The organism is Rhodoferax sp. U11-2br (assembly GCF_018619435.1).
Lineage (GTDB): Bacteria > Pseudomonadota > Gammaproteobacteria > Burkholderiales > Burkholderiaceae_C > Rhodoferax.
Genome location: NZ_JAHFZF010000036.1, coordinates 1 through 45,626, shown reverse-complemented (window position 1 = coordinate 45,626; position 45,626 = coordinate 1). Strand labels below are relative to the sequence as shown.

Annotated in this window: 38 protein-coding genes and 3 tRNA genes; 8 read left to right on the top strand and 33 right to left on the bottom strand. The window is 59.1% G+C overall.

Annotated elements, in window-relative coordinates:
• Positions 1-4: 4 nt before the first annotated feature.
• From arsB to KKO72_RS18245, 3 genes are all read right to left on the bottom strand, one after another.
• A complete protein-coding gene (gene arsB / locus KKO72_RS18255) occupies positions 5-1,024 on the bottom strand; it encodes an ACR3 family arsenite efflux transporter (RefSeq protein WP_214942386.1) in 1,020 nt (339 codons plus the stop codon).
• Positions 1,025-1,076: 52 nt separating this feature from the next.
• Positions 1,077-1,577, bottom strand: coding sequence for an arsenate reductase ArsC (locus tag KKO72_RS18250; RefSeq protein ID WP_214942341.1), 501 nt, complete (start codon positions 1,575-1,577; stop codon positions 1,077-1,079).
• Between the two features lie 82 nt (positions 1,578-1,659).
• Positions 1,660-2,007: a helix-turn-helix transcriptional regulator gene (locus KKO72_RS18245; protein WP_214942338.1), complete on the bottom strand. Its 348-nt coding sequence runs from the start codon at positions 2,005-2,007 to the stop codon at positions 1,660-1,662.
• Positions 2,008-2,225: 218 nt separating this feature from the next.
• On the opposite strand from KKO72_RS18245, the gene KKO72_RS18240 reads away from it, so the two are divergent.
• From KKO72_RS18240 to KKO72_RS18230, 3 genes are all read left to right on the top strand, one after another.
• Positions 2,226-2,999: a sulfite exporter TauE/SafE family protein gene (locus KKO72_RS18240; protein WP_214942335.1), complete on the top strand. Its 774-nt coding sequence runs from the start codon at positions 2,226-2,228 to the stop codon at positions 2,997-2,999.
• 168 nt (positions 3,000-3,167) lie between these two features.
• The gene (locus KKO72_RS18235) at positions 3,168-3,800 is read left to right on the top strand and encodes a glutathione S-transferase family protein (protein WP_214942332.1); all 633 of its coding nucleotides are present in this window, start codon (positions 3,168-3,170) and stop codon (positions 3,798-3,800) included.
• Positions 3,801-3,895: 95 nt separating this feature from the next.
• The gene (locus tag KKO72_RS18230; RefSeq protein ID WP_214942329.1) at positions 3,896-5,758 is read left to right on the top strand and encodes an ATP-binding protein; all 1,863 of its coding nucleotides are present in this window, start codon (positions 3,896-3,898) and stop codon (positions 5,756-5,758) included.
• A gap of 42 nt (positions 5,759-5,800) precedes the next feature.
• Here the strand turns inward: KKO72_RS18230 and KKO72_RS18225 are convergent, their stop codons facing one another.
• Both KKO72_RS18225 and rnr read right to left on the bottom strand, forming a co-directional pair.
• Positions 5,801-6,556 carry an SDR family oxidoreductase gene (locus KKO72_RS18225; protein WP_214942326.1) on the bottom strand — a complete coding sequence of 252 codons (756 nt, stop codon included), beginning with the start codon at positions 6,554-6,556 and terminating at the stop codon, positions 5,801-5,803.
• Between the two features lie 37 nt (positions 6,557-6,593).
• Positions 6,594-8,855, bottom strand: coding sequence for a ribonuclease R (rnr, locus tag KKO72_RS18220; protein WP_251140765.1), 2,262 nt, complete (start codon positions 8,853-8,855; stop codon positions 6,594-6,596).
• Positions 8,856-8,904: 49 nt separating this feature from the next.
• Between rnr and KKO72_RS18215 the strand changes: the two genes are divergently transcribed.
• Positions 8,905-8,989: transfer RNA gene (locus KKO72_RS18215), tRNA-Leu, on the top strand.
• Between the two features lie 112 nt (positions 8,990-9,101).
• Here the strand turns inward: KKO72_RS18215 and rimO are convergent.
• The 3 genes from rimO to KKO72_RS18200 all read right to left on the bottom strand — a co-directional run bounded on the left by rimO (position 9,102) and on the right by KKO72_RS18200 (position 11,349).
• Entirely contained in the window at positions 9,102-10,496 is a 1,395-nt protein-coding gene (rimO, locus tag KKO72_RS18210) for a 30S ribosomal protein S12 methylthiotransferase RimO (RefSeq protein ID WP_214942323.1), read from the bottom strand.
• Positions 10,497-10,520: 24 nt separating this feature from the next.
• Complete coding sequence (gene phaR, locus KKO72_RS18205) at positions 10,521-11,054, bottom strand: polyhydroxyalkanoate synthesis repressor PhaR (RefSeq protein ID WP_214942319.1); 534 nt, start codon at positions 11,052-11,054, stop codon at positions 10,521-10,523.
• A gap of 218 nt (positions 11,055-11,272) precedes the next feature.
• Positions 11,273-11,349: transfer RNA gene (locus KKO72_RS18200), tRNA-Val, on the bottom strand.
• 131 nt (positions 11,350-11,480) lie between these two features.
• On the opposite strand from KKO72_RS18200, the gene KKO72_RS18195 reads away from it, so the two are divergent.
• The 3 genes from KKO72_RS18195 (at position 11,481) to rpoD (ending at position 16,715) form a co-directional block, all read left to right on the top strand.
• A complete protein-coding gene (locus tag KKO72_RS18195; protein ID WP_214942316.1) occupies positions 11,481-12,239 on the top strand; it encodes a 3-hydroxyacyl-CoA dehydrogenase in 759 nt (252 codons plus the stop codon).
• Between the two features lie 32 nt (positions 12,240-12,271).
• Positions 12,272-14,137, top strand: a complete 1,866-nt coding sequence (gene dnaG / locus KKO72_RS18190; RefSeq protein ID WP_214942314.1) for a DNA primase — start codon at positions 12,272-12,274, stop codon at positions 14,135-14,137.
• A 259-nt stretch (positions 14,138-14,396) separates the two neighbouring features.
• Positions 14,397-16,715 carry an RNA polymerase sigma factor RpoD gene (gene rpoD / locus KKO72_RS18185; protein ID WP_214942311.1) on the top strand — a complete coding sequence of 773 codons (2,319 nt, stop codon included), beginning with the start codon at positions 14,397-14,399 and terminating at the stop codon, positions 16,713-16,715.
• 313 nt (positions 16,716-17,028) lie between these two features.
• On the opposite strand, the gene KKO72_RS18180 is transcribed toward rpoD, so the two are convergent.
• The 22 genes from KKO72_RS18180 to KKO72_RS18075 all read right to left on the bottom strand — a co-directional run bounded on the left by KKO72_RS18180 (position 17,029) and on the right by KKO72_RS18075 (position 41,270).
• Positions 17,029-19,014: a MacB family efflux pump subunit gene (locus KKO72_RS18180; protein WP_214942356.1), complete on the bottom strand. Its 1,986-nt coding sequence runs from the start codon at positions 19,012-19,014 to the stop codon at positions 17,029-17,031.
• Positions 19,015-19,028: 14 nt separating this feature from the next.
• Positions 19,029-20,213 (bottom strand): efflux RND transporter periplasmic adaptor subunit, encoded by a 1,185-nt coding sequence (locus KKO72_RS18175; protein WP_214942308.1) that lies wholly within the window; start codon positions 20,211-20,213, stop codon positions 19,029-19,031.
• Positions 20,214-20,245: 32 nt separating this feature from the next.
• Positions 20,246-20,902 (bottom strand): DUF4198 domain-containing protein, encoded by a 657-nt coding sequence (locus tag KKO72_RS18170; RefSeq protein ID WP_251140763.1) that lies wholly within the window; start codon positions 20,900-20,902, stop codon positions 20,246-20,248.
• A gap of 230 nt (positions 20,903-21,132) precedes the next feature.
• Positions 21,133-21,209, bottom strand: a tRNA-Pro gene (locus KKO72_RS18165).
• A 34-nt stretch (positions 21,210-21,243) separates the two neighbouring features.
• On the bottom strand, positions 21,244-21,693 hold the full coding sequence (locus KKO72_RS18160; RefSeq protein WP_214942350.1) for a MerR family transcriptional regulator: 450 nt from the start codon (positions 21,691-21,693) through the stop codon (positions 21,244-21,246).
• A 94-nt stretch (positions 21,694-21,787) separates the two neighbouring features.
• The gene (locus KKO72_RS18155) at positions 21,788-22,129 is read right to left on the bottom strand and encodes an integration host factor subunit alpha (protein ID WP_078363171.1); all 342 of its coding nucleotides are present in this window, start codon (positions 22,127-22,129) and stop codon (positions 21,788-21,790) included.
• A gap of 39 nt (positions 22,130-22,168) precedes the next feature.
• On the bottom strand, positions 22,169-24,601 hold the full coding sequence (gene pheT / locus KKO72_RS18150; RefSeq protein WP_214942305.1) for a phenylalanine--tRNA ligase subunit beta: 2,433 nt from the start codon (positions 24,599-24,601) through the stop codon (positions 22,169-22,171).
• Positions 24,602-24,656: 55 nt separating this feature from the next.
• Entirely contained in the window at positions 24,657-25,733 is a 1,077-nt protein-coding gene (gene pheS, locus KKO72_RS18145; RefSeq protein ID WP_214942302.1) for a phenylalanine--tRNA ligase subunit alpha, read from the bottom strand.
• 108 nt (positions 25,734-25,841) lie between these two features.
• Complete coding sequence (gene rplT / locus KKO72_RS18140) at positions 25,842-26,201, bottom strand: 50S ribosomal protein L20 (protein ID WP_075587399.1); 360 nt, start codon at positions 26,199-26,201, stop codon at positions 25,842-25,844.
• A 25-nt stretch (positions 26,202-26,226) separates the two neighbouring features.
• Positions 26,227-26,430, bottom strand: coding sequence for a 50S ribosomal protein L35 (gene rpmI, locus KKO72_RS18135; RefSeq protein ID WP_078366696.1), 204 nt, complete (start codon positions 26,428-26,430; stop codon positions 26,227-26,229).
• A 221-nt stretch (positions 26,431-26,651) separates the two neighbouring features.
• Positions 26,652-27,245, bottom strand: a complete 594-nt coding sequence (gene infC / locus KKO72_RS18130; protein WP_371736905.1) for a translation initiation factor IF-3 — start codon at positions 27,243-27,245, stop codon at positions 26,652-26,654.
• A 98-nt stretch (positions 27,246-27,343) separates the two neighbouring features.
• On the bottom strand, positions 27,344-29,257 hold the full coding sequence (gene thrS, locus KKO72_RS18125) for a threonine--tRNA ligase (RefSeq protein WP_214942295.1): 1,914 nt from the start codon (positions 29,255-29,257) through the stop codon (positions 27,344-27,346).
• A gap of 280 nt (positions 29,258-29,537) precedes the next feature.
• Positions 29,538-30,866, bottom strand: a complete 1,329-nt coding sequence (gene aceA / locus KKO72_RS18120; RefSeq protein ID WP_078363176.1) for an isocitrate lyase — start codon at positions 30,864-30,866, stop codon at positions 29,538-29,540.
• Positions 30,867-31,124: 258 nt separating this feature from the next.
• On the bottom strand, positions 31,125-32,456 hold the full coding sequence (gene glnT / locus KKO72_RS18115; protein ID WP_214942292.1) for a type III glutamate--ammonia ligase: 1,332 nt from the start codon (positions 32,454-32,456) through the stop codon (positions 31,125-31,127).
• Positions 32,457-32,535: 79 nt separating this feature from the next.
• Positions 32,536-34,005 carry an aldehyde dehydrogenase gene (locus KKO72_RS18110; RefSeq protein WP_214942289.1) on the bottom strand — a complete coding sequence of 490 codons (1,470 nt, stop codon included), beginning with the start codon at positions 34,003-34,005 and terminating at the stop codon, positions 32,536-32,538.
• 68 nt (positions 34,006-34,073) lie between these two features.
• Entirely contained in the window at positions 34,074-34,934 is an 861-nt protein-coding gene (locus KKO72_RS18105; RefSeq protein ID WP_214942287.1) for an ABC transporter permease, read from the bottom strand.
• Positions 34,931-35,074, bottom strand: a complete 144-nt coding sequence (locus tag KKO72_RS18100) for a hypothetical protein (RefSeq protein ID WP_214942284.1) — start codon at positions 35,072-35,074, stop codon at positions 34,931-34,933. Before KKO72_RS18100 ends, KKO72_RS18105 begins: the two co-directional genes overlap by 4 nt.
• Positions 35,071-35,973, bottom strand: a complete 903-nt coding sequence (locus KKO72_RS18095) for an ABC transporter permease (protein WP_078363180.1) — start codon at positions 35,971-35,973, stop codon at positions 35,071-35,073. The genes KKO72_RS18100 and KKO72_RS18095 overlap by 4 nt, the downstream gene beginning before the upstream one ends.
• A 10-nt stretch (positions 35,974-35,983) precedes the next feature.
• Positions 35,984-37,087 (bottom strand): ABC transporter ATP-binding protein, encoded by a 1,104-nt coding sequence (locus KKO72_RS18090; RefSeq protein WP_078363181.1) that lies wholly within the window; start codon positions 37,085-37,087, stop codon positions 35,984-35,986.
• Between the two features lie 97 nt (positions 37,088-37,184).
• The gene (locus KKO72_RS18085; RefSeq protein ID WP_371736904.1) at positions 37,185-38,345 is read right to left on the bottom strand and encodes an extracellular solute-binding protein; all 1,161 of its coding nucleotides are present in this window, start codon (positions 38,343-38,345) and stop codon (positions 37,185-37,187) included.
• Between the two features lie 91 nt (positions 38,346-38,436).
• Complete coding sequence (locus tag KKO72_RS18080) at positions 38,437-39,846, bottom strand: aspartate aminotransferase family protein (protein WP_214942281.1); 1,410 nt, start codon at positions 39,844-39,846, stop codon at positions 38,437-38,439.
• A 56-nt stretch (positions 39,847-39,902) separates the two neighbouring features.
• Positions 39,903-41,270: a glutamine synthetase family protein gene (locus KKO72_RS18075; protein ID WP_078363184.1), complete on the bottom strand. Its 1,368-nt coding sequence runs from the start codon at positions 41,268-41,270 to the stop codon at positions 39,903-39,905.
• Between the two features lie 184 nt (positions 41,271-41,454).
• Here KKO72_RS18075 and KKO72_RS18070 point away from each other — a divergent pair, with 184 nt between their 5' ends.
• Positions 41,455-42,930, top strand: a complete 1,476-nt coding sequence (locus KKO72_RS18070) for a PLP-dependent aminotransferase family protein (protein ID WP_214942344.1) — start codon at positions 41,455-41,457, stop codon at positions 42,928-42,930.
• 79 nt (positions 42,931-43,009) lie between these two features.
• Here the strand turns inward: KKO72_RS18070 and KKO72_RS18065 are convergent, their stop codons facing one another.
• From KKO72_RS18065 to KKO72_RS18055, 3 genes are all read right to left on the bottom strand, one after another.
• Positions 43,010-44,314, bottom strand: a complete 1,305-nt coding sequence (locus KKO72_RS18065; protein WP_214942278.1) for an FAD-binding oxidoreductase — start codon at positions 44,312-44,314, stop codon at positions 43,010-43,012.
• Between the two features lie 9 nt (positions 44,315-44,323).
• On the bottom strand, positions 44,324-45,244 hold the full coding sequence (gene speB, locus KKO72_RS18060; protein ID WP_214942275.1) for an agmatinase: 921 nt from the start codon (positions 45,242-45,244) through the stop codon (positions 44,324-44,326).
• Between the two features lie 151 nt (positions 45,245-45,395).
• Positions 45,396-45,626, bottom strand: a 231-nt coding sequence (locus KKO72_RS18055) for a GNAT family N-acetyltransferase (protein WP_214942271.1), incomplete at its 5' end; no start/stop codon positions are given.

The window sequence follows — 45,626 nt, the reverse complement described above, 5'->3', positions numbered from 1 at the left end:
GCCCTCACCCCCGCTCGTACCACCCCTTGGAACGGTTGACCACGTTCACCACCAACAGCATCACGGGCACCTCGATCAACACCCCCACCACGGTGGCCAGGGCGGCGCCGGAATTGAAGCCAAACAGGCTGATAGCTGCGGCCACGGCCAGCTCGAAGAAGTTGCTGGCGCCAATCAGTGCCGATGGGCAGGCGATGTTGTGCTTTTCACCCACGGCGCGGTTCAGCCAGTAAGCCAGGCCGGAGTTGAACACCACCTGGATCAGGATCGGCACCGCCAGCAGGGCAATGATGAGGGGTTGCTTCAGAATCGCCTCGCCCTGGAATGCAAACAGCAGCACCAGCGTGGCCAGCAATGCGGTGATGGACCAGGGGCCGATCTTCTCCATGGTGGCATCAAAAGCGGCCTGGCCTTGCTTGAGCAGGGTTTTGCGCAGCCCCTGCGCCAAAACCACCGGAATCACGATGTACAGCGCGACCGAAATCAGCAGCGTGTCCCAGGGCACGGTGATGCTGGACAGCCCCAGCAAAAACGCCACCAGCGGGGCAAAAACGATGACCATGATGCTGTCGTTGAGCGCCACTTGACTCAGGGTGAACAGCGGGTCACCGCCAGTGAGGCGGCTCCAGACAAACACCATGGCGGTACAGGGCGCGGCGGCCAGCAGGATCAGCCCGGCCACATAACTGTCGATCTGGTCGGGCGGCAGCCACGGCGCAAACAGCGTGCGGATGAACAACCAGGCCAGAAACGCCATCGAAAACGGTTTGACCAACCAGTTGACAAAGAGCGTGACGCCAATGCCTTTGAGATGCTGGCGCACCTCGTGCAGCGCACCGAAATCGACTTTCACCAACATCGGGATGATCATCACCCAGATCAATGCGCCCACCGGCAGGTTGACCTGGGCCACTTCCATCCGGCCAATGGCCTGAAACAGCCCCGGAAAGAGCTGGCCCAGCGCAATGCCCACCACGATGCACAGGGCCACCCAGACCGAGAGAAAACGCTCAAACACACTCATGGGCGCACCTGCGGCGCGTTTGCCGGTGACTTCACATTGGGCGCTCACGGGCTTATGCCTTGCTCAGCTCACGGGCCGTGCTTTGCAGCAAGGTCTTTTCCAGCTTGTCAGCAGGCAAGCTGGTCAGCAGCTCAAGGCGGCGTTTCAAGGCGTGCAGGGTCAAGCGGAAGGCGTCTAGCTTTTGTGCATCGGTACCCTCCCCGGCTGACGGGTCGGGGTAAGCCCAGTGCGCTGTGGCAGGCTGGCCTGGCCAGTAGGGGCAGACTTCACCGGCGGCGTTGTCGCACACGGTGATGACCAGGTCCATGTGCGGCGCATCAGGCAGGCCAAACTCGTCCCAGCTTTTGCTGTACAGACCGTCGGTACTGATGCCAGCATGCTGCAACACCTGCAGGCCCAGCGGGTTCGGTTGCTGGTTGGCACGCGGGCTGCTGCCTGCTGAGAAACCCTTGAAACGGCCGCGGCCAATGTGGTTCAGGATGGCTTCGGCCAGGATACTGCGGGCGGAGTTGTGGGTGCACAAAAACAGGACGTTCAAGGGTTTGTCAGACATATCAAGTTTCCAGAGGTGGTTTAGACAAATTCAGCAAAGTTAGCAGCGCTGTGTGACAAAAGGTTACGCCACACGGGCGCCTTCATGCCAGAGGCACATGATCAGCGGCAAGGATCGGTAGGCAGAGTTCCGGGCACTGCTCGGGATGACCAGCGCAACACTCGGCGCTCAGGTAGGCAATCAGCTCGTGCATCAAGCCCATGTTGGCGCGGTAACGCTGAAAGCGCCCTTCCTGCACCACATTCACCAGTTGCGCATGGGCCAGCGCCTTGAGGTGAAACGACAGGTTGGTGGGCGGGATGTCCAGCGCCGCTCCGATCTCGCCAGCAACCAGGCCGGTTGGCCCGGCCTTGACCAGTAAACGGTAGGCATCCAGACGCACGGCTGATGACAGCGACTCAAAGACGGAGGTGGCGAGTGATGTATCCATGACTTCAATAATACAACAATTGTTGAAATATTGAAGCTATGAGCCATATCTCGCAAGCTCACGTTCAAATGTTGGTCACCGCCAAATGAAGCCAGCCGCAAGCCATCAGGGACAATACGACTTTGTAATTATTTTTTAACTCAGTTGGTGATGGTGTTCGTGTTGGTGTCCTGTGGGATCCGCCCGGTCATTGCTCTGGGCCTGAAGCAACACACAAGATGATCACCGAACTCTATTTCCTGCTGCCGCTGACCTTTGTCGCGGCCATGCTCAACGCTGCAATTGGTGGCGGCGGCCTGGTGCTGATTCCGGGCATGCTCACGCTGTTTCCAGCAGCCGCGCCCGCAACCTTGTTCGCCACAGAAAAATGTGCCTCGGTGGCTGGCATGGCCACTGCCGCCACCCAGTACGCACGGCGCATCAAGCTACCCTGGGGCCTGCTGCTGCTGACGGCATCGACCGCGTTTTGTGGCGCCCACATGGGTGCGCGCGCCATTGCCACCCTGCCCAGCACCTGGATCAAACCCTTTGTGGTGGTGTTGCTGGTGGTGATGTTGCTTTACACCTGGTTTCGGCCAGACTTTGGCAAACAGGACGCTGACATCCCGGTCACGCGCAACGACAAGGTGCGTGGTGTGCTGATTGGCACCGCCATTGGTTTTTACGAAGGCTTTTTTGGCCCCGGTGCGGGCAGTTTCCTGATCTTCCTGTTTGTACGGGTGTTCCACTTTGACTTCATGCGCGCCACCGCCTGTGCCAAGGTGGTCAACATGGCTACCAATCTGGGGGCGCTGGCGTTTTTCATCCCGAACGGGTTTGTTAGCTTCCAGCTCGCCATTCCGATGGCGGTGGCCATGATTGCGGGCTCGTTTGCTGGCAGCCACTTGGCCATGAAAGGCGGCAACCTCTGGCTGCGCCGGATCTTCCTGGTGCTGGTGATCAGCCTGCTGGCAAAACTGATCACGGACTTGGTGCGCACCCAGTTCCTGTAGCCGCACCTGCCTGCGTCGGGCGGCCTGGCAAAAGCCAGGCACCATCACCGTCTGGTGGTGGATTGGGGGTGCATGCACCCAACGGATTCGTCGGCACATGCCGAATGCCATAATTCTTGGAGCTGACCCAACACGAAGCTGTTTCAAATCTACCAATCAAGGGGTTTCATGAAGCTTTACCAATTTCCAGTCAGTCACTACAGCGCCAAGGTCCACATCACGCTGCTTGAAAAAGGGCTGGTGTTCGAAGCCCCCGAACTGAGCTGGGCCTACCTGAAATCACCGGAGTTTCTGGCCATCAACCCGATGGGCAAGGTACCTTATTTGCAGGACGGGGATTTTGGCATTGGCGAGTCAGAGGTGATTGTGGAGTACCTCGAAGAGCGTTACCCCCAACCCGCCATGTTGCCAGCCGGTATTGAGGCCCGCGCACGCTGCCGCTGGTTGTCGCGCTTTCACGATATGTACCTGGGCCCGCAGCTGAGCACCTTGTACTTTGCACTGTCTGATGGTCGCGCCGCACAGCCCGGATTCCAGGTCGAGGTGGATCGTTTGCACCAACTGATCGCCATCCTGGAGGGGCAGATTGCGCCCGCGCCGTTTTTTCTGGGTCAACAGTTCACGCTGGCCGATGCGTCTTACGCGGTGTCTTACCTCTACATTGGCAAACTATCCAGCGCCCATGGCAAACCGGTGGCGCCTTCTGCCATGCCGCGCCTGGCCGCCTGGTTTGATGCGGTCAAGTCGCGCCCATCTGTCGCCCCGGTGCTGGCGGCCACCGAGGCCGCTTTGGCCCAGTGAGGCCACAATGGCACAGTCGCAGACTCTGACTCCAGACGATGGCCGCCCTCCTGCCCTACAGTGCACTTGAAAGCTTTCACTGGTCAGACACCCCCATGTGGGTGTTTGACATGCTGCACCAGCGCATGTTGTGGGCCAACCCGGCCGGTGTGGCGTTCTGGAAAGCCGATTCACTTGAAGAGTTTCTGGCCCGGGATTTTGCCGACCTGTCGGAGGCGACCGTCACGCGCAACCAAGTAGTGATGGCCGAACATGCTGCGGGCCGCACCGCGCGCGCGCAGTGGACGGTTTACCCCAAGGGCCATCCGGTGACATTTAACGCACACAGCATTGGCGTTGAACTTGCCGATGGCAGCGTCGCCATCCTGTACGAAGCCCATTCGCCCTCCCTGAGTCTGGACCCGGCGGTGCTGCGTGGTGTGGAGGCCATGCAACACACCTCGGTGCTGATTGCGCTGTTCAGCCGCAGCGGAAGCGCGGTGATGCGCAATCCGGCTGCTGTGCGGGCCTTCGGCGCGGTGGATTCCAGCGCCGAGCAGGACGATTTTCAGGCCATGTTCGCCGAACCAGAGACCGCGCAAGCCATTCACAGCCAGCTGAACCAAGGCACAAGCTACAGCAGCGAAATCCAGCTGACCACCTTGAACGGCATACGCTGGTATGGCATGGATGCGCGTTTGGTGCCCGACCCGGTGACCGGCGCGCCCCTGGTCCTGATCAATGCCCGCGACATCAATGAACTCAAAACGATGCAGGTTGAGCTGCAACGTGCCACGCAGGCGGCCATGGCGGCCAACGTGGCCAAGTCCCAGTTCCTGGCTAACATGTCGCATGAGATACGCACACCCATGAACGGTGTCATGGGCATGACACGGCTGCTGATGGAGACCCAACTCAGCGCCGAGCAGCAGGACTATGCACGTGACATTGCCCAGTCGGGTGAATCGCTGCTGGCCATCATCAACGATATCCTGGACTTGTCGAAGATCGAGGCAGGACACATGACCTTTGAACAGTACCCCTTCAAGGTGGCCGAGATGGTGGATGCTGTGCTCTCGGTCCTCAAAGAACGGGTGCGCGAAAAAGGCATCGGGCTGGCGGTTGACATCACACCAGCGGCCCGTGTCACCTTTGTGGGTGACAGCCTGCGTATCCATCAGGTGCTGCTCAATCTGGCTGGCAACGCCGTCAAATTCACCGAACAGGGGGAAGTCCGTCTGAGTGTCTCGCGGCTGAACCATGGCCTGCGTTTTGAGATCAGTGACACCGGCATCGGCATTCCGCTCTCGGAGCGTGGTCGGCTTTTTTCGAATTTCAGCCAGATTGACGCGTCCACCTCTCGCAAATATGGTGGTACCGGCCTGGGCCTGGTGATCTGCAAACGCCTGGTCGAGGGCATGCAGGGGCGCATTGGTTTGGCAGAGGACCGTCCCACAGGCAGTCTGTTCTGGTTTGAACTGCCTGTTCTGCCTCTGTCAACAGCCTCCACCGAGATCAGCATGACACCAGAAAATGCCGTATCCGTTCCGTCTGCAACCACACCAGCCACCGAACCCACGGGGGCATCCAACCCTGCGCCAGAACCGACCCGCAGCGGGCGCATCTTGTTGGTCGAAGACAACAAAATCAACCAGAAGCTGGTACTGACCCTGCTTCAGCGCCTGGGTTACACGGTTGACTTGGCAGAAAACGGCCTGCAGGGTGTGGCAGCCGCTGGCAAACGGTCCTACGCCCTGATCCTGATGGACATGCAGATGCCGGAAATGGACGGCCTGGAAGCGACCCGTCACATCCGGCGTGGCACCGGGGTGAACAGCCACAGCCCCATCGTTGCCCTGACCGCCAACGCCATGCTGGCCGACCAGAATGCCTGCCGCGAAGCGGGCATGAACGACTTTCTGACCAAACCCTTCAACCGCGCAACGCTGGTCGCCTGTCTGGAACGCTGGATCATTTAACGGGCGCGAAAAACCAGGCCCCCAGCCAACAAATACCCTGGCTCAGCCACGGCCCACAAAGGGCATGTTGGTGGCCATCACAGTGTGGAACAACACATTGGCCCCCACAGGTAAATTGGCCATGTACAACACCGACTGGCCAGCGATGGCCACATCCATGACCGGCTCCACCGCAGTCTGGCCATTAGCCTGCAAGATGCCTGCCTGCATGCGCTGGGCCATCTCGGTGGAAGCGTTGCCGATGTCGATCTGACCCACAGCAATGTTGTACTTGCGCCCATCGAGCGCGGCGGACTTGGTCAGACCACTCACAGCATGTTTGGTGGCGCTGTAGGCCACCGAGTTGGGCCGCGGTGTGGTCGCGGCGATTGAGCCGTTGTTGATGATGCGACCACCCTGCGGCGTCTGCGCCTTCATCACCCGAAAGGCCTGGCGAAGGCACAAAAACATACCGGTCAGATTCACATCCACCACACCCTGCCACTGGTCCAGCGTGAGGTCTTCCAGCAGCACCGCCGGGGCGCTGATCCCGGCGTTGTTGAACAACACATCGACCCGGCCAAACTGGCGCCCCGTGGTGTCGAACAGGGCCAACACCGAGGCCTCATCCGTCACATCCGTCGGCACCACCAGGCAACGCTCTGGCGCGCCACCCAGTTGTGCCACCTCAGCCAGCAGCGGCTCACGCCGCCCCGCCAGCACCACACGGTAACCGTCTTGCAACAAAGCCAATGCTGCCGCCCGGCCAATGCCGGAGCCGGCACCCGTGACCACAGCCACTCTAAAATTCTCAGTCATAACATTTATATAGCGAACAATGCTTGATGGATAAGGGCTAGCGCCTATTTTTGCGACTTTTATCCCTAGACTTGCCAGCCACCGGCGCACGCCGCGTCGTTTTGGCCGCCGCAGAAGGTTTGGGCGACCGTGCCAGGGGTTCCGAGATTTTGCGGCTGCGTCGGCCCGTGGGCGCGCCATCCTGGTCCGGCTCAAATACAGTGCGCTCGTTGCCGTCGCCCTTGTCCTTGAGTGCGCGCCCCACCAGCGCCTCACCCTCCTGCACCAGGCGGAAATCGATGCGCCGACCGTCCAGATCCACCCGACTGACCTGCACACGAACGCGCGTTCCGAGTGCATAACGCAAACCGGTGCGCTCACCGCGCAACTCCTGGCGCGCTTCGTCAAAACGGTAGTACTCACCACCGAGTTCGGTGATATGCACCAGGCCTTCGACGTACATGGCGTCGAGTGTGATGAACAGGCCAAAACTCGTCACCGAGCTGACCACACCCGAGAACTCCTCACCCAGGTGTTCACGCATGTACTTGCACTTGAGCCAGGCCTCCACATCGCGGCTGGCCTCGTCGGCGCGGCGCTCGTTGGCGCTGCAATGTAAACCGGCAGATTGCCAGGCCAGCATGTCGGCACTGAGTTTGCGCGGCTTCTGGCCGGGTTCGGCCACCTTGGACGCCAGGTTTTTCTCCAGCCGTTTGGACAGCTTGGCGTGGGCTTCACCCGGTGTTGGCAACACGGGCAAGACGTATTTGGTCTTGGCCAGAATCGCCTTGATGACGCGGTGCACCAGCAGATCGGGGTAACGCCGGATCGGGCTGGTGAAGTGGGTGTAGGCCTCAAACGCCAGACCAAAGTGGCCGCTGTTGATCGGGGTGTAGATCGCCTGCTGCATCGAGCGCAGCAGCATCGAATGGATCTGCGCCGCATCAGGCCGGTCTTTGGTGGCATTGGCAATCGCTTGGAACTCACCGGGCGACGGGTCGTCGCTGATGGTCAGGCCGACACCGGTCACCTTCAGGTAATTGCGCAACACCTCTTTTTTCTCGGGCGTGGGACCTTCGTGCACACGGAACAGGCCGGCTTGTTTGCCCTGCGCAATGAAGTCAGCGCTGCAGACGTTGGCGGCCAACATCGCCTCTTCGATCAGCTTGTGGGCGTCGTTGCGGGTGCGCGGCACAATTTTTTCGATACGGCCCACTTCGTCACAGACGATCTGGGTTTCCACCGTCTCGAAGTCCACCGCACCACGACGCACGCGCGACTTGAGCAAGGCACGGTACACATCGTGCAGTTGGATCAGGTCATCAATCCGGTCCTTGCGTTTGAGGGCCTCGGGGCCACGGGTGTTGGCCAGAATCGCCGCCACCTCGTTGTAGGTGAAACGTGCGTGGCTCCACATCACCGCCGGGTAAAACTGGTAGGCCGTGACCTCGCCATCTTCGGAGACCACCATGTCGCAGACCATACACAGGCGTTCCACCTCGGGGTTGAGGGAACACAGGCCGTTGGAGAGCTTCTCGGGCAGCATCGGGATGACACGGCGCGGGAAATACACGCTGGTGGCACGGTCGTAGGCATCGATGTCGATGGCCGAGCCGTTTTCCACGTAGTGGCTCACGTCTGCAATCGCCACCAGCAAGCGCCAACCAGAGGTGGCCGCCCTGCCCTTGCCGATCTTGGTGGGTTCGCAGTAGACGGCATCGTCAAAGTCACGGGCGTCTTCGCCGTCGATGGTGACCAGGGGCACATCGGTCAGGTTGACCCGCTTGAGCTTGTCCTGCGGTCGCACCTTGTCGGGCAAGGCGCGGGCCAGTGCCATACAGGCCTCGGAAAATTCATGCGGCACGCTGTACTTGCGCACGGCGATCTCGATCTCCATGCCGGGGTCGTCAATTTCACCCAACACCTCTTTGACACGGCCAACCGGCTGACCAAACAAGGCCGGCGGCTCGGTAAGTTCCACCACCACCACCTGTCCGGCACGCGCGGCACCGGTGGCGGCCTTGGGGATCATGATGTCCTGGCCGTAACGTTTGTCCTCGGGGGCCACGATCCAGATGCCGCTCTCATGCAACAGGCGGCCAATGATGACCTGGTTGCTGCGTTCGACTATCTCGACCACCCGCCCCTCGGGGCGACCTTTGCGATCACTGCGCACGATGCGAACCTTGACGCGATCCTTGTGCAGCACGGCGCGCATCTCGTTGGGTGGCAGATAGATGTCAGCCTCTCCATCGTCACGGGTCACAAAACCATGGCCATCACGATGACCTTGAACAATTCCTTCAACTTCTTCCAGCAATGCGCTGGTTTGCTTAATATTTTTGATATACTTCTCTCTTTCCTGAAATGCCCAGGTGGCGGAATTGGTAGACGCACTAGTTTCAGGTACTAGCGAGTAACTTCGTGGGGGTTCGAGTCCCTTCCTGGGCACCAAATGTAAATGAAATCTGGTTGATTTCGATGACACCAACCAGATGTTTTGAACTGAAAGCCGCTGTTAAACCAGCGGCTTTTTTGTTGTTGGAATAAATGCCAGCAATTGGCATCAAATGGGCTGCGCCAGCAGATCGTGGCCTTGTGCACCCACAATACGTGCACGCGTGAATTCACCGACCTTGAGCGTCTTGCTGATTTTTTCGGGCGGCAACAATTTCACCAGACCGTCGATCTCCGGCGCATCGGCATAAGAGCGACCCAGACCACCCTTTTTACCCAGACCAGGCGCGTGATCCACCAGCACCTGCATGGTGGCACCGACTCGGCGCTGCAACTTTGCGGCCGACACCTCTTCGGCCACCGCCATGAACGCGGCGCGACGTTCCTCACGCACAGACTCGGGCAACATGCCCGGCAAATCATTGGCCGTTGCACCCGCAACCGGGCTGTAGGCAAAACAACCGGCCCGATCGATGTTGGCTTCACGCATGAAGTCCAGCAGATGGGCAAATTCTTCCTCGGTCTCACCGGGGAACCCAGCGATGAAGGTGCTGCGGATCACGATGTCAGGGCACACCTCGCGCCAACGCTGGATCCGCTCCAGATTTTTCTCACCACTGGCCGGGCGTTTCATGCGTTTGAGCACATCGGGGTGGCTGTGTTGGAACGGCACATCCAGATATGGCAGCACCAGCCCGGAAGCCATCAGCGGCAGGATGGTATCCACACTCGGGTACGGGTACACATAATGCAAACGCAACCAGGCACCGTAACGTTGCGCCATCTCACCGAGCGCCTGCACCAGTTCCAGCAAACGTGTCTTGATCGGTGTACCGTTCCAGAAGCCAGTCCGGTAACTCACATCCACACCATAAGCCGAGGTGTCCTGGCTGATCACCAGCAGTTCTTTCACGCCACCCTCAAACAAAGCTTGCGCCTCTTTGAGCACATCACCAATCGGGCGAGACACCAAGTCGCCCCGCATGGACGGAATGATGCAAAAGCTGCAACGGTGGTTGCAGCCTTCACTGATCTTGATATAGGCATAGTGGCGTGGCGTCAGCTTGATGCCCGCGACCCCAAAGCCATTGGGCACTAAGTCCACAAACGGGTCATGCGGTCTGGGCAAGTGCGTATGCACCGCATCCATCACCTGCTGGGTCGCCTGCGGGCCGGTCACCGCCAACACACTGGGGTGCATCTGGCGCACCAGGTTGTCACCACCCTCACCGGCCTTGGCACCCAGGCAACCTGTCACGATCACTTTGCCATTTTCGGCCAAGGCCTCCCCAATGGTGTCCAAGCTCTCCTTGACCGCGTCATCGATGAAACCACAGGTGTTGACGATCACAAGATCGGCACCCTGAAAGGTTTTGACAGTCTGGTAACCCTCGGCATTGAGTTGCGTCAGGATCAGTTCGGAGTCGGTCAGGGCCTTGGCGCAGCCCAAGCTGACAAACCCTACTTTGGGCGCTTGGGTGGCTTGTGAAATAACACTATTCATGCTCAACTTTGTTGAAATTCAGGATTAACTTTTGAGACCAAAAACACCCAGCATCTGCTCTGTCTGCTTTTGCATTTGCTCCTGCATCTGGGCCAGGATATTTTTAGACTGCTCCAAACTGCCGCCCATCATGGCTTGTAATGCCGGTGGTTGCAGCGTCAGGAACTGCGACCACATCTCAGGCGTAAAACCTTTGGACTGCTCGGCAAAACGCGTTTGCACATCAATGAGCGACTGGATGTTTTTTTCCAGATAACCACCCAGCATGCCTTGCATCGCATGGCCATAAAAACGGATCAGGCTCTCAAGCACCGGTGCGGTGAACATCGGCGAACCGCTGGCCTCCTCTTCCAGAATGATCTGCAACAGGATGCTGCGGGTGATGTTGTCACCTGTCTTGACGTCCACCACTTCAAAAGCCTCACGCTTCATCACCAGAGCCTTGACCTCCATCAGGGTGATGTAACTGGAAGTGATGGTGTCGTAAAGCCGACGGTTGGGGTACTTCTTGATGATGCGCTGCTGACTCGGCGCTGGTGTTTGGGTGGCGTTATTCATAGGTCATCCAGAGGTCCATCATGAGCGCGTTGTATTCAGGTTGCGACCGATTGTAGAAACCGGCACAAGCTGCATTTGCCAGGAGTTGCCCTTGCGGGCGTGCCAAGACCCATCTTGCCATAGCAAAGGTGGATCAGGCAGAGAAACAAACAAGGAATAAAACAGGACTTGTGTCTACAAGGTTTTGCGATCTGAATCTGGCAACATTCAGAAAACCTTGGTAGGCGCGATTGGACTCGAACCAACGACCCCCACCATGTCAAGGTGGTGCTCTAACCAGCTGAGCTACGCGCCTGGGTATTTAGTAAAAACGCAAGTATAGCGTGAATATTCAGCCACTCAGACACCCCCCCGATATTTTTGCGCAAAAACTTGTCTGATAATTGACGTTTACGTCAACGTCAATCCTGTTATCTGGAGGTACTCATGGAAATCAAAGGCAAGGTGTTTATCGTGACCGGCGGCGCATCGGGCCTGGGAGAAGGCACAGCACGCATGCTCAGTGCCGCTGGCGGCACCGTGGTCATTGCCGACCAACAGGTCGACAAAGGTCAAGCGATTGCCAGAGAGATTGGTGGTGTTTTCGTGACCTGCGACGTCAGCAGTGAAGTCGACGGACAAGCAGTTGTCGCACAAGCCACGGCACTGGGCAAACTGATGGGGCTGATCAATTGCGCCGGCATCGCACCTGCCGAAAAAACCGTGGGCAAAAACGGCCCCCACGCGCTGGCACTCTTCACCAAATGCATCACCGTCAACCTGGTTGGCAGCTTCAACATGATCCGGCTGTGCGCCGAGGCCATGAGCCAAAACGCGCCGGAAGCCACCGGTGAGCGTGGTGCGCTGATCTCCACCGCCTCGGTGGCAGCTTATGACGGCCAGATCGGGCAAGCCGCCTACAGCGCCTCCAAAGGCGGCATTGTGGGCATGACCCTGCCGATTGCACGCGACCTGGCGCGCAATGGCATCCGCAACATGACGATTGCACCCGGCATCTTCGGCACACCCATGATGTTCAGCTTCCCGCAGGAAGTACAGGATGCTTTGGCGGCCAGCGTGCCCTTCCCGTCGCGGCTGGGCACCCCGCAGGACTACGCCAAACTGGTGCGGCATATTTTTGAGAACGAGATGCTCAACGGCGAAGTGATCCGCCTGGACGGCGCCATCCGCCTGGCGCCGCGCTGACCCCATGACTGGGCGGTTTCTACAATCGCCCCATGTCCATCCCCCAAAGCTTCGTACAGGAACTGCTGGCCCGCGCCGACGTGGTGGAAATCGTCGGCCGTTATGTGCCACTCAAGAAGGGCGGCGCCAATTTCATGGGGTTGTGCCCGTTTCACAGCGAAAAATCACCGTCTTTCTCAGTCAGCCCGACCAAACAGTTCTACCACTGCTTTGGTTGTGGCAAAACCGGCAACGCCATCGGCTTTCTGATGGAGCACGCGGGCATGAGTTTTGTGGAAGCCGTGCAGGACCTGGCCCAGCAATTTGGCATGCAGGTGCCCGAAGACGACGCCAGCCCGCAGGACCGCGCCCGCGCCGCCGAACAACGGCAAAAACAGCACACCTTGAACGATGTGCTCGAGAAAGCCTGCAAGGCCTACCAAAAACACCTCAAGGCTTCACCCCGTGCGGTGAGTTATTTCAAGGGCCGCGGCCTGTCGGGCTCCGTGGCCAAACAATTTGGCCTGGGATATGCCCCTGAGGGCTGGCGCAGCCTGGCCAGCGTGTTCCCGAGCTACGACGACCCGCTGCTGGTGGAAAGTGGCTTGGTGATCCTCAACGAAGAAGACGGTGGCGAAGCCAAACGTTACGACCGTTTTCGTGACCGCGTCATGTTCCCGATCCGCAACATCAAAGGGGAATGCATCGGATTTGGCGGACGGGTGCTGGGTGACGACAAACCCAAGTACCTCAACTCGCCGGAAACCCCGGTATTCAGCAAAGGCCGCGAACTCTACGGCCTGTTTGAAGCCCGCGCCGCCTTGCGGGAACACGGCTACGCCTTGGTCACCGAGGGTTACATGGACGTGGTGGCGCTGGCGCAGCTCGGCTTTCCCAACGCGGTGGCGACACTGGGCACCGCCTGCACCCCCGAGCATGTGCACAAACTGTTTCGTTTCACCGAGTCGGTGGTCTTCAGTTTTGACGGCGACAGCGCGGGCCGCCGCGCCGCACGCAAGGCGCTAGACGCTGCCCTGCCGCTGGCAACCGATGTGCGCAGTGTCAAGTTCCTGTTTTTGCCTCCGGAGCACGACCCCGACAGCTTCATCCGCGCCCACGGAAAGGAAGCCTTTGCGCGTTATGTCAGCGAAGCGGTGCCACTGAGCCGTTTTTTGCTCGACGCCGCGCGTGATGGTTGTGACCTGCACACCGCCGAAGGCCGCTCACACCTATCGAGCAACGCCAAACCGCTGTGGGAACTGTTGCCCGCTGGTGCCCTGAAACAACAACTGCTGTCAGAGATCGCCGATCTGGTGCAGCTCTCCAGCCGGGAGTTGACCGAGGTCTGGTACCCGACACAGGCCAAACCCAAACGGGTGCGCAAGGAGAACTATCAAAGTGATAGTGATTACCGCAGCAAGAACGAGGGCTACAGCCCAAAATCCTATAAATCCAAGAACAGCCCTCGCCCCATCCCCAGCAACAGCCGCTTGCCGGCCAGCCGGGCCGACCATGCCGCACGTATCCTGCTCGACAACATGGCTGCACTGGAGGCCTTGTCGGTCGAAGACCATGGCCTGCTGTGCGGCCTGGAGCCACCCTACGGGCCGCTGTTTGCTTGGCTGGAAGCCCAGTTCCATGAACATGGCCCACAGCCATGGATCGCGCTGCGCGAGGGCCTACAAGGTCACGAGAGTGAAGCCTTTGCCACCAAACTGATGAGCAGCCACGAGCTGGGCGTGGATGAGGATGCGGCCGAAGCCGCCAGCGAGTTGCGCCGCCTGCTCAACCTGATGCTGATCGACCAGCTCATGGCAGCGGAAACCCAGGCGCTGGAAGAGGCAAAAACCGACCCCTCAGCGCTGCAACGCTACCGCGAACTGCAGGACCGTCGCAAGGCCTTGAAACCCGCCACCTAGGCACCATCTGGGACGCTCAAGCTCGCAAAAAAGGTATAATCCGCTGTTTTTCGCCCAGGCAAGCGCGACAGCAGCACCTCCGGACCCGGCCAACACGATGCATTTGAGCGCATCCGGCCACCTTGCCGCAAGGACTGCACACCAAATGTTCGCCCACCCGTCTTGCCGGACCCTGCCCGTTTTTGCGATGTTTTTCCAAAACGCTGGTCTGCCCGCAGCGCTCCACATGCTTCGTTTGTCGTCGTTTTGAGGTTCATACATGCCTGCTTCCAAGTCAAAGACTTCCGCCGCCCCCGCAGCCAAGACCAGCGCTGTCAAAAAAACAGCCAGCAAACCCACTGAACCGAAAGTACCCGTCGTGCCCGCATCCAAATCCAAAGTCAAAGCTGCTGTAGAAGAAACCCAGGTCGAGGCCGTTGCTGAACCTGTTGTGAAGAAAAAGGCGGCCAAAACGGTCAAAAAAGCTGCCGATGGCGCTGCCAGCACCGGCGCCAAACGCGGCCGCAAACCCAAGGCCGGCAAAGAAGCAGGTGATGTGGATGACCTGGACATGTCCGACATCGAGGACGATCTGGCCGGGGAACCTGTGGCCGAAACCACTGAGGCAACCGAGACCACCGAAAAGGTCAAACCGCTTCGCATGAAGATCAGCAAGGCCAAAGAACGGGCCTTGATGAAAGAGTTTGGCCTGGATGAGACCGTGCTGTCCGAGGAAGACCTAGCCAAACGCCGGCTGCGCCTCAAAGCCCTGATCAAACTCGGCAAAACCCGTGGTTATTTGACCCACGGCGAAATCTCCGATCACTTGCCCGACAAACTGGTCGATGCCGAAACGCTCGAAGTGGTGATCTCGATGCTCAACGACATGGGTGTCGCGGTTTACGAACACACGCCCGATGCCGAAACCCTGCTCTTGAACCAGAACGGCCCGACCGCCGCCACCGAAGAAGAAGCCGAGGAAGAAGCCGAAGCCGCCTTGAGCACGGTGGACAGCGAGTTTGGCCGCACCACCGACCCGGTGCGCATGTACATGCGCGAAATGGGCACGGTCGAGTTGCTGACACGCGAAGGCGAAATCGAAATCGCCAAACGCATCGAAGGTGGCCTGATGGCGATGATGGAGGCGATTTCCGCCTCCCCCGCCACCATCGACGTGATCTTGCAGCTGGGTGAAGACATTCGCAGCGACAAAGTGGTCATCACCACCATCGTCGACGGTTTCACCAACCCGAACGAGGCCGACGACTATGTGGCCGAAGAAGACTTTGACGAATTTGACGCCGACGATGACGACGACGGCAAGGGTGGCTCCAAAGCGCTGACCAAAAAGCTCGAAGAGCTGAAAAAAGAAGCCATGAGCCGCTTTGACCGGATGCGCGCGCATTTTGAGCAGATCCATGTGATCTACGACAAAGAAGGTTACGGCAGCGCCAATTACCAGAAAACCCAGCGCGCCTTGTCGGACGAGCTGATGTCGATCCGCTTCACCGCCAAGACCATCGAAAAACTCTGCGACATGGTGCGCGGTCAGGTCGATGACGTGCGCAAGAAAGAGCGCGAGTTGCGCCGCATCATTGTGGACAAATGCGGTTACCCACAGGCCCAGTTCATTGCCGAGTTCAGTGGCCGTGACAAACACCACAACAAGGTGGCCAGCCATTTGCTCGACCTGAAATGGATCGAAAAGCAAGCCGCGGCAGGTAAACCCTGGAGCGCGACCATGGGCCGCAACATCCCGCCGGTGCAGGAGTTGCAACAACGCCTGATCGATCTACAAGCCAAGGTCGTGGTGCCGCTGGACCAGCTCAAGGACATCAACAAACGCATGAACGAGGGTGAATACGCCTCGCGCGCGGCCAAGAAAGAGATGATCGAGGCCAACTTGCGCCTGGTGATCTCGATTGCCAAGAAGTACACCAACCGCGGCCTGCAGTTCCTCGACCTGATCCAGGAAGGCAACATTGGCCTCATGAAGGCGGTGGACAAGTTCGAATACCGTCGCGGCTACAAGTTCTCGACCTACGCCACCTGGTGGATCCGTCAGGCCATCACGCGTTCGATTGCGGATCAGGCGCGCACCATCCGGATTCCGGTGCACATGATCGAAACCATCAACAAGATGAACCGCATCAGCCGCCAGCATCTGCAGGAGTTTGGTTACGAGCCCGATGCCTCCGTGTTGGCCGAGCGCATGGAAATCCCCGAGGACAAGATCCGCAAGATCATGAAGATCGCCAAAGAGCCGATTTCCATGGAAACACCGATTGGTGACGATGACGACAGCCACCTGGGTGACTTCATCGAGGACGGTGCGAACACCGCCCCGATGGAAGCGGCCATGCAGGCTGGTCTGCGCGATGTGGTGAAAGACATCCTCGACAGCCTGACGCCGCGTGAAGCCAAGGTGCTGCGTATGCGTTTTGGTATCGAGATGACCAACGACCACACGCTCGAAGAAGTCGGCAAGCAGTTTGACGTGACGCGTGAACGCATCCGCCAGATCGAAGCCAAGGCACTGCGCAAGCTCAAGCACCCGAGCCGCTCGGACAAGCTGCGCAGCTTCACCGACAACCTGTAAATACCGACCCAGCGTTTACATAAGAAAAGCGCCTCAGACCCTCATAAAACGGGCGTGAGGCGCTATTTTTTTGAAACAAATTCCGCCAAATCCACAAGAGCATGCAAATTCAAGAGCTCACGGGATAGCGGGCTTCGCAGCTCATCTGTTCAACAGAAACTATTGCCCGATCTGCTATCACGGTGGGTGTTATTGAGGTGCGTAACACGCTACGACCTTCCCTGCAAAATACAGTTTCTATAGGCTCTCCTTATGGCCGCTGCGCAGTCTGGAGGACGTTGTAGAAAAAATGGGGGGATGCAAACCAGAAGCATCACTCCGATGCCAACGCCACAACCGGATCCAGCGCTGAGGCCTTGCGGGCCGGCATGTAGCCAAACAACAGCCCAGTGGCCACCGCACAGCCAAACGCCCCCGCCATGGCGGATAGCGAAAACACCACAGGCACACCGCTGACAATCAGCCCCCCCCCAATTGCCAGGCCAATAGCAACCCCCACGGCACCACCCAAAAAAGTCACCAGCACCGCTTCGATCAGGAACTGGCGCAGGATGTCGCGCTGGCGCGCACCCGTGGCCATGCGGATGCCGATTTCGCGGGTGCGTTCACGCACCGTCATCAGCATCACATTCATGACACCGATGCCGCCCACCACCAGAGACACCGCAGCAATCAAGCCCAGCATCAGCGTCATGGCGCCACGTGTTTCTGCCTCGGCCTGCAACTTGGCTGCGGCGTTGCTGATACCAAAGTCTTCCCGGCCGTGGCGCGACAACAGCAGCTTGCGCACTGCGGCCTCGGCGGCCTGTGCCAACTCGGGCTCTATGGCGTTGACCACGGTGTAGTCTGGTTGCGTCTGCGTCTGGTAGACCCGAGCCCGACCGGCGTGATAAGGGATAAACACCATGTCGTCGTAATCCTGAACACCCGAATCCGCGCCGCGTTCGGCCATCACACCAATTACCTCAAAGGGAGAATTGCCAACCAGCAAAAACTGTCCCAGCGGGTTGGGCCTGTCGGGGAAAAAATGTGCGCTGGCCTTGTACCCCAGCACCACCAAGGGCGCCAGATCACGGTCCTCCGCATCGGTAAAGTACCTTCCTTGCGCTAGCTTCCAGTGATGCACCTCCGGCATGTCCTTGCTGCTGGCAAACACATAGACCTGCCGATCGGTCCGGCCATAACGCACCGTGATCGGGTCCCCAATGATGGGCATGACATGGCGCACCTCGGGCAGTCGGGCAATGTCCGCCAGGTCGTCATTGGTGAGTACTCCCACCGGTCCACCGCTGGTGGGCGCGCGGCTGCCCAGGTACATGATGGTCGTGCCCAGCGCGCCCATCTGCTGCATCACACGTTGTTCGGTGCCCGCGCCCACGGCCAGCATCACGATGACCGATGCCACCCCGATGATGATGCCCAGCAGCGTGAGCCCCGTGCGTGCGCGGTTCAGTCGCATACCGCGCCAAGCAGTGCGGCTGGCTTCGCGCAGGTCAGCCCAAACGCTGGCCTGCTGATCCTTGCTTTCACTGTATTTTTGATAGCTGCTTACGCCCGTCAAATTTGGGCTGGATGACAATTTCTCTTGCAAATCAGCCTTCTGAGTTCCACTGTCGGCCACGATCTGCCCGTCGTGAATTTCCACCACCCGGCGCGCCTGACTGGCCACGTTGCGGTCGTGGGTGATGAGGATGATGGTGTGGCCTGCGTCGGCCAACGTGTGCAACAGCGCCATCACTTCGGCGCCACTTTTGCTGTCGAGCGCGCCGGTGGGCTCGTCAGCCAAGATGGTACGGCCACCATTCATCAACGCTCGTGCGATAGACACACGTTGCTGCTGCCCGCCCGACAACTGGCTGGGCCGGTTGTCCAGCCGCTCGCCCAGGCCCAGTCGGATGAGCAACTGCGCGGCGCGCTCGGCGCGTTCCTCTTCGGGCAAACCCGCGTAAATGGCGGGCACCTCGACGTTTTCCTGAGCGGTTGCGCTGGCGATCAGATGGTAGCCCTGAAACACAAAACCAAAGGCCTCGCGGCGCAACCAGGCCAGCTGATCAGCGTCCATCGTGGACACATCTTGCCCATCAAAGTGGTACGTGCCCGCGCTGGGCTGGTCCAGGCAACCCAGCAGGTGCATGAGGGTGGACTTGCCAGAGCCTGATGCCCCAACAATGGCGACAAACTCGCCGGCGTGGATGTCAAGTGACACACCATGCAACACCTCGACCGCTGGCACACCACCCGTGCCACCATACGAGCGGCGAATACCGCGCAAAGAGATCAGCGGCGCCCCTGCAGACAATGGCTGCACCGCACTCAAAACCGAAACCTCGAAGGGCCGTTGTTGCCAACACGCTCACCGGTGACCAGCACATCACCCTCCTGCAAACCTTGGCGCACTTCGGCCATGTGCCGGTTGCGCACGCCCAGCGTCACTTCGCGGGTTTCGATGCTTGCGTCGGTGCGCAACACGCGAGCGCTGTAAAGCACAGGAGATGGCTCCGTTGCGTCCTGCGTCGATGCCAGCGCTTTTTCGGTCAGTTCGGCCAGCGGGACAGTCACCACGTTCTGCGCTTGCGCGGTGACAAAGCTTGCTTGTGCCGTCATCTGCGGCATGAGTTCACCGTCGCTGTTGTCCACATCGAACAACACGGTGTACACCACCGCCTTGACGGCGGCTGGGACGGCAGCTTGGCCACCTTGCGCGGACTCTGCGGCAGGCGGTGCGGGCAACACTTGGCGCACCTTGCTGGACCAGCGACGTGGCGCCCGCTGGTCCTGACTGCCCAGTGTGGTGAAGTACACTGGCATGCCGGGCTTCACCCGCCGCACATCGGCTTCAGACACCTCGGTCCACACCGTCATGACCGACAGGTCGGCAATCCGCAAAATGTTGGGCGTCTGGTATGTGGCGTTCAGTGTTTGGCCTTCACGAGCGTCCAGCGATACCACCGTGCCCGCCATGGGAGCATAGATCCGTGTGTAGCCCAGACGGGCTTCGTCGGCTTTCAGCGTGGCCAGGGTCTGCTCGATTTGCGCACGCAGGTTGTCCATCTTGGCCGCCGCCGATGCCTGCGCGGCTTCGGCAATTTGCACGTCTTCCAGCCGGGTTGCGTTCCACCGCATCAATGCTTGCTGGCGCGTGAGCTGCAACTGCGTCAACCGGTGCTGGGCTTGCTGGTCGGCCAGCTGGGCTCGCAAGCCTGCCAAGGCGGCACGGCCGCCATCCACCGTGGCCTGTTGCACACTCGGATCAATCTCGACCAGAAGTTGGCCCTTTTTGACCTCGGTACCAGGTTGGACGTGCAGGCGGTTGATCTGCCCCGAAACCTGAGCACCCACATCCACATAACGGCGTGGCTGCAGTGTGCCAATGGCAGTGACCTTGTCTTCGATGGTGCTGCGCCCCACGGTCACGGTGTCGTACACCATGCCATCACTGCGCATCCACAAGGTGGCAGCAACCGCCGCCACCGCACAGACGGCAAGCACCCACCACATGGCCCGCCCTTGGCCCCGCTTGCACCGCCCAATCAACGCACAACCTCAAAACTCAGGGTGGCGGTATGGCGGACGTCATCGTATTTTTTGCCATCCACTGTGACCGAGCCATTCACTTTGGCAGTCACTTCCAGCACATACAGGCCAGGAAACGTTGGGTCGAACGATACCGTGCCGTCTTTCGCTGACTTGAGCACACGACGCCAGCCTTCTGATGTGTCCACATTGACCTGTGTCGCAGCCACGGTGCTGCCTTTCCAGAGCAGCTTGAAGGTATCGCCCTTGGGTGTGGTGGGCACGATTTCCAAGTCATTCACAGCCTTGGTTTCAGTGCGACCAAAACGGGCCTGGTAGTAGTTCAGCACCTTCTTGTCGGTCACCCGACTGGTCACCAAACGCAGGTCACCCGTGCTGCTGGTGCCGCTGCCGACAACAGGCACGACAAACCGCTCACCTTGTGTTTCCAGAGCTAAGTCCTTGCCATCGGCCAGAAACAGACGTGGTGGAACCAGACCGGCGACCGACTGGTAGCCCTTTTCCAGATCACCCAGATAGGCCGAAACAGTACCCGTTGCATCGCGCTCCAGCCAGACATAGTCGGCATGGGCTGGCAATACCAGGGACACCGTGGCAAGGCAGACAGAAATGGTGCGAAAGAACAACGGACCCGAGAGTTTTTTGAAAGTCATGTGGTGTGGTCGAATGAAAGTGCTTCTACCTACTATGACCATCGAGAATCCAAAAAGGGCCATCTAAATTTATTTGGATGTCACTTTTCTGTTCTGCGCTGGGGTATCTGAGAATAGCCATCATTTTTCATGACACCCCAAAGTGACGCCCCTGACGGCTCTTTTTGGATTAGACAAAGAAAAACGGGTTACAGATGACTCTGTAACCCGTTGATTTCATTGACTATTTTTGGTCGGTGTGAAAGGATTCGAACCTTCGACCCCTTGCACCCCATGCAAGTGCGCTACCAGGCTGCGCCACACACCGAAGCCCATAATTATAACGCGTGTCAGGCCTGTTCTTAGAAATCGAGAGACAGAAGCTCTCGAATTTCACCAAGTTCCCTGCGTACATGTTGCCAAGCCCCAGAGACAGGCTCATTTTCTTGAAGCAGCTCCGTGTCTTCAAAGTCCCCAAACTGAGAATTGCTGACCTCAATGACTTCCACACCGTCCAGCAAGACCTCGCCATGGCGCGACTTGTCGCGCTCATGCTGGAGCAGCTCCTGCATTTTGTTGCGCGCACCACTGATGGTGAAACCCTGGTCATAGAGCAAGTCACGGATGCGGCGGATCATCAGCACCTCGTGGTGCTGATAGTAGCGCCGATTGCCACGGCGCTTCATCGGGCGCAGCTGCGTGAATTCCTGCTCCCAATAGCGAAGCACGTGTGGTTTGACACCACACAAATCGCCCACTTCACCGATGGTAAAGTAGCGCTTGGCGGGGATGACTGGGAGAGAATTCTCCATTGAAATCAATGAAATAGCTGCAAAAGCTTGCAGGTTACTCTAAGTCAATGGTGCCTGTAAAGCAGGCTGTGTATCAATTTGTGAGACTGTTGGCTCAGGGCACAAAACGTGACGACGAAAAGCCTTGCTCCTGGATCTGTTCCTTGAGCTTGTGACTGGCATGGAAGGTGACCACGCGGCGCGCCTCGATCGGAATCGCCTCGCCGGTGCGCGGGTTGCGCCCGGGCCGGGGCGCCTTGGTGCGGATCTGGAAATTGCCAAAACCGGTGATCTTCACATCATCACCGTCTACCAGGCTTTGTGCCACCAGGTCAAAAAACGCGTCGATCATGTCCTTGGACTCGCGTTTGTTCAGGCCGATTTGCTCAAACAGCAACTCCGCCAACTGGGCTTTGGTCAAGGCAGGCGTTTCCAGGGATTCAACAGTGATGTCCATGAGGTTCTTTTCTTCTGTAAGGCGCTATTTTGCATCCACTCAGGTGCGCTGGCGGGCACCCAGGCGCTCCGCCAGGGTCGCAACCACCGCCGCCACGGTGCTCTCGATCTGCGCCTCGGTCAGCGCGACCTCATCCGTGGTGTTGAGGGTCAGGCGCACCGCCATGCTTTTCTCGGCACTGGAAATGCCATCGGCACCCGAGGTCTTGGGACGGTAAATGTCAAACAGCAGGGCATCACGCAACACCTCACCGACAGGCGCGGCCCAGATGGCTGCCATCAGCGCGTCGTGAGTGACACTTTCGCTGACAAGCACCGCAATATCACGCTCGACCGCCTGGAACTTCGGCACTGCCTTGAAGCGAGGCACCTCGCGGGACAACACCGCCTCCAGGTCCACCTCGAACAATATGGGGGCCTGGTTCAGGTCATAGGCCTGGCGCCATTTGGGGTGCAGTTCACCCACAAAACCCACATCAACCCCATTGACGACCACCTTGGCACAACGCCCTGGGTGCAGTGCCGGGTGTTCGGCTGCCACAAACGTGGCACGTGCCGGGGCCAGCAGGGCCTCCAGATCACCCTTAACGTCAAAGAAATCCACCGCACGCTCTTTGACACCCCACTCGGGTGCGTCACAAGCGCCCACGGCCAGACCGGCCAGCCGCATCGGCTGGTCAAAACCCTGCACTGTGGTGTCAGAGTTGGTCACCGAGGCATCACGCAAAAACACGCGGCCGATCTCAAAAACACGCACACGTTGCGCCTTGCGGTCCTGGTTGAACTTTAAAACCTGTAGCAAGGACCCCAGCAAGGACGAGCGCATGACACTCATTTGGCTTGCAATCGGGTTCAGTAGCTTGATCGGATTCGGATTGCCCGCCAGCTCGTGTTCCCAGCGCTCTTCGACAAAACTGAAGTTGATGGTTTCCTGGTAGCCCAGTGCGGCCACCGCACGGCGCACCGCAAAGTCACCACGCCGGGCTTCGGTGCGGACTTTGGCAGTGATGGGTGCCTGCGGCGGGGTGGCCGGCAGGTTGTCATAACCCACCACACGCGCGACTTCCTCGATCAGGTCTTCCTCGATCTGGATGTCAAACCGGTAGGACGGTGCGGTCACCGACAACACGCCGTCGCCCTCCACCACCGGCAAACCCAGTCCGGCGAGCGCCTTGGCGCATTGCGCCTGACTCACAGGCATACCCAGCACCTTGATCGCACGCGCCACACGCAGTGTCACCACAGCGGGCTGGGGCATGGCCACACGTTGGTCGTCCATCGGGCCGCAACGGGTGTCGGGGGTACCGCAGATCTCGACGATCAACTGTGTGATGCGTTCGATGTGCTCCACCGTCAGTTCAGGGTCCACTCCCCGCTCAAAACGGTGACCGGCATCGGTGGAAAAGTTGAAGCGGCGTGATCGCCCGGCAATCGCCCGGGGCCACCAGAAAGCCGCCTCCACGTAAACATTCTGGGTGTCGTCTGACACGGCGGTGGCGTCACCACCCATGATGCCAGCCAGCGACTCCACCTGCTGGGCATCGGCAATCACACCCACCTGGGCATCCACCGTGACGGTATTGCCATTGAGCAGCTTGAGCTGTTCACCGGGCTGACCCCAGCGCACCTCCAGCCCGCCGTGGATCTTGTCGAGGTCAAAAATATGCGAGGGCCGACCCAGCTCGAACATCACATAGTTGGAGATGTCGACCAGGGCCGTCACACTGCGCTGACCACAACGTGCCAGGCGATCCACCATCCAGGCCGGGGTGCTGGCCTTGGGGTTGACACTGCGGATGATGCGGCCTGAAAAACGACCACACAAATCAGGCGCACTGACCTTGACCGGCAACACATCGCTGGCCGTCACTGGGGCGACCGGAAACACGGGCGTCTTCAAGGGCGCGCCGGTCAAGGCCGACAGTTCACGTGCCACACCGTAGACGCTGAGGCAATGTGCCAGGTTCGGTGTGAGCTTGAGGGTGAACAGCGTGTCGTCCAGATTCAGGTGTTCACGGATGTTCTGCCCCACGGGTGCATCAGCGGACAGCTCCAGCAGGCCACCGTGGTCTTCGGACAGCTTCAGTTCACGCGCCGAGCACAACATGCCAAAACTCTCAACCCCACGCAGCTTGCCCACCTTGATCAGGAACGGCTTGCCATCCTCGCCCGGTGGCAACTCGGCACCAACCAAAGCACAGGGCACCTTGATGCCCACGCGGGCATTGGGCGCACCACAGACAATGGTCAGCAGCTCCGGCTGGCCCACATCCACCTGACAGACGCGCAGACGGTCCGCATTGGGGTGCTGTGCTGCCGCCTTGATCTCACCGACCACGATGTGTTGGAAAGGCGGTGCCACTGGGCTGAGCTCTTCCACTTCCAGACCCGCCATAGTCAGGGTGTTGGCCAGTTGTTCGGTGGTCAGGGATGGGTTGCAGAATTCGCGCAGCCAGGATTCAGGAAATTGCATAGTCGTTTTATCGGGTCAGACACATGGGACGGAGACAGCTTGAACAGATCAGGGCTTATCGGAATTGCGACAAAAAGCGGATGTCACCGTCAAAAAACAGGCGCAAATCGTTCACACCGTAACGCAGCATGGTCAGCCGGTCCGGCCCCATGCCAAAGGCAAAGCCGATGTAACGCTCGGGGTCCAGCCCCATGTTGCGGATCACGTTGGGGTGCACCTGGCCACTGCCAGCCACTTCCAGCCAGCGCCCGGCCAACGGGCCGCTGGGGAACTGGATGTCGATCTCGGCGCTGGGTTCGGTGAACGGGAAAAAACTCGGCCGAAAACGCAGCACCAAATCCTTGTTTTCAAAAAAGGTGCGACAGAAGTCGGTGAACACGTACTTCAAGTCCTTGAAGCTCACCGCCTCACCCACCCACAGGCCTTCACACTGATGGAACATCGGTGAATGGGTGGCGTCACTATCGACACGGTAGGTGCGGCCCGGGGCGATGACACGAATCTCGGGCATCGCGCCTGAAAACAGCCCGGTTGTCGGGTTACCCCCCTCTGCAGCCAGACGGTGTTTTTTGACGTGTTGTACCGCGTGGCGGATCTGCATCGGACTGGTATGGGTGCGCAGCAGGTTGGGGGCCGTCTCCGAACCGCCTTCGACATAAAAGGTGTCGTGCATTGACCGTGCGGGGTGGTCTTCGGGCGTGTTGAGCGCGGTGAAGTTGAACCAGTCGGATTCAATCTCGGGGCCTTGCGCGACTTCAAAACCCATGGAACCAAAGATCGCTTCGATGCGCTCTAGCGTGAGCGACACGGGGTGCAAACCACCCTGCCCGCGTTGGCGGCCGGGCAGGCTCACATCCAGCGCCTCGGCCTGCAACTGGGCCCGCAACTCTGCATCGGCCAACGCCTGACGGCGGGCATTCAACGCCGCTTCAATCGCTTGTTTGGCCAGATTGATGGCCGCACCCTGGGTCTTTTTCTCATCAACGGACAGCGTTGCCATGCCCTTCATCATCTCGGTGATGCGCCCGGATTTGCCCAGGTACTGGGCCTTGGTGTTTTCCAGATCGGCCGGGGTGTGGGCCAGTTCGAAAGCAGCGCGGGCCGCTTCGACAACGGTAGTCAAGTCGTTCATAAGAGGTCAAATTCTGTGATCAAGGAAAAAGGGCTAGTGCTTTTTCAAGCTCTAGCCCTTATCTCTGTTACTTAGTTAGCTATTCTTAAAATAGCAAACAGTCGGCACTCAGGCTGCCAGCTTGGCCTTGACTTGGGCCACGATACCAGCAAACGCTGCCATGTCATGGACGGCGATATCGCTCAGCACCTTGCGGTCGATCTCGATAGAAGCCTTCTTCAGACCGTTGGCGAACTGGCTGTAGGTCATGCCACACTGACGAGCAGCGGCATTGATACGGGCAATCCACAACTGACGGAAGACACGTTTTTTGGTACGACGGTCACGGTAGGCATATTGCCCAGCTTTCATGACCGCTTCTTTGGCGACCCGGAAAACATTACCACGACGACCGCGGAAGCCTTTTGCAAGGGCCAGAACTTTTTTGTGGCGGGCGTGAGCCGTTACACCACGTTTGACGCGAGGCATGTGATTACTCCTTGTTCGTCGTTAATTAAAGACCACGGCAAGGCAGCATCTGTGCCATGCGACCCATATCGGTCTCATGAACAGCAGTTGCACCACGCAGATGGCGTTTATTTTTGGTGGTCTTCTTGGTCAGAATGTGACGTTTGAAGGCTTGACCGCGTTTGACGGTACCACCTGGACGGACGCGGAAGCGTTTCTTCGCCGCGCTCTTGGTCTTCATCTTGGGCATTTTCATGCTCCTTTTTACATTGTGCTCGTGAGGCGTCTGCACACTCTGTGCAGCCTTGTTGGCCCCGAGCCACTTGGTTCAGCAGTCGACTTGCATCGTCTGCTGCTGTTGGCAATGAACCTTCGCTCATTGCCTTCAAAACAGATTCAAGTCACCGCTTACATGGCCACCCGATCCTGTTTCAAAACCTGCTTGGCGCCCACGTGGGGCACCCAATTCCTTCAAGCTGCAATCGCAGCACTCTCAGCAGCCACAGACTTCGGCGCCTGCTTTTTGCGACCTGGTGCAATCATCATGATCATCTGGCGACCTTCCAACTTGGGAAACTGCTCCACCACAATCAGGTCACCCAACTCGTCGCGAATCCGGTTCAACAAAGCCATACCCAACTCTTGATGGGTGATTTCACGACCCCGAAAACGCAGTGTGATCTTGCACTTGTCACCTTCGGCCAAGAAACGCTTGATGTTGCGCATCTTGATGTTGTAATCGCCATCATCGGTACCAGGGCGGAACTTGATCTCTTTGATTTCGATCACAGTCTGCTTGGCCTTGGCCTCAGCAGCCTTCTTCTGCTCCTGGTACTTGAACTTGCCGTAATCCATCAGACGGCAGACCGGCGGTGTAGCCGTGGCCGCAATCTCCACCAAATCCACGTCCAAATCGCCGGCCATGCGCAACGCCTCCATCAGGCTGACGACACCAAGCGGCTCGTTGTCCACACCAGAAAGGCGAACTTCTGGCACCATGATTTCCCGATTCAATCGGTGTTTGCGTTCTTCGCGCTGACGGCGATCACGAAATTCGGTAGCGATGGCTTAATCCTTCACAATAACTGCTACTACATCAGTAGCGAAAACCGCACAACACACGCCGATGACTGACTGTTATGGCCAGCAACTTAAGTATTCGCTTAAGCGTTCGATTTATGAGCAATGTCAGCTGACAATTTCTGCGAGAAATCTTCCAGAGACATCACTCCAAGGTCTTGACCACCTCGGGCGCGCACCGCAACGGCACCAGACGCCATCTCTTTGTCGCCAATAACGACCAGATACGGCACTTTTTGCATCGAATGCTCCCGTATTTTATACGTGATTTTCTCATTGCGGAGGTCTGGCTGAACCCTAAACCCTTGATTTTGCAGCGTTTTGACCACGTTTTGGGCGTATTCTGCCTGCGCATCGGTGATATTGAGCACCATCACCTGGGTCGGCGCCAGCCAGGTTGGCAAGGCGCCAGCGGTTTCTTCGATCATGATGCCGATGAAACGCTCCAGGCTGCCGACGATGGCGCGGTGCAGCATCACCGGGCGATGGCGAGCACCATCTTCCCCGACGTATTCCGCATCCAGGCGCTCGGTCATGAAGAAGTCAACCTGGATCGTGCCACATTGCCATTGGCGACCAATGGCGTCCTTGAGGGTGTACTCGATCTTGGGACCGTAGAACGCCCCTTCTCCGGGCGTGATTTCAAACTCGCAGCCCGAGGCACGCAGACTCTCCATCAAGGCGTGTTCGGCCTTGTCCCAGCTCTCATCCGAGCCAATGCGTTTCTCGGGCCGAGTGGCGATTTTGTAGATGATGTTCTTGAAGCCGAAGTCCGCATACACCTTCTGCAGCAGCGCGGTGTAGTCCGAACATTCCTTGAGGATCTGGTCTTCGGTGCAGAAGATGTGGCCATCGTCCTGGGTGAAGCCGCGCACCCGCATGATGCCGTGCAGACCCCCAGTGGGTTCGTTGCGGTGGCACTGACCGAACTCGCCATAACGCAGCGGCAGATCACGGTAACTCTTGATGCCTTGTTTGAAGATCAGGATGTGGCCCGGGCAGTTCATCGGCTTGAGGGCGTACTCGCGCTTTTCACTCTCGGTGGTGAACATGTTGTCACGGTACTTGTCCCAGTGCCCGGTTTTTTCCCACAACGACTTGTCCAGCAGCTGCGGGCCTTTGACTTCCTTGTAGCCGTTGTCGCGGTAGACCTGGCGCATGTACTGCTCCACCACCTGCCACACCGCCCAGCCATTGGGATGCCAAAACACCACACCGGGAGCATGGTCGTCGATGTGGAACAGATCAAGTTGCTGACCGAGCTTGCGGTGGTCGCGCTTTTCGGCTTCTTCCAGCATGGTCAGGTGCGCGGCGAGATCTTCTTTGCTGGCCCAGGCGGTACCGTAGATGCGCTGCAGCATCTCGTTCTTATGGTCACCGCGCCAGTAGGCGCCGGCCACCTTCATGAGTTTGAAGTGTTTAAGCTTGCCAGTGCTGGGCACGTGTGGCCCACGGCACAGGTCTTCAAACGCGCCTTCGCGGTACAGGCTCACGTCTTCGTTAGACGGGATGCTGGCGATGATCTCGGCCTTGTAATGCTCACCCAGGCCCTTGAAGTAGGCCACCGCCTCGTCACGGGGCAACACGCGACGGGTTACCGGCTCGTCTTTGCTGGCCAGCTCGGTCATGCGTTTCTCGATCAAGGCCAGGTCGTCAGGCGTGAAGGGCCGCTCAAACGAGAAGTCGTAGAAAAAGCCGTTTTCAATCACCGGGCCAATCGTGACCTGGGCTTGCGGGAACAACTGTTTGACGGCATAGGCCAACAAGTGCGCGGTGGAGTGGCGAATCACCTCCAGGCCATCGGCGTCTTTGGCGGTGATGATGGCCAGCTTGGCATCGGCTTCGATCAGATAGCTGGTGTCGACGACCTTGCCGTTGACCTTGCCAGCCAGTGCCGCTTTGGCCAAGCCAGCGCCGATGGAGGCAGCGACATCGGCCACGGTCACTGCGGCGGGGTAGTCACGTTGTGAACCGTCAGGAAGCGTAATTTGAACCATGATGATTGAAGGGTTTGAATTGAACAAAAAAAAACGCGGATCAGTCCGCGTTTTACTATTATCTTGAGAGCACACCGTGCATAAGGCACGCGGGCTACGGCCTTATTCTTTGAATACCTTTGCCGTTGTCGTTCGCGGTGTCATAACCAGATGCCTTTCTCGCTCTTGTCAGTGTGTGATGCGCGCATTTTAGCCGCAGTCGAACGCCCCAAATAAAAAGGGCTGGCGGCCCTTGTGGGCCACCAGCCTTTTCACCCCTCCTCGGGTTCTTCTAGGTTGTTTAGTGAAACTGTGCTTCTTCGGTCGACCCGGACAAGGCCTTGACGCTGCTGGAGCCGCCCTGGATCACGGTGGTCACGTCGTCAAAGTAACCGGCACCCACTTCTTGCTGGTGCGAAACAAAGGTGTAACCCTTGTCGCGTGCGGCGAATTCCTGCTCCTGCACCATCTCGGTGTAATGCTTCATGCCTTCGCCACGGGCGTAAGCGTGGGCGAACTGGAAAGTGTTGAACCAGTTGATGTGGATACCGGCCAGCGTAATGAACTGGTACTTGTAACCCAGCGCCGCCAGGTCTTCCTGGAACGAGGCAATCTGTTTGTCGTCCAGGTTTTTCTTCCAGTTGAAGGAGGGGGAGCAGTTGTAGGACAGCAGCTTGCCGGGGCAAGCGCCCTGCACCGCCTGGGCGAACTCGCGGGCAAAACCGATGTCCGGCACACCGGTTTCGCACCACACCAAATCGGCATAGGGTGCATAAGCGATACCCCGGCTGATGGCCTGCTCCAGACCGTTTTTGACGCGGTAGAAACCTTCTGGCGTGCGTTCACCGGTCAGGAAGGGTTTGTCATTGGCATCGTGGTCGCTGGTGATCAAGTTGGCGGCTTCGGCATCGGTGCGGGCCAGCACGATGGTCGAGACACCCATCACGTCGGCTGCAAAACGGGCGGCGATGAGTTTTTCACAGGCTTCTTGTGTGGGCACCAGCACCTTGCCACCCATGTGGCCACACTTCTTGACGGCGGCCAACTGGTCTTCAAAGTGAACCCCGGCGGCGCCGGAGGCGATCATGTTTTTCATCAGCTCAAACGCATTGAGCACACCGCCAAAACCGGCCTCGGCATCGGCCACGATCGGCAGGAAGTAGTCGATGAACTCAGCAGAGCCCGGCTCGATGCCGCGGCTCCACTGGATTTCGTCGGCACGTTTGAAGGTGTTGTTGATCCGGCGCACCATGGTCGGCACCGAGTCGTAGGCGTAGAGCGACTGGTCAGGGTACATGGTCTCGGAGGTGTTGCCGTCGGCGGCCACCTGCCAGCCCGACAGATACACCGCTTCCAGACCCGCCTTGGCCTGTTGCATGGCCTGGCCGGCGGTGATCGCGCCAAAGGCGTTCACATAACCCTTTTTGGCGCCGCCATTGACCTTGGCCCACAATTTCTCGGCGCCATGTTTGGCCAATGTGTACTCGGGTTGTAGGCTGCCGCGCAGGCGGACCACGTCTGCAGCGCTGTAGCCACGTTTGACACCTTTCCAGCGGGGGTTGGTTGCCCAGTCTTTTTCGAGGGCGGCGATTTGCTCTGCACGGCTGAGGGCCGAGGTGGATTGAGACATAAAAACACTCCTGAGTTATGAAAACTGGGCCATCACACATGGGGATCAGGTGGCAGGCATGGAGTGAATTCTAGGTCTTGTATAAGACTTGTTTTCAATCTTATGTCTTATATAAGACATTTATTTTTACAATATAAATCAACGCTTTATAGAGATATTTCTCAATGCAAAATGAAATTTTTCAACCGGAGTGATTTTTCTGGATCAACCGATCCCGTGATATCTCACAATGCAAAAGCAATTTTCTGCATTGTGAAATTAGAACTGGTTGGCGTACTGTTGCAGCTCCCAGTCGCTCACGCTGGCCGCATAGGCTAACCATTCCTCGGTCTTGAGGGTGATGAACTGTTGGCAAAAGGCCTCTCCCAGCGTCTGGGTCAGCGTGGTGTCCCGTGCCAGAGCCTGCAAGGCCGCTCCCAGATCCACAGGCAGGCGCTCGGGCATCACAGCGCCAGAGGCAAACCGCTCATAAAGATCTTCGTTGCAGGCGGTCGGCACCGGCAAAGCGCGGTCGATGCCATCCAACCCGGCCGCCAGGGTAGCGGCAATGGCGGCGTAGACGTTGCACGACGGGTCAGGCAGGCGCCATTCCAGCCGACCTGCCACGGTGCGCACGACACAGGTGCGGTTGTTGTCCCCATACGCCTTCCAGACCGGTGACCAGGTCGTGCCAGAGGCGCTGTGGCTCAGCGCCAACCGTTTGTAGCTGTTGACCGTGGGCGCACAGAGGGCCGTCAAGGCATCCGTATGTTGCAGCAAACCTGCCACAAACCCATAGCCCTGTGCGCTGAGCTGCAGCGGATCGGCCACATCGGTAAACACCGCCCTGCCCTGATCATCAGTGATGCTGAGGTGAAAGTGCAGTCCACTGCCCGGCGCACCGGCAAAGGGCTTGGGCATACAGCTGAAGACAGAGCCGTGTTGCTGAGCAATGGCATGCGCCGTCAGCTTGAACAGCATAAAACGATCCGCCGCAGCCAGCGCGTCGTCAAAGCTGTAGTTGATCTCGTACTGGCCGCAAGCGTCTTCGTGGTCGATCTGCTGCAACTCAAACCCAAGCTGGGTCAGCGCCACACGCATGTCGTCCAGAAAACCCTGGTTGCGGTGGATGGATTTCAGGTCATATGAAGGTTTGTCGAGTCTGTCCTGTCCGTCCGCTGGCAACCAGCGTCCGTCAGCACCTTTTTTCAGCAGGAAAAATTCGGGTTCGATCCCCACCCACAAGGTCCAGCCACGTTCTTTCAATCGAACCAACTGGCGTTTGAGCAGTTGCCGCGAATCGGTGTCCAAGGGTAAACCGCCCGCATAACCGTCACACACAGCATGGGCCACACCGGGCATGAAGGGCAAGGGGCGCAGGCTCTCGGGTTGAACACGGCCGTAATACTCGCTGCGCGCGCCAAAACGGCCGAGACCGGTGCCCCAGATGCTGGGCCCGGCAAAACCGGCGCCCGTCTCGACCCATTCACGCAGGTTCTGCAGTGGTACCAGCTTGCCCTTGGCCACACCGTGGAGGTCACAGAACTGGGTCAGGATGGAATGGATGCCGCTTGCCTGCAGATCGGCAATGAGTGTCTCGTAGTTGTTCATGGTCTTTTCGCCTTCTAGCCCTTATGCATCAAGGGCGAGTAGCTACGCTTGACGTAGCACGACACGAATGACTTACCGGCTACACCGGGCTGTCGATGCGGATCCAGGTGGTTTTGAGCTCGGTGTATTTGTCAAACGCGTGCAGCGATTTATCGCGCCCGACACCACTTTGTTTGAAACCACCAAATGGCACGGTGATGTCGTCCTCGTCGTACTGGTTGACATGTACCGTACCGGCCTTGAGTGCACGCGCCACACCATGTGCCTTGTTGATGTCGCGTGTCCACACCGCAGCCTGCAAGCCATACACGCTGGCGTTGGCCAGGCGAACCACCTCGGCCGCGTCGGTGAAGGACAACACCGACAGCACCGGGCCAAAAATCTCTTCGCGGCAAATGGTCATGCTCGGATTGACCCCGGCAAAAATCGTAGGTTGTACATAACAGCCACCGGTTTCACTCAGCGCCTGTTCTCCACCGTAGAGCAAGCTGGCGCCTTCTGACTTGCCACTTTCGACGTAGCGCAACACCGTCTCCATCTGGGTTTTGTCGACGATGGCGCCCATGATGGTGTCGGGGTTCAATGGATTGGCGGGCAGGTATTGGGGTGCCAGCGCCAGGGCCTTTTCCAGGAACTGGTCCTGGATACTTGCTTCCACAAACAGACGCGAGGGTGCGTTACAGCTCTCCCCCTGGTTGAAGAAGATGCTGCCCACTGCCGCTTCCACCGCTTTGTCCAGGTCCGGGCAATCGGCAAACACGATGTTGGGCGACTTGCCACCAAGTTCGGTCCAGGCCCGTTTGAGGTTGCTTTGCCCGGCCATCACATGGATCTGTTTGCCGACACGGGTCGAGCCGGTGAAACCAATGCAGTCCACATCCATATGTAATGCCAGCGGTGACCCGGCCTCAGGGCCATAACCGGGCACCACATTGAACACGCCAGGCGGAATGCCGGCTTCGAGCGCGAGTTCGGCCAGACGCAGCGCGGTCAAAGGCGACTTCTCGCTGGGTTTGAGCACCACCGAGTTGCCTGCCGCCAGCGCCGGGGCAATCTTCCAGGCGGCCATGATCATCGGGTAGTTCCAGGGCACGATCACCCCCACCACCCCCATCGGTTCGCGCTGAATCAGCGCCAGTGCGCTGCTGGCGGTGGGCGCAATCTCGTCATAGATCTTGTCGACCGCCTCGCCATACCAGCGAAGGCAGTTGGCCGCGCTGTTGACGTCGACGGCACGGGCGTATTTGATGGGTTTGCCCATGTCCAGGGTTTCCATCAAGGCCAGTTCTTCGGCATGGGCCAGCAGTTGGTCGGCAAACTTGATCATCACGCGTTTGCGCGCGGCTGGCGCCAAGCCACACCAGCGTTTGTCCTCAAACGCCGCACGCGCAGCAGCCACCGCCGCATCCACATCGGCCTGGCCACAACGCGCCACTGTCGTGAGGCGACGGCCGTCCACGGGTGACAGGCAGTCAAAGGTCTGGCCACCCAGTGCTTCGACCCGTTTGCCATTGATCAGAGCGCGGCCATCATAAGAGCTGATTGACATTTTGATACCTCAAAATAAATAGCATTCAGCCCTTGTTTCAAGAGGGCTAGAGGCCAAAAAAGCTAAAACTACTGACCTTGCAACGCCACCAACTCCGCGCGCGTGGCCGCTGCAATTTCGCGTTCACGTTTGCGCGTCTGGCGCGCCACCCAGACACTGTAGGCGATCACCACCACGGTGACCGAAACAATCAGCAAGGTGGCCGCCGCGTAAATGGTCGGGTTGATGCCGCGCCGGGCGTAGCCAAAAATCACCTGCGGCAAGGTGTTGACCCCCGGGCCGGACAAGAACTCCGAAATCACCACATCGTCAAACGACAAGGTAAAGGCCAGCAAGAAGGCCGCCAAAATGGCCTGCAGGATGTTGGGCATGGTGACCAGAAAGAAGACCTGGAACGGCCTGGCGCCCAGGTCCATGGCAGCCTCTTCAATCGAGCGGTTCATCTCGAGCAGGCGCGACTGGATCACCACCATGCCATAGGCCATGCCCAGCAGCGTGTGGCCTAGCACAATCGTCAACATGCCACGTTGCGGCCAGCCAAAAGCGTTCTGGATACCCACCATCAGCAGCAACAAGGACAGGCCAATCACCACCTCGGGCATCACCAGCGGCGCATTCACCATGCCGGAAAACAGGGTACGGCCCGGGAAACGGCGGTAACGCACCAACACAAAAGCGGCAAAAGTGGCCATCACCGCAGACGCCAGACCGGCGGCTGTGGCCACCTGCACCGACAACCAGAAACCTTCCACAATCTTGGTGTCTTCTGTCAGCGCCTGGTACCAGCGCAGCGAGAAGCCGGTGAAATTCGCATCCTGTCGGGTGCTGTTGAACGAAAACACCACCATGAACATCAAGGGCAGGTACAAAAACAGGAAGACCAGCGCCATCCAAAACTTGCCGATGTACTTTGCAAGAAACTGATTCATTTGGAAGCCCTCAAAATGGCCACGGCAAAGGCATCGGGTAAACCAACGACACGAGACGAGAACATCGCGGAACCGGCTTTGCCGGGTCGCAGATGTTGTCCCCCTGGCGGGAAGGCGCGTAGCGGCTCAGGGAGGGTCATTTCTCTTCTCCGGTGTAGTGGTAATAAATCGCGAGCGGGATCACGATCAGGCCAATCATCACCACCGCCAACGCCGAAGCGCGGGGCCAGTTGTTGCTGGTGAACATTTCGTCCCACACCACCCGGCCAATCATGATGTTCTCCGGCCCGCCTAACAGCGACGGGATCACAAACTCACCCACACACGGAATAAACACCAGCATGAACCCGGCAATGATGCCCGCCTTGGACAGCGGCACGGTCACCAGCCAAAAAGCCTTGAACGGCGACGCGCCCAGATCGTAGGCCGCTTCCAAAAGGCGGAAATCCATCTTCACTAGATTGGCGTACAGCGGCAACACCATGAACGGCAGGTAGACATAGGTCATGCCCACCAGCATCGAGACATTGGTGTAGAGCATCTGGATTGGCTCAGCCGTGAGCCCAAGCGCCATCAGCAGCTGGTTGAGCACGCCCTGGTCCGCCAGAATCCCCTTCCAGGCATACACACGCAGCAAAAACGAGGTCCAGAACGGCAGCATGACCATCATCAACAAGGCCGGGCGCACCTTGGCGTCCGACCTGGCGATGAAGTAAGAAAACGGGTAACCAATCACCAGACACAACACGGCGGTACACAAGGCGTACCAGATCGAGCGCAGGTAAGCCTCGATATAAATCGTGTGGAACACCGCCCCACCATCGGCCGAGCGAAAAATCGACCAGTAGTTTTCGTACTTGAGATGCAGCAGACCGGTCTCATGGTCCCAGATGGGTTTGAACGGCGAGATGTCGTTGCCCATGTCCACAAAACTGATGTAGAGCAGGATCAGGAACGGCAGCATGAAAAACACCACCAGCCAGACATACGGCACGCTGATGACAAATCGGCGGCCGGGCATCGGAATCGATAAAGCCATGACGACCTCCTCAGTTACGCAGGATCAGGGCGTCGGTGTCATCCCACCAGAAAAACACATCGTCTTCCCAGGTGATGTCCAGCAAATCCAGGTGGGAGCCATTGGGCTCGGTGATCTTGATCCGGTTGCCCTGGGGCGTGACCACAATGTAGGTGTTGTAGGCGCCAAAGTAGGCAATCTCCTTGACCCGCCCCCGAAACAGGTTGTGGCTCAGTCCCTGGGGCGCCTGTTTGCCGATACTGACCTTCTCGGGCCGCACCGCCACCGCCACCGGCATGCCCACGGTGCCGCTGATGCTGTGACCCACATGGATTTCACCAATCGGGGTCTCGGCCGCGCAGTGGTCGGTCTCATCGACACTGAGCTTGCCATCGAGCAGGTTCACGCTGCCGATGAAGTCCGCCACAAAACGGTTGCGCGGGTACTCGTAAATCTCTTGCGGCGAGCCGACCTGCAGCACCCGGCCCTTGCTCATGACCGCAATGCGGCCAGCCATGGTCATCGCCTCTTCCTGGTCATGCGTCACCATGACACAGGTCACACCGACCTTCTCGATGATGTTGACCAATTCAAACTGGGTCTGTTCGCGCAGTTTCTTGTCCAGGGCACCGAGCGGCTCGTCGAGCAGCAAGACCTTGGGTTTTTTGGCCAGGCTGCGCGCCAGCGCCACCCGCTGCTGCTGCCCGCCCGAGAGCTGGTGCGGCTTGCGCTTGGCATAGGGTGTGAGCTGCACCAGGTCCAGCATTTCACCCACACGTTGTTTGATGTCTTCCTTGGCCAGGCCTTCACGTTTGAGACCAAACGCGATGTTTTCCCAGATGTCCAGATGCGGAAACAACGCATACGACTGGAACATCATGTTGAACGGTCGTTCATACGGCGCCAGCGATGCCACATCCTTGCCACCGAGCAGAATACGGCCCGAGGTGGGTTTCTCGAATCCCGCCAGCATCCGCAGCAGGGTGGACTTGCCACAGCCCGAACTGCCCAGCAGGGCAAAAATCTCGCCCTGGGTGATGGACAGATTGACCTCGTCCACCGCCAGCGCCTCATCAAAACGCTTGACCAGATTTTCGGTCACCAGGTAATTGTCTTTGGACCCGCCAGTTGCCATGTTTGAACCTTTGTGATGCCTGCCGTGCGGCCATTAAAAAGGGCTGCCTATACCCAACAGTACAAACAGCCCCGTGAGACTCGCAAGAAACAGATGTTTATTTGCCTTTTTTGAAGCTGTTGTAGACCGTGGCCATGGCTTCGCGGGCTTCGTTGGTGAAGCTGCTGGGTGGCACCATCTTGGTCATGTAGTCAGCCGCCACAAAAATCGAGGCGTTACCGGCGATCTCGGGCTTGATCTTGTCCTTGGCCGCCTGATTGCCGCTGTTGTAGGTCATCTCATTGGCCATGGCTGCGCCGTTTTCAGGACGCAGGAAGAAGTTGATGAAGGCCATGGCGTTCTGGGGATGTTTGGCATCCTTGGTCACAGCCATGGTGTCGGCAAACATCAACGCGCCTGTGCTCGGCAACAAAGCCTCGATCTCGTCCTTGGAACCATTTTCCTTGGCACGTGCAGCGGCGATGTTGATGTCGCCACCCCAGCCGATCACCACACAGGCCTTGCCACCGGAGATGTCGTCGATCATGGTCGAGCTGAACAGACGCACATCCTTGCGCACTTTGGTCAGCATCTCACCTGCAGCCTTGTAGTCAGCCGGGTCGTTGGAATACGGGTCCTTGCCAATGTAGTGCAAAGCCACCGGAATGATCTCGGTCGGTGAATCCAGATAGGCAATACCGCAGGACTTGAGTTTGCTGCTGTACTCGGGCTTGAACACCAGGTCCCAGGCGTTCTCAGGCATCGGGGTCTTGCCCAGGGCCTTGGCCACCTTGGTTTTGTTGATGCCCACGGTGGTGAAGCTCCAGGCCCAGGGCACCAGGTACTTGTTGTCGGGGTCAGCCTTGCCCAGCACCGACATCACGGCCGGGTCCAGATTGGCCAGGTTGGGGATCTTGGCCTTGTCCAGCGGCTGCAGCAAACCACCTTCAATTTGTGGCTTGGCAAACACCGAGCCTGGCACCACGATGTCGTAACCGGTGTTGCCGGCCACCAGTTTAGCGTGCAGGGCTTCGTTGGTCTCAAAAGTGTCGTAGTTGACCTTGATGCCGGTTTCTTTCTCAAAAGCCGCCAACATACCTTCAGGGATGTAGTCGGGCCAGTTGTAGACGTTGAGCACCTTTTCCTCAGCGGGCTCTGGTGCCGGTGCACTGGCCACGGGCGCAGGCGCCGTCACGGGTGCCGGTGGCTCCTCTTTTTTGCCACAAGCGGCCAACACCAGCGCCGACAGCGCGAAGGTCACCAGGTACTTTTTCATCATGAACAACACTCCAAAGAGAAGAAGGAAGTTAAGGGAAGCGTGAGTTTATAGCTAGCAAAAAGCACACCAACACCCGACGCACCAAAAACACTCAAATTAATCCTTTTTGGTGCAAATCAGCTTGTGTCAGGTCCAGCGCCTGGTGAATCAGGCGCAGCAACTCGTCGATGTCGGCGTGGGTCATCGTCAAAGGCGGTGCAATGATCATGCGGTCACCCACGGCACGCATGATCAGCCCGTTGCGGAAACAGTGGCCACGGCAGATCATGCCGACCGCGTCATCGGGGTTAAAACGCTGCTTGGTCTGTTTGTTCTTGACCAACACCAGGCCCGCCACAAAACCACAGGTTTCGGCATCCCCCACCAGTGGGTGGTCTTTGAGCGCCAGGAATCGCTTGGCAAAGTAGTCCCCCATCTCACCACGCACCCGTTGCGGCAGCTGCTCTGCCTCCATGATGTCGAGGTTGGCCAAGGCCACCGCACAGGCCACCGGGTGGCCGCTGTAGGTGTAGCCGTGGTTGAACTCACCTCCCTGCTCGATCAGCACCTTGGCCACACGGTTGCCCACCATCACCCCACCGAGCGGGATGTAACCACTGGTCACCGCCTTGGCAAAGGTCACCAGATCGGGCTTGTAACCAAAACGCTCGTAGGCAAACCAATGGCCCAGCCGGCCAAAGGCGCAGATCACCTCGTCGCTGATCAGCAAAATGCCGTATTTGTCGACGATGCGCTGGATTTCGGGCCAATACGTGGCGGGCGGGATGATCACCCCACCAGCGCCCTGGATTGGCTCCGCAATAAAAGCCGCCACCTTGTCGGGGCCCACTTCCAGAATCTTGTCTTCAAGCCAACCCGCAGCCCGCAGACCAAACGCGTCAGCACTTTCACCGGGTTGGCCGTCTTCAAAAAAGTAAGGCTGGCCAATGTGGGTGATGTTCGGGATAGGCAAGTCACCTTGCGCGTGCATGCCACTCATGCCACCGAGCGAGGCACCGGCCATGGTGCTGCCGTGGTAGGCGTTGTGGCGGCTGATGATGACCTTGCGCTGCGGCTGGCCCAGCAAATCCCAATAACGGCGCACCATGCGCACGTTCGAGTCATTGCTCTCAGAGCCGCTGCTCGAGAAAAACACATGCTCAAAACTGCGGTCGCCCACCTTGGGCGCCAGCGCGGCGAGCCGGGTGGCGAGCTTGACCGCCGGCACATTGGTGGTCTGGAAAAAGCTGTTGTAAAACGGCAGGGTCATCATCTGCTCGTAAGCCGCCTCGGCCAGCGCCTTGCGGCCATACCCGGCGTTCACACACCACAGGCCACTCATGGCATCCAGCAGTTTCTCACCTTCGGAGTCCCAGATGTAAATGCCGTCGCTGCGGGTGATCACACGCGCACCACGGGTGGCCAGGTCACCATGGTCGGTGAACGGGTGAATGAAGTGGGCGCTGTCGAGCGCCTGGATCTCGCGGGTGCTCAGCTGCTCAGCGGTGCTGTGTGTGTTCATGGTTCACATCCTTATCAAAAAATGGGTTCTAGCCCTTTTATATCAAGGGCATACAGCTATACATGCAATAGCAAATGTTCACGCTCCCAGGGTGATATCACTTTCATGAACTCCTCAAACTCCAGTTCCTTGATCTCGGAGTAGACGGTGATGAACTCCTTGCCCAGCACGTCGTGCAACTCGGACTCGCGGCGCAGCCACTCCAGCGCGTCGCCCAGGCTGCGTGGCAAGGCATAGGGTGACAAATAGGCGTCACCTCTCATCTCGGCCTTGGGTTTGATCTTGTTCTTGAGGCCCAGGTAACCGCAGGCCAGGGTCATTGCCAGCGCCACATAAGGGTTGGCGTCGGCACCAATCACCCGGTTTTCAACGCGGCGCGCGGCGGGCGACGAGATCGGGGAACGGATGCCCACAGTGCGGTTGTCATAGCCCCACTCGATGTTGATCGGTGCGGCGGTGTTGCGGCTCAGGCGACGGTAGCTGTTGACATACGGCGCCACCAGCACCATCGCCGCCGGGATGTAGCGCTGCAGCCCGCCGATGTAATGCATGAACGCCTCCGACGGTGTGCCGTCGGGGTTGCTGAAGATGTTTTTGCCACTCTCCTTGTTCAAAATGCTCTGGTGCACATGCATCGCACTGCCGGGTTCACCAGCAATCGGTTTGGCCATGAAGGTGGCGTACATGTCGTGGCGCAGGGCCGATTCACGCACCGTGCGTTTGAACAAAAACACCTCGTCAGCCAGGCCCAGCGGCTCGGCGTGGAAGAAGTTGATCTCCATCTGGCCCGCGCCAATTTCGTGGATCAAGGTGTCCACGTTGAGCTCCATCTTGTCGGAGTAGTCGTAGATTTCTTCGAACAACGGGTCGAACTCGTTGACCGCGTCGATGCTGTAGGCCTGGCGCGAGGTCTCAGCGCGGCCACTGCGGCCAATCGGTGGGCGCAGCAAGGTGTTGGGGTCGGTGTTGCGCGCGGTCAGGTAGAACTCGAGTTCGGGCGCCACGATCGGCTGCAGGCCTTCTGCGGCAAACAGGTCACACACCCGGCGCAACACACTGCGTGGCGCAAACGGCACCAGGTTGCCCTGGTTGTCAAAACAGTCGTGGATCACCTGTGCGGTGGGGTCGGTGGACCAGGGCACGATGCGCACGGTGCTCGGGTCGGGGCGCAGCTGCATGTCACGGTCGGTCGGGTCGATCACGTCGTAATACGGGCCACTCTCGGGGAACTCGCCAGTCACCCCCATCGCCACCACCGACTGCGGCAGGCGCATGCCACGGTCTTCGGTGAACTTGCCACGCGGCAGGATCTTGCCACGCGCCACACCGGTCAAATCGGGCACCAGGCACTCCACCTCGGTGACCCGCCGCTCGTTGAGCCATTGCTCCAAATCATTGAAATTCATCGATTTTTTGTCAGTCATGGAACTCTCCTGAATCAGGCTGTACTCGGTTGAACACAGTCTGCTGGCACATTGTGGGGGCTGAATTGGCTCAAAATCAGGGCCATTTGATTCAAATCAAAGGTGCCACTTGTTAAAGTGGGCATCACAGCCCCGAGCTCGACCCTGAACCCACTGTAACCCGGCTTTGCCCCGCCAACGCGCCATGTTGTCCGAATTCCTGCTGAGCGAACTCAGCCGCCTGAACCCGCAAGACCGGCTGCCATTACACCGGCAGTTGTACGAGGCGCTGCGCCGCGCCATTCTGGAGAACAAGCTCAGCCCGGAAGAGCGCCTGCCCTCCAGCCGCGACCTGGTGCAGGACCTGGGCCTGTCGCGCAACACCGTGGTGGCGGCCCTGAACCAGCTCACGGTCGAGGGTTACCTGGTCAGCCGGGTAGGCAGTGGCACCTTTGTCAGCGCCAAGGTGCCGCAGCGCCAGCGTCGGCCCCTGCGCCAAACCAGCCACCCGGCACAACAGCTGTCACACCGCGGCCAGGCGCTGGGCAAACACTTTTGCGCCAGCGAGCTGGAGATCCAGCCCTTCACCCCGGGCATTGCCGATTTCAGCGCGTTCCCGGTGGCGCTGTGGCAGCGCCTGCAAAACAAACACTGGCGCATGACCTACCCCGACATGCTGGACTACAGCAGCAGCGGTGGTTACGCCCCGCTGCGCCGTGCGGTGGCCGACTACCTGCACATGTTTCGCAGCGTGGCGCTCGATCTGGACCAGGTCATCATCACCAGCGGCACCCAGGAGTCGTTGGAGCTGTGCGCACAACTGCTGGCCGACCAGGGTGACACCGTCTGGCTGGAAGACCCGGCCTACTGGGGCGCGGGCAAAGCTTTCATGGCCACCGGGCTCAAAATCCACCCGGTGCCGGTCGACGAAGAAGGCATTGCGCCCCAGGCGAGTGACCGCCACGCGCCGCCCAGACTGATCTACGTGACCCCCTCACACCAGTACCCGACCGGTGCGGTGATGTCGCTGGAACGGCGCCACCAGATCCTGTCGCTGGCCAAACAACACCAGGCCTGGGTGCTGGAGGACGACTACGACAGCGAGTTCCGCTTCAGCGGGCCACCGATTGCCTCGCTGGCCGGGCTCGACACCCAGGGCCGGGTGCTGTACCTGGGCTCGTTTTCCAAGGTGCTGTACCCGGGCCTCAAGCTGGCCTATGTGGTGGTGCCCAAGGGGCTGGCGGCGGCTTTCAAGGCCGCCCACTACGACCTCAACCGCCCGGGCCAGATGCCGGTGCAGGCGGCTCTGGCCGAGTTCATCGACATGGGCCACTTTGCGGCTTGCCTGCGCAAGGCGCGCCAGAGTTACGCCCAGCGCCGCCACTGCCTGCTCGAAGCCTTGCAGCCCTGCCTGGGCACACACGCGCGCATCACCGGCGCCGAACAGGGCTTGCACCTGTGTGTGCGCTTGCCCGACCACCTGGATGACCAGGCGCTGGCCCGGCAACTTGGCAAGCTCGGTCTGGTGGTGCGGCCGCTGTCGGCCTACTGCCTAAAGCGCCGCGACCTGCGGGGTCTGGTGATTGGTTATGGCTATGCACCACTGGCGCAGATCCAACGGTTTGGGCCGGTGTTGGCGCAGGTGGTGCAGCAGGCTCTGGCACACCGGGTCGCAGCCTGAGTGCCTGCGCTGCCCAACACAATACTTTTCTTTTGATAGCTACCAGCCCTTATCAAACAAGGGCCAGAGCACAAAAACATCAGAAAGCGTCGCGCAAGCGGTGGTACAGCGTGCCCAGCACCAGGCTGGGCGTGCGCAACAGCGGGCCACCCGGGAACGGCAGGTGACGCAGCTTGGCAAACACATCAAAGGACTCGGCCTGTCCGGCCACGGTCTGCGCCACCAGTTGTCCGGCCAGACCGGTCAGCGCCACACCGTGGCCGCTGAAACCCTGCAGGTAATACAGGTTGTCACCGAGGCGGCCAAAGTCAGGCGCGCGGTTCATGCTGATGTCCACAAACCCGCCCCAGACATACTCAATGGGCGCGGTTTTGAGCTGCGGAAAAATCTGCCCCAGGCGCTGCGTCATGGTCTCTTTCAGGTTGGCAGGCGTGCGCGTGGTGTAGCTCACGCGCCCACCAAACAACATGCGGTGGTCGGCGCTGAAGCGGTAGTAGTCCAAAATGAAATTGTTGTCACACACCGCGGCGTCGCTCGGAATCAGCTGGCGGCACAGCTCCGCGCCCAGCGGGGCCGTGCCAATGATGTAGGTGCCCACCGGCATCATGCGGGCACTCAACTCCGGCGCCACCTTCGGGCCGAATTCGGGCAAAGCGTAGTTGCCCGCCAGCACACCAAAACGTGCCGTGACGCTGCCCTGGGCTGTGTGGGCCGTGAGTGTCTTGCCGCGCTGCAAGCGCAGCACCGCGCTGTGTTCAAAAATCCGCACCCCCAGGCTTTGGGCGGCTTGCGCCAGACCCAGGCCGTATTTGAGCGGGTGCACATGGCCCGACACCGACTCAAAAGCACAGGCCGCATAACGCGGGCTCTGGATAAAACGCTGCACATCGGCGCCAGTCGCCACTTCGCTGGCAAAACCATAGTTTTTGGCCATGGCGGCAGCATCTTCTTCGAGTGCGCGGGCCTTGCGCGGGCAGTCCGCCACATGCAAATAACCTTTGACTTGGTCACAGTCGATGCCAAAGTCACGCACCCGCTCGTCCACCAGGCGCACCGCATCCAGCGACATGCCCCAGGCCTGGCGCGCCAGATCGGTGCCCAGTTGTTGCTCAAACACCTCCTGCCCGCTGGCATAACCCACAATCACCTGGCCGCCATTGCGCCCGGAAGCACCGCTGCAGATGCGGTCGGCCTCCAGCACCACCACAGAATAACCGCGGCGCGCGAACTCGATGGCGGCCGATAACCCGGCAAACCCGGCGCCCACCACCAGCACATCCACCGACAGACTCTCGCTCAGCGCGGTCTGGGCCGGGGGCCGCGTGACGCTGGCTTCGTAATAACTTTTCTGGTTGAGTTGGGTATCCGAGTTGAGCAAGGCCATGGTGTCCTCCTATCCAACGCGTTTGGCGATCTGGCCACACAGGTAGGTCCAGACAAAACTGGCCGCCGCCGTGCTGGTGAGTTCGGCATGGTCGTAGGCCGGGGCCACTTCTACACAGTCCATGCCCACCATGTTGAGTGTGCTGAGTTCTTCAAGCAACGTGAGCACCTGCGAGCTGGTCATACCACCGGGCTCAGGCGTGCCGGTGCCGGGGGCAAACGCCGGGTCAAGGCAATCGATGTCGAGCGTCAGGTAACACGGGCGATTGCCGATGCGCTCGCGGATCTGCGCCACCACCGGTGCCAGTCCCGCGCCATCACGGCCGCGCAGGCTGCGGGCGTCAAATATCAGCCCACCCTGGTCTTGCACATAGTCACGCGCTGCACGTTCCCCACTGGAGCGCAGACCAATCTGCACCGTGTGCTGCGGGCTGACCAGGCCTTCCTGGATGGCTTCATAGGTCCAGGTGCCGTGGCCAGAGGGTTCACCAAAGTGGTCAACCCAGGTGTCGCAGTGGGCATCAAAATGCACCAGCGCCAGCGGGCCAAACTGGGCGTGGGCGGCGCGCAGCAGTGGCAAAGTCACCGAATGGTCGCCACCCAGAAACACACAATGGTGCTGCGCCATCAGCGCGGCCGCCTGCGCCTGGATCTGCTGGCGCACCTCCACCAGCGGTGAGGCATTGGGCAGGGCCATGTCATAACCATCGCCCAGGAACCCAAGCGGTGTCACATTAAAAAACGGGTGGATGCCGTCACACAACATCAGGCTGGCGCTGCGAATCGCTTGCGGGCCAAAACGCGCACCGGGCCGGTTGGTCACCGCGCCGTCAAAAGGCACACCCACCAGCGCAAAAGGCTGCGCGGCCAGTTCTGGCGCAGCCAGAAAGCGGTTGGTCTGGGCCGCATAGGCAAAACGGATGGCTGTCATGGTTGGGTCCTAACAACAAATAGTTTTTGGCGGGTCTCAGGCAGAAACAAGCGCCTTGTGCGTGGCCCCGTAGTGTCGGCAATTCAGAAGCAGCCGAAGGTGCCAATTTGGCACACCAGTGGCAATCCATTGGGCCAAGCTGTGGCCCGGTTCAGCCCTCAGACAACACCAGCGAAGCCGCTTGTTCAGACAACATTTTGCTGAGCACCACGCTGCGGTACACCTTGCCCGTCCACTGGACCGAACTCACCGGCAGATAACCCAGGCTGGTGTACAGCTTGATCAGGTGGGTGGCCTGCTCAGCGGTGTCCATCGCCAGTTCGCAAAAACCCTGCTCGGTGGCCCACTGTTCACAGACCTGCAACAAGGCCCGCCCAATGCC

Coding starts and splice junctions, on each gene's coding strand:
- rpoD (WP_214942311.1), top strand. CDS start 14,397: ATGCCTGCTTCCAAGTCAAAGACTTCCGCCGCCCCCGCAGCCAAGACC.
- KKO72_RS18245 (WP_214942338.1), bottom strand. CDS start 2,007: ATGGATACATCACTCGCCACCTCCGTCTTTGAGTCGCTGTCATCAGCC.
- KKO72_RS18195 (WP_214942316.1), top strand. CDS start 11,481: ATGGAAATCAAAGGCAAGGTGTTTATCGTGACCGGCGGCGCATCGGGC.
- pheT (WP_214942305.1), bottom strand. CDS start 24,601: ATGCAATTTCCTGAATCCTGGCTGCGCGAATTCTGCAACCCATCCCTG.
- KKO72_RS18235 (WP_214942332.1), top strand. CDS start 3,168: ATGAAGCTTTACCAATTTCCAGTCAGTCACTACAGCGCCAAGGTCCAC.
- KKO72_RS18080 (WP_214942281.1), bottom strand. CDS start 39,846: ATGAACACACACAGCACCGCTGAGCAGCTGAGCACCCGCGAGATCCAG.
- KKO72_RS18085 (WP_371736904.1), bottom strand. CDS start 38,345: ATGATGAAAAAGTACCTGGTGACCTTCGCGCTGTCGGCGCTGGTGTTG.
- KKO72_RS18090 (WP_078363181.1), bottom strand. CDS start 37,087: ATGGCAACTGGCGGGTCCAAAGACAATTACCTGGTGACCGAAAATCTG.
- KKO72_RS18100 (WP_214942284.1), bottom strand. CDS start 35,074: ATGACCCTCCCTGAGCCGCTACGCGCCTTCCCGCCAGGGGGACAACAT.
- phaR (WP_214942319.1), bottom strand. CDS start 11,054: ATGAATAACGCCACCCAAACACCAGCGCCGAGTCAGCAGCGCATCATC.
- dnaG (WP_214942314.1), top strand. CDS start 12,272: ATGTCCATCCCCCAAAGCTTCGTACAGGAACTGCTGGCCCGCGCCGAC.
- arsB (WP_214942386.1), bottom strand. CDS start 1,024: ATGAGTGTGTTTGAGCGTTTTCTCTCGGTCTGGGTGGCCCTGTGCATC.
- rimO (WP_214942323.1), bottom strand. CDS start 10,496: ATGAATAGTGTTATTTCACAAGCCACCCAAGCGCCCAAAGTAGGGTTT.
- KKO72_RS18105 (WP_214942287.1), bottom strand. CDS start 34,934: ATGAATCAGTTTCTTGCAAAGTACATCGGCAAGTTTTGGATGGCGCTG.
- rpmI (WP_078366696.1), bottom strand. CDS start 26,430: ATGCCCAAGATGAAGACCAAGAGCGCGGCGAAGAAACGCTTCCGCGTC.
- KKO72_RS18110 (WP_214942289.1), bottom strand. CDS start 34,005: ATGTCAATCAGCTCTTATGATGGCCGCGCTCTGATCAATGGCAAACGG.
- KKO72_RS18065 (WP_214942278.1), bottom strand. CDS start 44,314: ATGGCCTTGCTCAACTCGGATACCCAACTCAACCAGAAAAGTTATTAC.
- KKO72_RS18175 (WP_214942308.1), bottom strand. CDS start 20,213: ATGTGGTGGGTGCTTGCCGTCTGTGCGGTGGCGGCGGTTGCTGCCACC.
- KKO72_RS18075 (WP_078363184.1), bottom strand. CDS start 41,270: ATGACTGACAAAAAATCGATGAATTTCAATGATTTGGAGCAATGGCTC.
- KKO72_RS18095 (WP_078363180.1), bottom strand. CDS start 35,973: ATGGCTTTATCGATTCCGATGCCCGGCCGCCGATTTGTCATCAGCGTG.
- thrS (WP_214942295.1), bottom strand. CDS start 29,257: ATGGTTCAAATTACGCTTCCTGACGGTTCACAACGTGACTACCCCGCC.
- glnT (WP_214942292.1), bottom strand. CDS start 32,456: ATGAACAACTACGAGACACTCATTGCCGATCTGCAGGCAAGCGGCATC.
- rplT (WP_075587399.1), bottom strand. CDS start 26,201: ATGCCTCGCGTCAAACGTGGTGTAACGGCTCACGCCCGCCACAAAAAA.
- KKO72_RS18160 (WP_214942350.1), bottom strand. CDS start 21,693: ATGGAGAATTCTCTCCCAGTCATCCCCGCCAAGCGCTACTTTACCATC.
- KKO72_RS18230 (WP_214942329.1), top strand. CDS start 3,896: ATGTGGGTGTTTGACATGCTGCACCAGCGCATGTTGTGGGCCAACCCG.
- KKO72_RS18250 (WP_214942341.1), bottom strand. CDS start 1,577: ATGTCTGACAAACCCTTGAACGTCCTGTTTTTGTGCACCCACAACTCC.
- KKO72_RS18070 (WP_214942344.1), top strand. CDS start 41,455: ATGTTGTCCGAATTCCTGCTGAGCGAACTCAGCCGCCTGAACCCGCAA.
- pheS (WP_214942302.1), bottom strand. CDS start 25,733: ATGAACGACTTGACTACCGTTGTCGAAGCGGCCCGCGCTGCTTTCGAA.
- KKO72_RS18170 (WP_251140763.1), bottom strand. CDS start 20,902: ATGACTTTCAAAAAACTCTCGGGTCCGTTGTTCTTTCGCACCATTTCT.
- KKO72_RS18155 (WP_078363171.1), bottom strand. CDS start 22,129: ATGGACATCACTGTTGAATCCCTGGAAACGCCTGCCTTGACCAAAGCC.
- aceA (WP_078363176.1), bottom strand. CDS start 30,866: ATGTCTCAATCCACCTCGGCCCTCAGCCGTGCAGAGCAAATCGCCGCC.
- speB (WP_214942275.1), bottom strand. CDS start 45,244: ATGACAGCCATCCGTTTTGCCTATGCGGCCCAGACCAACCGCTTTCTG.
- KKO72_RS18225 (WP_214942326.1), bottom strand. CDS start 6,556: ATGACTGAGAATTTTAGAGTGGCTGTGGTCACGGGTGCCGGCTCCGGC.
- KKO72_RS18240 (WP_214942335.1), top strand. CDS start 2,226: ATGATCACCGAACTCTATTTCCTGCTGCCGCTGACCTTTGTCGCGGCC.